At 62.1% G+C, this 57,220-nt stretch carries 54 protein-coding genes (2 of these 54 cut by a window edge); 26 read left to right on the top strand and 28 right to left on the bottom strand.

Annotated elements, in window-relative coordinates:
• Nucleotides 1–500, bottom strand: partial view of a response regulator transcription factor gene (locus NTD82_RS10795; protein ID WP_262128735.1) — the 5' portion only. The gene continues 196 nt to the left of window position 1, outside the view; 500 of the gene's 696 nt are visible here — the first part of the coding sequence; its start codon is at nt 498–500; its stop codon lies beyond the left edge, outside the window.
• A gap of 216 nt (nt 501–716) precedes the next feature.
• Here NTD82_RS10795 and NTD82_RS10790 point away from each other — a divergent pair, with 216 nt between their 5' ends.
• From NTD82_RS10790 to NTD82_RS10775, 4 genes are all read left to right on the top strand, one after another.
• Nucleotides 717–1,328, top strand: coding sequence for a glutathione S-transferase family protein (locus tag NTD82_RS10790; protein ID WP_262128734.1), 612 nt, complete (start codon nt 717–719; stop codon nt 1,326–1,328).
• Between the two features lie 35 nt (nt 1,329–1,363).
• Nucleotides 1,364–3,409, top strand: a complete 2,046-nt coding sequence (locus NTD82_RS10785; protein ID WP_262128733.1) for a pyridoxamine 5'-phosphate oxidase family protein — start codon at nt 1,364–1,366, stop codon at nt 3,407–3,409.
• 27 nt (nt 3,410–3,436) lie between these two features.
• Nucleotides 3,437–3,901, top strand: a complete 465-nt coding sequence (locus NTD82_RS10780; RefSeq protein WP_262128732.1) for a DUF1348 family protein — start codon at nt 3,437–3,439, stop codon at nt 3,899–3,901.
• Nucleotides 3,902–4,016: 115 nt separating this feature from the next.
• Nucleotides 4,017–4,919 carry a LysR family transcriptional regulator gene (locus NTD82_RS10775; RefSeq protein ID WP_262128731.1) on the top strand — a complete coding sequence of 301 codons (903 nt, stop codon included), beginning with the start codon at nt 4,017–4,019 and terminating at the stop codon, nt 4,917–4,919.
• Between the two features lie 102 nt (nt 4,920–5,021).
• On the opposite strand, the gene NTD82_RS10770 is transcribed toward NTD82_RS10775, so the two are convergent.
• A complete protein-coding gene (locus NTD82_RS10770) occupies nt 5,022–6,872 on the bottom strand; it encodes an amidohydrolase (RefSeq protein WP_262128730.1) in 1,851 nt (616 codons plus the stop codon).
• A gap of 383 nt (nt 6,873–7,255) precedes the next feature.
• On the opposite strand from NTD82_RS10770, the gene NTD82_RS10765 reads away from it, so the two are divergent.
• The 4 genes from NTD82_RS10765 to NTD82_RS10750 are packed head-to-tail and all read left to right on the top strand — an operon-like array spanning nt 7,256 to nt 12,668.
• Nucleotides 7,256–9,496 carry a GNAT family N-acetyltransferase gene (locus NTD82_RS10765; RefSeq protein WP_262128729.1) on the top strand — a complete coding sequence of 747 codons (2,241 nt, stop codon included), beginning with the start codon at nt 7,256–7,258 and terminating at the stop codon, nt 9,494–9,496.
• A gap of 1 nt (nt 9,497) precedes the next feature.
• Nucleotides 9,498–10,073 carry a hypothetical protein gene (locus NTD82_RS10760; RefSeq protein WP_262128728.1) on the top strand — a complete coding sequence of 192 codons (576 nt, stop codon included), beginning with the start codon at nt 9,498–9,500 and terminating at the stop codon, nt 10,071–10,073.
• Nucleotides 10,063–11,115: a peptidoglycan-binding protein gene (locus tag NTD82_RS10755; RefSeq protein WP_262128727.1), complete on the top strand. Its 1,053-nt coding sequence runs from the start codon at nt 10,063–10,065 to the stop codon at nt 11,113–11,115. Before NTD82_RS10760 ends, NTD82_RS10755 begins: the two co-directional genes overlap by 11 nt.
• A 59-nt stretch (nt 11,116–11,174) precedes the next feature.
• On the top strand, nt 11,175–12,668 hold the full coding sequence (locus tag NTD82_RS10750) for a hypothetical protein (RefSeq protein ID WP_262128726.1): 1,494 nt from the start codon (nt 11,175–11,177) through the stop codon (nt 12,666–12,668).
• Between the two features lie 255 nt (nt 12,669–12,923).
• Here NTD82_RS10750 and NTD82_RS10745 read toward each other — a convergent pair whose 3' ends face one another.
• Entirely contained in the window at nt 12,924–13,103 is a 180-nt protein-coding gene (locus NTD82_RS10745; protein WP_262128725.1) for a hypothetical protein, read from the bottom strand.
• 388 nt (nt 13,104–13,491) lie between these two features.
• On the opposite strand from NTD82_RS10745, the gene NTD82_RS10740 reads away from it, so the two are divergent.
• Nucleotides 13,492–13,800, top strand: coding sequence for a hypothetical protein (locus NTD82_RS10740; protein ID WP_371929292.1), 309 nt, complete (start codon nt 13,492–13,494; stop codon nt 13,798–13,800).
• Between the two features lie 104 nt (nt 13,801–13,904).
• On the top strand, nt 13,905–14,213 hold the full coding sequence (locus NTD82_RS10735; RefSeq protein ID WP_262128724.1) for a hypothetical protein: 309 nt from the start codon (nt 13,905–13,907) through the stop codon (nt 14,211–14,213).
• Nucleotides 14,214–14,349: 136 nt separating this feature from the next.
• On the opposite strand, the gene guaA is transcribed toward NTD82_RS10735, so the two are convergent.
• From guaA to NTD82_RS10715, 4 genes are all read right to left on the bottom strand, one after another.
• Complete coding sequence (gene guaA / locus NTD82_RS10730) at nt 14,350–15,927, bottom strand: glutamine-hydrolyzing GMP synthase (RefSeq protein WP_095154225.1); 1,578 nt, start codon at nt 15,925–15,927, stop codon at nt 14,350–14,352.
• An 80-nt stretch (nt 15,928–16,007) separates the two neighbouring features.
• Nucleotides 16,008–17,477: an IMP dehydrogenase gene (guaB, locus tag NTD82_RS10725; protein WP_095154226.1), complete on the bottom strand. Its 1,470-nt coding sequence runs from the start codon at nt 17,475–17,477 to the stop codon at nt 16,008–16,010.
• Between the two features lie 85 nt (nt 17,478–17,562).
• The gene (locus tag NTD82_RS10720; RefSeq protein ID WP_262128723.1) at nt 17,563–18,120 is read right to left on the bottom strand and encodes a sugar ABC transporter ATPase; all 558 of its coding nucleotides are present in this window, start codon (nt 18,118–18,120) and stop codon (nt 17,563–17,565) included.
• Nucleotides 18,121–18,138: 18 nt separating this feature from the next.
• Nucleotides 18,139–18,909 (bottom strand): sulfite exporter TauE/SafE family protein, encoded by a 771-nt coding sequence (locus tag NTD82_RS10715; RefSeq protein WP_262128745.1) that lies wholly within the window; start codon nt 18,907–18,909, stop codon nt 18,139–18,141.
• A 114-nt stretch (nt 18,910–19,023) separates the two neighbouring features.
• Between NTD82_RS10715 and NTD82_RS10710 the strand changes: the two genes are divergently transcribed.
• The 7 genes from NTD82_RS10710 to NTD82_RS10680 all read left to right on the top strand — a co-directional run bounded on the left by NTD82_RS10710 (nt 19,024) and on the right by NTD82_RS10680 (nt 23,359).
• A complete protein-coding gene (locus tag NTD82_RS10710) occupies nt 19,024–19,923 on the top strand; it encodes a LysR family transcriptional regulator (protein ID WP_262128722.1) in 900 nt (299 codons plus the stop codon).
• Between the two features lie 40 nt (nt 19,924–19,963).
• Complete coding sequence (locus NTD82_RS10705) at nt 19,964–20,740, top strand: transglutaminase-like domain-containing protein (RefSeq protein WP_262128721.1); 777 nt, start codon at nt 19,964–19,966, stop codon at nt 20,738–20,740.
• Nucleotides 20,741–20,902: 162 nt separating this feature from the next.
• Nucleotides 20,903–21,097 (top strand): PAAR domain-containing protein, encoded by a 195-nt coding sequence (locus NTD82_RS10700; protein WP_095154231.1) that lies wholly within the window; start codon nt 20,903–20,905, stop codon nt 21,095–21,097.
• Nucleotides 21,098–21,102: 5 nt separating this feature from the next.
• Nucleotides 21,103–21,519: a hypothetical protein gene (locus NTD82_RS10695; protein WP_095154232.1), complete on the top strand. Its 417-nt coding sequence runs from the start codon at nt 21,103–21,105 to the stop codon at nt 21,517–21,519.
• Nucleotides 21,520–21,762: 243 nt separating this feature from the next.
• Nucleotides 21,763–22,191 carry a hypothetical protein gene (locus NTD82_RS10690; RefSeq protein WP_262128720.1) on the top strand — a complete coding sequence of 143 codons (429 nt, stop codon included), beginning with the start codon at nt 21,763–21,765 and terminating at the stop codon, nt 22,189–22,191.
• A gap of 244 nt (nt 22,192–22,435) precedes the next feature.
• The gene (locus tag NTD82_RS10685; RefSeq protein ID WP_262128719.1) at nt 22,436–22,864 is read left to right on the top strand and encodes a hypothetical protein; all 429 of its coding nucleotides are present in this window, start codon (nt 22,436–22,438) and stop codon (nt 22,862–22,864) included.
• Nucleotides 22,865–22,933: 69 nt separating this feature from the next.
• Nucleotides 22,934–23,359: a hypothetical protein gene (locus tag NTD82_RS10680; protein ID WP_262128718.1), complete on the top strand. Its 426-nt coding sequence runs from the start codon at nt 22,934–22,936 to the stop codon at nt 23,357–23,359.
• 63 nt (nt 23,360–23,422) lie between these two features.
• Here the strand turns inward: NTD82_RS10680 and NTD82_RS10675 are convergent, their stop codons facing one another.
• From NTD82_RS10675 to NTD82_RS10640, 8 genes are read right to left on the bottom strand one after another with little or no spacing between them, the layout of a single operon-like run.
• Nucleotides 23,423–24,637, bottom strand: a complete 1,215-nt coding sequence (locus tag NTD82_RS10675; RefSeq protein ID WP_262128717.1) for a DUF1302 family protein — start codon at nt 24,635–24,637, stop codon at nt 23,423–23,425.
• A 3-nt stretch (nt 24,638–24,640) separates the two neighbouring features.
• Nucleotides 24,641–27,787, bottom strand: a complete 3,147-nt coding sequence (locus tag NTD82_RS10670) for an outer membrane lipoprotein-sorting protein (RefSeq protein ID WP_262128716.1) — start codon at nt 27,785–27,787, stop codon at nt 24,641–24,643.
• Between the two features lie 29 nt (nt 27,788–27,816).
• On the bottom strand, nt 27,817–28,866 hold the full coding sequence (locus tag NTD82_RS10665) for a flavin-containing monooxygenase (protein ID WP_262128715.1): 1,050 nt from the start codon (nt 28,864–28,866) through the stop codon (nt 27,817–27,819).
• Nucleotides 28,867–29,211 (bottom strand): acyl carrier protein, encoded by a 345-nt coding sequence (locus NTD82_RS10660; protein WP_095154239.1) that lies wholly within the window; start codon nt 29,209–29,211, stop codon nt 28,867–28,869.
• Nucleotides 29,208–30,983 (bottom strand): fatty acyl-AMP ligase, encoded by a 1,776-nt coding sequence (locus tag NTD82_RS10655; protein ID WP_262128714.1) that lies wholly within the window; start codon nt 30,981–30,983, stop codon nt 29,208–29,210. The genes NTD82_RS10660 and NTD82_RS10655 overlap by 4 nt, the downstream gene beginning before the upstream one ends.
• A complete protein-coding gene (locus NTD82_RS10650; protein ID WP_262128713.1) occupies nt 30,980–32,170 on the bottom strand; it encodes a cysteine desulfurase family protein in 1,191 nt (396 codons plus the stop codon). Before NTD82_RS10650 ends, NTD82_RS10655 begins: the two co-directional genes overlap by 4 nt.
• An 11-nt stretch (nt 32,171–32,181) precedes the next feature.
• Entirely contained in the window at nt 32,182–32,541 is a 360-nt protein-coding gene (locus NTD82_RS10645; RefSeq protein ID WP_262128712.1) for an iron-sulfur cluster assembly scaffold protein, read from the bottom strand.
• Between the two features lie 28 nt (nt 32,542–32,569).
• A complete protein-coding gene (locus NTD82_RS10640) occupies nt 32,570–33,745 on the bottom strand; it encodes a hypothetical protein (protein ID WP_262128711.1) in 1,176 nt (391 codons plus the stop codon).
• A gap of 429 nt (nt 33,746–34,174) precedes the next feature.
• Here NTD82_RS10640 and xseA point away from each other — a divergent pair, with 429 nt between their 5' ends.
• The 8 genes from xseA to NTD82_RS10600 all read left to right on the top strand — a co-directional run bounded on the left by xseA (nt 34,175) and on the right by NTD82_RS10600 (nt 43,438).
• Complete coding sequence (xseA, locus tag NTD82_RS10635; protein WP_262128710.1) at nt 34,175–35,554, top strand: exodeoxyribonuclease VII large subunit; 1,380 nt, start codon at nt 34,175–34,177, stop codon at nt 35,552–35,554.
• Nucleotides 35,555–35,558: 4 nt separating this feature from the next.
• Nucleotides 35,559–36,383 carry a peptidoglycan DD-metalloendopeptidase family protein gene (locus tag NTD82_RS10630; RefSeq protein WP_262128709.1) on the top strand — a complete coding sequence of 275 codons (825 nt, stop codon included), beginning with the start codon at nt 35,559–35,561 and terminating at the stop codon, nt 36,381–36,383.
• Nucleotides 36,384–36,707: 324 nt separating this feature from the next.
• Nucleotides 36,708–38,381, top strand: coding sequence for a 2-isopropylmalate synthase (gene leuA, locus NTD82_RS10625; RefSeq protein ID WP_262128708.1), 1,674 nt, complete (start codon nt 36,708–36,710; stop codon nt 38,379–38,381).
• Nucleotides 38,382–38,606: 225 nt separating this feature from the next.
• On the top strand, nt 38,607–39,947 hold the full coding sequence (locus NTD82_RS10620) for a hypothetical protein (protein WP_262128707.1): 1,341 nt from the start codon (nt 38,607–38,609) through the stop codon (nt 39,945–39,947).
• A 9-nt stretch (nt 39,948–39,956) separates the two neighbouring features.
• On the top strand, nt 39,957–41,099 hold the full coding sequence (locus tag NTD82_RS10615; RefSeq protein ID WP_095154248.1) for a merozoite surface protein 3b: 1,143 nt from the start codon (nt 39,957–39,959) through the stop codon (nt 41,097–41,099).
• The gene (locus NTD82_RS10610) at nt 41,096–41,500 is read left to right on the top strand and encodes a DUF6384 family protein (protein ID WP_095154249.1); all 405 of its coding nucleotides are present in this window, start codon (nt 41,096–41,098) and stop codon (nt 41,498–41,500) included. The genes NTD82_RS10615 and NTD82_RS10610 overlap by 4 nt, the downstream gene beginning before the upstream one ends.
• Nucleotides 41,501–41,653: 153 nt before the next feature.
• Nucleotides 41,654–42,985 (top strand): hypothetical protein, encoded by a 1,332-nt coding sequence (locus NTD82_RS10605; protein ID WP_262128706.1) that lies wholly within the window; start codon nt 41,654–41,656, stop codon nt 42,983–42,985.
• A 93-nt stretch (nt 42,986–43,078) separates the two neighbouring features.
• A complete protein-coding gene (locus tag NTD82_RS10600; RefSeq protein ID WP_095154251.1) occupies nt 43,079–43,438 on the top strand; it encodes a DUF6384 family protein in 360 nt (119 codons plus the stop codon).
• A gap of 82 nt (nt 43,439–43,520) precedes the next feature.
• Here NTD82_RS10600 and NTD82_RS10595 read toward each other — a convergent pair whose 3' ends face one another.
• From NTD82_RS10595 to zwf, 3 genes are read right to left on the bottom strand one after another with little or no spacing between them, the layout of a single operon-like run.
• Nucleotides 43,521–44,198: a bifunctional 4-hydroxy-2-oxoglutarate aldolase/2-dehydro-3-deoxy-phosphogluconate aldolase gene (locus NTD82_RS10595; protein WP_095154252.1), complete on the bottom strand. Its 678-nt coding sequence runs from the start codon at nt 44,196–44,198 to the stop codon at nt 43,521–43,523.
• A 16-nt stretch (nt 44,199–44,214) separates the two neighbouring features.
• The gene (gene pgl, locus NTD82_RS10590) at nt 44,215–44,928 is read right to left on the bottom strand and encodes a 6-phosphogluconolactonase (RefSeq protein WP_262128705.1); all 714 of its coding nucleotides are present in this window, start codon (nt 44,926–44,928) and stop codon (nt 44,215–44,217) included.
• Nucleotides 44,915–46,384: a glucose-6-phosphate dehydrogenase gene (gene zwf, locus NTD82_RS10585; protein ID WP_095154254.1), complete on the bottom strand. Its 1,470-nt coding sequence runs from the start codon at nt 46,382–46,384 to the stop codon at nt 44,915–44,917. The genes pgl and zwf overlap by 14 nt, the downstream gene beginning before the upstream one ends.
• A 209-nt stretch (nt 46,385–46,593) precedes the next feature.
• Here zwf and NTD82_RS10580 point away from each other — a divergent pair, with 209 nt between their 5' ends.
• Nucleotides 46,594–47,454, top strand: a complete 861-nt coding sequence (locus tag NTD82_RS10580) for a MurR/RpiR family transcriptional regulator (RefSeq protein WP_218241215.1) — start codon at nt 46,594–46,596, stop codon at nt 47,452–47,454.
• A 64-nt stretch (nt 47,455–47,518) separates the two neighbouring features.
• Here NTD82_RS10580 and NTD82_RS10575 read toward each other — a convergent pair whose 3' ends face one another.
• The 10 genes from NTD82_RS10575 to NTD82_RS10530 all read right to left on the bottom strand — a co-directional run.
• On the bottom strand, nt 47,519–48,862 hold the full coding sequence (locus NTD82_RS10575; protein ID WP_262128704.1) for a carbohydrate porin: 1,344 nt from the start codon (nt 48,860–48,862) through the stop codon (nt 47,519–47,521).
• A gap of 54 nt (nt 48,863–48,916) precedes the next feature.
• A complete protein-coding gene (locus tag NTD82_RS10570; RefSeq protein WP_262128703.1) occupies nt 48,917–50,071 on the bottom strand; it encodes an ABC transporter ATP-binding protein in 1,155 nt (384 codons plus the stop codon).
• 3 nt (nt 50,072–50,074) lie between these two features.
• Nucleotides 50,075–50,905 (bottom strand): carbohydrate ABC transporter permease, encoded by an 831-nt coding sequence (locus NTD82_RS10565; protein ID WP_262128702.1) that lies wholly within the window; start codon nt 50,903–50,905, stop codon nt 50,075–50,077.
• Entirely contained in the window at nt 50,898–51,806 is a 909-nt protein-coding gene (locus tag NTD82_RS10560; RefSeq protein ID WP_262128701.1) for a carbohydrate ABC transporter permease, read from the bottom strand. The genes NTD82_RS10565 and NTD82_RS10560 overlap by 8 nt, the downstream gene beginning before the upstream one ends.
• Before the next feature lie 111 nt (nt 51,807–51,917).
• On the bottom strand, nt 51,918–53,180 hold the full coding sequence (locus tag NTD82_RS10555; RefSeq protein ID WP_262128700.1) for an ABC transporter substrate-binding protein: 1,263 nt from the start codon (nt 53,178–53,180) through the stop codon (nt 51,918–51,920).
• 121 nt (nt 53,181–53,301) lie between these two features.
• The gene (locus tag NTD82_RS10550; protein ID WP_095154261.1) at nt 53,302–53,724 is read right to left on the bottom strand and encodes a MarR family winged helix-turn-helix transcriptional regulator; all 423 of its coding nucleotides are present in this window, start codon (nt 53,722–53,724) and stop codon (nt 53,302–53,304) included.
• Nucleotides 53,724–54,590, bottom strand: a complete 867-nt coding sequence (locus NTD82_RS10545) for an alpha/beta fold hydrolase (RefSeq protein WP_262128699.1) — start codon at nt 54,588–54,590, stop codon at nt 53,724–53,726. The genes NTD82_RS10550 and NTD82_RS10545 overlap by 1 nt, the downstream gene beginning before the upstream one ends.
• A gap of 138 nt (nt 54,591–54,728) precedes the next feature.
• Entirely contained in the window at nt 54,729–56,147 is a 1,419-nt protein-coding gene (locus NTD82_RS10540; RefSeq protein WP_262128744.1) for an ATP-binding protein, read from the bottom strand.
• Between the two features lie 19 nt (nt 56,148–56,166).
• On the bottom strand, nt 56,167–56,877 hold the full coding sequence (locus NTD82_RS10535; protein WP_262128698.1) for a response regulator: 711 nt from the start codon (nt 56,875–56,877) through the stop codon (nt 56,167–56,169).
• 35 nt (nt 56,878–56,912) lie between these two features.
• A protein-coding gene (locus NTD82_RS10530) for a glucokinase (RefSeq protein ID WP_095154264.1) crosses the window boundary here: on the bottom strand, nt 56,913–57,220 show its 3' end. It continues 649 nt past the right edge of the window; 308 of the gene's 957 nt are visible here — the last part of the coding sequence; the start codon falls outside the window, past its right edge; it ends in the stop codon at nt 56,913–56,915.

The following is a 57,220-nucleotide window of genomic DNA, read 5'->3' as shown; positions in this document are numbered from 1 at the left end:
GCGCGCAGCGTCGACAGCAGGCGGAATTCGGAACCGGTGAGGCCGGCGTTGCGGCCCTGGTGAACGACGTCCTGACGCTCCGGATCGAAGGTCAGCGAACCACTGTCACTGCCTTGCTCGTCGCGCCGCCGATCCAGCGCCACCCGCCGCAACAGCGCATCGACCCGGGCGTCCAACTCGGCGAGGCTGAACGGCTTGGGCAAGTAGTCATCGGCGCCGCGGGTGAAGCCACTGATGCGATCCTGCTCGGCGCCGAGGGCCGACATCAGCATCACCGGGACCGACTGATGCCGACGCAGATTGTCCAGCAGGCTCAGGCCATCGATTCCCGGCAGCATGATGTCCAGCAGCACCAGATCGAAACCGCCCTGCGCCATCGCCGCCAGGGCCTGGGTGCCGTTTTCGCAGGCATGAACGTGAAAACCACGGCGCTGGAAATGCTGCTCGAGGTCCTGGCGCAGGTTGAAATCGTCTTCGGTAAGGAGAAGTCTGGGGGACACGGACAGTGGCTCTGGGTGGGCAGTGATTGCAATTGCGAATCATCCCATTTCACCCCGGACGGGAGCAATGACATCGGTCAGCCCGGCGCGATTATTCCAACTGACGCAATAAAGAACTGCCAACAAAGCGTATTCCGCTAAAAAGCGTTCGGTTCCACACTGGCCTCACGGATCGGGACTCACCCCGCCCCGCTCACTCAAGCCAGGAGCCGGAACATGAAGATCCATCACCACCCTCTCTCGGGCCATGCCCACCGCGCAGTTCTGTTCGCCTCGCTGCTGGGCGTACCCCATGAGCTGATCGAAGTCGATCTGGCCGCGGCCGCGCACAAGTCGCCGGCGTTTCTCGCCCTGAATCCGTTCGGCCAGATTCCAGTGCTGGAAGATGGCGAGATCGTGATCGCCGATTCCAATGCCATCCTCGTCTACCTCGCGAAGAAGGCCGGGCGCACCGACTGGCTGCCCGAGGACGCGCTGGGCGCGGCGCGGGTCCAGCGCTGGCTGTCCGTGGCCGCTGGCGAACTGGCCTACGGCGCCTGCGCAGCGCGGCTGATCACCGTGTTCAACGCCAGTTTCGACGCTGACGAAGTCATTGCCCGCGCCCATGTCCTGCTGGGCCGACTGGAACAGCACCTGGCCGACCGCGAGTGGCTCGCTGCCGCCCATCCGACCATCGCCGACGTGGCCATCTACAGTTACGTCGCTCGCGCCCCGGAGGGCAATGTCGACCTGTCCGGTTATCCCGCCGTCAATGCGTTCCTGCGTCGGGTCGAGGCGCTGCCGGGCTTCGTGCCCTTCGCCCAGAGCCGCGCCGGGCTGAGCGCCTGACCCACCCTGGTTCAATTCCCACGGGAGCAACGGACATGGCCGAACACCTGAACACGCTGTCCACCTGGCATGAAGGCGAGAAATTCATCCAGGAGAAAGTCGGCGTCGCCGAGCGCATGGAAGGTGTCGGCCAGCGGGTCATACGGGATTTCATGCCCGACCAGCATCGCGACTTCTACCGCCAACTGCCGTTCATCGTACTCGGCAGCGTGGACACCGAGGGCGATGCCTGGGCGACCTTTCTCGAAGGCCGGCCTGGTTTCATGAGCTCGCCTTCACCAACGGCCCTCGATATCGCCACCCGGCCGGACCCACTGGATCCGGCTGGCCTGGGGATGTTCGATGGCGCCCCCGTCGGCCTGCTCGGGATCGAGATGCACAGCCGGCGGCGCAACCGTATGAACGGGGTGCTGTCGGGTCTCGCCCAAGGCTTTCGGGTCGAGGTCGACCAGAGCTTCGGTAACTGCCCGCGATACATCCAGTTGCGGGACTTTTCCTTTGCCCGGGATCCGCAGGCTGCGTTCGCCGGACAGATCGAAGCACTCCCCACCCTCGATGCCCGGGCACGATCGCTGATCGAGGGGGCCGATGCCTTTTTCGTCGCCACCTACGCCGACCGCGAGGAACGCCGTCAGGTCGACGTGTCCCATCGCGGTGGCAAGCCGGGCTTCGTTCGCGTCGGCGAGGATGGCCTGCTGACCATCCCCGACTTCAACGGCAATCTGTTCTTCTCGACCCTGGGCAATATCCATCTCAACGGCAAGGCCGGTCTGTTGTTCGTCGATTACGAAAGCGGCGATGTGTTGCAGATGACCGGCGATGCCGAGGTCATTTTCGATTCGCCGGAAATCGCGGCCTTTCAGGGGGCCGAACGGCTCTGGACTTTCCGCCCGCGCAGGATTGTCCGCCGCCCCGGCGGCCTCGCACTGCGCTGGAAATCCCAGAAAGACGGCGAGGCCGACAGCTCGCTGATGACCGGCGACTGGCAGCAGGCGCAAGAGCGCCTGCGCGCGGCCGACCTCGCCACCCGCTGGCGCGTAATGAACGTGGTCCGGGTGGTGCAGGAAAGCGCGTCGATCCGCTCCTTCCACCTCGAACCCGCCGATGGCGCGGGGCTGCTGCCCCATCTGGCGGGCCAGCACCTGCCCATCCGCGTCCGCCTCCCCGGCGCGGACAAACCGGTCATTCGCACCTACACCCTGTCGGTGGCGCCGTCCGATGGGCTTTACCGCATCAGCGTGAAACGCGACGGCCGGGTGTCCGGCTATCTGCACGACGAACTGCGCGAAGGCGACACGCTGGAGGCGCGGGCGCCGGCAGGCGATTTCACCCTGGATGCCGCGGACCCACGCCCCGCAGTGCTGATCGCCGGCGGGGTCGGCATCACGCCGATGCTGGCGATGCTGCGCCACCTCGTGTTCGAAGGCGCACGCACCCAGCGAATCCGCCCCGCCACGCTGTTCTACGCCGCCCGCTCGACGGCGGAGCGTGCCTTCGATGAGGAACTGGCGGCGCTGGTCGCCATGGCCAACGGCGCCGTCAACGTGGTCCGGGTGCTGAGCGACACCCAGGACGCTGCGCACGGCATCGACTACGACGCCGCAGGCCGCATCGACATGCCGCTGCTCGGGCGGTATCTGCCCTTCGGCGATTACGCGTTCTACCTGTGCGGCCCGCCCGCATTCACCCAGGCGATCTACGACGGCTTGCGCGGCTACGGCATCGCCGACGAGCGCATTCACGCCGAGGCTTTCGGGCCCGGCTCACTGACCCGCACCGGCGCCAGCGCCGCGCCCGTGCGCCTGCCGCCCGCGACAGAACCGGTGGCGGTCACCTTCATGGACTCGCTGAAGGAAGCGCGCTGGACGCCAGACTCCGGCACCTTGCTGGAACTGGCGGAAGCCCGTGGACTGTCGCCCGAATACAGTTGTCGCGAAGGTCATTGCGGCACCTGCCGCACCCGCCTGCTCAAGGGCGCGGTCACCTATATCAAGGAACCCAGCGCCAGCGTCGGCGACGATGAAGTGCTCATCTGCTGCGCGGTCGCGGCCGGTGAGGACCCGATCCAGCTCGCCCTTTGACTTCACTCATCACTCAGGAGACTGACCATGTCCCGTCCACCGCTGCCACCCTTCACCGAACAGAGCGCCATCGAAAAAGTCCGCCTGGCCGAAGACGGCTGGAACAGCCGCGACGCTGCCAAAGTCGCGCTGGCCTACACCACGGACACCCGCTGGAGAAACCGCGCCGAGTTCGTCCACAACCGCGCCGAAGCCGAAGCCTTCCTCACCCGCAAATGGAACCGCGAACTGGACTACCGGCTGATCAAGGAACTGTGGGCCTTCACCGGCAACCGCATCGCCGTGCGCTACGCCTACGAGTACCGCGACGACAGCGGCCAGTGGTTCCGCGCCTACGGCAACGAGAACTGGGAGTTCGCCGAAGACGGCCTGATGCGCGCGCGCCACGCCAGCATCAACGAACAGCCGATCCGCGAAGAAGACCGCCAGTTCCACTGGCCGCTGGGCCGGCGCCCGGACGATCACCCGGGCCTCAGCCACTTCGGCTTCTGAAGCCGACACTGGAAGGATGCGCAAAATGGCACATAATCCCGGGCACCCCGACGGCGTCCCGGGACTCACCGGAGATGCCCATGACACGTCCCTGACCCGAAGGAAACCCACCGCAATGGACCGTTGGCTGGCGATGCGCGTCTTCGTGAACGTTGCGCAAACCGAGAGCTTCGCCAAGACCGCACGCCAGATGCACATGAGCGCACCGGCGGTGACGCGCATCGTGGCGGCACTGGAAGATCTGGTCGGCGCCCGCCTGCTGGTGCGCACAACCCGCTCGGTGAAGACCACTGAGGCCGGCGCACACTATCTTGCCGACTGCCGGCGCATTCTCGGTGATATCGCCGAAGCCGAAGCGGCGGCGGCCGGTCACTACAGCGAGCCGTCCGGGACATTGGCGATCACCGCGCCGATCCTGTTCGGCCAGTTGTACGTACTGCCGATCGTTACCGACTACCTCGACGCCTACCCCGGCATGCATGCGCGGACCCTGTTCATCGATCGTCAGGTGAATATCGTCGAGGAAGGGCTCGATGTTGCCGTGCGCATCGGCCATCTGGCGGACTCCGGCCTGACTGCGGTGCGGGTCGGCGCGGTACGTCACGTGATCTGCGCGGCGCCGGACTACCTTGGAAAGCGCGGTACCCCGACCGCCCCGACAGACCTCAAGGACCACCGCATCGTCGCGTCCAACAGCTCATGGGCTTCGCCGGAATGGCGCTTCGCCGGTGGTCAGCGAATCGGCATCGACCCGGTGCTGATGTGCAATACCAACCAGGCGGTGATCGATGCGGCGCGTTCGGGTTGGGGATTGACCCGGGTGCTGCATTACCAGGTCGGGCCGGCCTTGCTCGCCGGTGAATTGCAGGTGGTGCTGGAGGAATTCGAAGAGCCACCGCTGCCGATTCACCTGGTATATCCACAAGGACGACAGGCGCCGGCGAAGGTGCGAGCGTTCGTGGATATTGCGGTGGAGCGGTTGCGGGGCAATCCGCTGTTTGGGGGTGTTCGTCAGTAACAGGGCTTTGCCGGCAAGACCGGCTCCCACAGGTTCCAGGCTGGTGCTTGCCTGCAATGAATCGAGCAAGCCCCGGCCAATGGCCGGGGCCCCATCAGCTCATTACGCCGAATGCACCTTGCGCCCACTGACCCAGGTTTCCTGCACAGGGATATCGCGCATGCCAGCCGCATCGGCGGCCTTCCATTGCAGCGGATCCTTGGCCAGGATCACCAGGTCGGCCTGCTTGCCCGGCAGCAGCGAACCGACCTGATGGTCAAGATGGCATTGCCAGGCCGCATCGATGGTCACCGCGCGCAGGGCCTGGTGCACATCGAGGCGCTCTTCCTTGTTGAGAATCCGCTTGTTGTCATCCTGCTCATCCACCACGGCTTCCATCACCCGGCCAATCGCCTGCTCCATGTAGCGCAGCGGACCGAACGGGGTGACAAAACGGTCGCTGTGCAGGCTGATGCGCAGGCCACCTTTCAACGCCGAGGCGCAACGGTCGAGCATGTCGGCGCGTTCCTCGCCGAGGATGGTTTGCTGGAATGCCTGGCCCCAGTAGCCGACATGACCGATCAGGAAGCTCGGTGAGATCGCCATGCGCTTCATCAGGGCAATGGCGTCGTCGTGCAGCAGCGAGCAGTGTTCGATACGGTGGCGCTGGTTGGCCCAGGCCGGCACGCTGTTGAACGGCGGCTCGGGCAGCGGGGCCTTGTCGGTCGGCGGATTGCAAAGGGCCAGTTGGTAGGCGGACAGCACGTTGTCGATCGCTTCGTCGCCGTTGGCGTGGGTCAGGATCGGCCAGCCCTTGGCGGTGACATCGGCCATGACATTGGCCAGTTCGCGCACCGGGTTGTAGTTGAACAGGCCGTAGGCGCCGACGCCTGGTACCTGATGCTCATGGCAACACTTGTAGGGCTCGCTCTGCAGCCCGGTGAGCCCCTGATTCGAGCCGTCGGCGATCAGTTTCATCGCGCGCAGCGTGAACAGCTCGTTGCCCTCGCTGTCCAGTTCGGGATGGTAGGACTTCAGCCACATCTTCAGATCGGCGTCATCGCTGCCATACAAGGCCCCGCCTACCCGCAGCGTCAGTACATGAGTCTTGGCCAGCAGCCTCATCAGGCCGATTTCATACTGCTTGCCGACCAACCCGACGCTCGCATCGAATACCGTGGTGATTCCACGCTTGTTCGCGTCACTGAAGACCTGTAACAAGTTGCGGAAAAACTGCAACGGTCCCGGTTTAGGCAGATGCGGGATCATCAGGGCCGATTGGGTTTCGGTCAGGACGCCATCTTTGTATTCCTTGTCGAGACCGGCCAGCTTCAGGGCCTTGGTGTTCGCATAGCTGATATGACCGGACGCGTTGAGCAGGAAGATCTTCAGCTCAGGTAACTCGGGGTAAAGGCCATCAAGCGTGGATGCCTGGATGTCCTGCCAATCCTTCATCAACGAGGGGTCGACACCGAACCCGGTCACCCATTGCTGATCCTTGGGCTTGTCTTTCACCGCCTTGGCGGCCTTCACGATCTCGGCCTCGACGTGGGCGATGCTGTATTCCCTGTTCAGGCTCTGACCCTGAATGGGCGACAGATCGGTCCATCCGGTGATCAGTGCGGTAGACATCAGGTGCGCATGGGCATCGATCAAGCCGGGCAACAAGGTTTCTTCCGGCTTCAGCGGGCGATCGACCGGCGTGTACTGCTGCATCGCCTTGCGGACATCGTCCAGTGCGCCGCTCGCCTTCACCTCGCCCTCGGCGATACCGATGGCCTCGACCTGCTGCCCCGCCCGCTCGGGATCAGGGTAGATATTGCCGCCAAAGAAAATCACGGCTTGCTGACCGCCATGGGGGGCCAGTGTCTCGGCCTCGGCGTGCAGGGCCTGCCAAGCTTCGGCTGCGTGCTCGAAGCGCGGCAGCATGTTGGGGGTACAGCAGGCACAGCCGAATTGAGGTTGTTGCGACATGAGTGATTCCTTTCAGTTTCAGAGAGGGTCTGTGGAATGACGATGAACATCGCATGGCACGATTTCAGTCCGGTTATCCTCGCGTCCGGCAATGCGAAGAGGTCGAGAGGCCGTCCTGGTCCGTACTCGATAGCGGGCTCAACTTAGCACCACAAGTTGTGCGTGTACTCACAATTTGGTATGTGAACTTAGCAATTTCCCCGAGTACTCCAAAAGCCAGAAAATTCGCGATCAGCCCGGATTTACGGTGTCAGATGCCCGTCGCAGCTCAATGCAGCACCGAAAAACCACCAATATCAAATAGCCATATTTTTCTTGCTCAAAGCAACGCTCCGGCTAGACTGGCCCGGTCTTGGCATAACGATGCAGCGGGAATCTCATTGATGTCTGATACCGGCATTACCCCCCACAGCGAAGCGCTGCGAACGCCCGATTACACCGCCTTCGCCAAATCCCCGTTGTGGGATCTGCAGCGTCAGTACTACAGCGAAAAAGGGCTGGATGCCTGGGCCGGGGCGCACGTACCGCACTACGTGACCAGCCATCCTGTCATGGCGATGGCCTATGCGCAGATGGTTTTGGGCTTCTGGCGTGACCTCAAGGCCCAAGGCCTGGTCAGCGAACAGCCGCTGTACATCATCGAACTGGGCAGTGGTTGCGGGCGTTTTGCCTGGCACTTCCTGCTGCAGTTCTTCGAGGCCTTCGATGCCATTCGCGGGCCGGATGACCGGGTCTGCTACGTGATGACCGACTTCAACGCCAGGACCCTAGAGCACTGGCGCGAGCGGCTGCATGGCAGGCTCGATCCCTTCATCCAGCAGGGCCGCCTCGACTTTGCCTTGTTCGATGTGGAAACCGACAGCCAGGTGGCGCTGCAACATCAGCAGATAACCCTGACGCCCGGCAGCCTCAAGCTGCCTCCGGTGGTCATCGCCAACTACGTGTTCGGCAGCCTGCGCCAGGACTTGTTCTTCCTCGATAAAGAACACCTCTATGAAGGCTGGCTGAAGGTCGAAAGAGGCCCCGAAAGCGATGCCAACCAGCCGTTTTCCGGCCTGGCCCCGGACTATCAAAAGCGCCGGATCGTTGCCCCCGATTATCCTGACCAGAACTGGAACCGGTTGATCGAGCGCTACGCCCAGCACCTGTCGCCTTGCGCCCTGCTCTTTCCTGCGCAGGCATTGAATGCGCTGGAACGCCTCAGCCAACTGTACGACGGCAACCTGCTGCTGCTCAGCGCCGACCGTGGCAGCCATGAACTGAAAGACCTCGCCAGACAACAAACACCTGACTTTGCCTGCCACGGCAGCTTCACCCTGCCGGTCAACTACCCGGCCTTGGCGGACATCATCCAGAGCAATGGCGGCGCTTGCTGGTCCAGCCCGCCCGGAAATGGCCTGGCCCTTCTGGCTGCCTGCTGGCGCGCGGCTCCCGTTGGCACCTGGCGCGAAACCACCGCCGCCGCACAACAGGCTTTGCACGGGTTCAACCCCAACGATTTCTACCGCATCAAACAGGCCCTGGAGACCGGGGCAGAATCCCTGAGCCAGGAGCAGATGCTCGCCTTCCTGCGTCTCGCGCACTGGGATACCAAGGTGTTCTACCTGTTGCTGCCGCAGATCGACGCCGTGCTCGCCCGGTTATCGGGTGCGGCGCAACAGCGGTGGTATCAGGCACTTGGCGAAGTCTGGCGTTTTCACCTGCCTATCGGCGAGGACTACGACCTGGCCTTCGACCTGGGCAGCCTGGCCGTCGAGCTCAATCGCTGGACCGCGGCTATCGGCTGGTTTGGCCAATCGCTCGAACGCCCTGCTCCGACGCAGGAGAAAGAACAAGATCACAGCAGTACCTGGTTCAATCTGGGCATCGCGCATTGGCAATTGGCGAGCTACAGCCAGGCCGAAACCTGCCTGCTCAAGGCGCTGGAACGGGTGGGCGACGATCAGGCGGGAGATGAGGAAGAGGCGTTCGATATCCATCGCCAACTCGCCGACCTGAGCAATTGGCAAGCCCGCTGTGAAAGGCTGTTGGGCGCTCCGACCCTGCAACTGCCCGATCCTCCGGCGCCTGACACCAAGGCCGTGTACGCCAGCCTGCTCGGCCCTCATCAGGCTCGGGCGCTCTACCGCATGCAGCGCAATGCGGAACTTTGCCGACTGGCCGGGGTGGAGCGCATGCGGAGTATTGACCAGACACGTGACTGGCTGCGCAAGCAACAGTCAGAGCACAACCCTGTACTGGGGATCCTGCATCCGGACCTTGGCCTGATTGGTGTTGCCGCACTGCAATACCTGCCTCAGGCCACAGCACCCGACGGTAGTCGAAGCGCCCGCTTCTACTACTGGATTGGGCAGAGCTACCAGAATCAGGGCTACGGTCTTCAGGCCATGACGCTCCTGCACCAATTGGCTCGCGTCAGAGGCATCCATCATCTGTTCGCCACGGTCGACCAGGCCAACACCCGTTCTCAACGGGTCCTGACCAGGCTTGGCTACCGGCGTCTGCCAGTCCAGCCGGCTGGCATCCCGGACGGCTGTCACTATTACTACTTTGGACAAGCCACCAGCGGGCCGGAACTGAGCAACACCCTCAGCCGTTTTCTGACCGAACAAGAGTCCGGCTAGCATGCTGATCATTCAGAACACGCAACTTCAGGCTCTGGCCCAGCCGCCCCGTCAGCAGTTCATCGATGAAATGATGAACCACCTGTATAGCCACTTCCCCACGCAAGCCTGGCGCCTGACCCGCGACGATCTGCGCAGCCAGGTCAACTCACTGATCGACCGTGCCGCCAGCTACCAACTGACCAGCCGGCAGCAGGTCTGTCGATTCATCAATCTGGCCGCGACCTACGGCTGGGCATTCGACAGCGACCCGAATTTGCTGTGGATGCGCAACATCCTCACCGACACCGCCCTGCCCCACCCCGGCGAGCGCCTGAACCGGTTGGTGGAAAGTTGCCTGCACCGGCAAAAGGTCGAAGACCGCAATCTGAGGCAGCGTCGAGAACTCGGATTGCTGCCGAGCGACAAACCAGTTGTATTCGAACCCCAGGTAGCAGCAGATCACTCAGGCCCCGACAGCTATCAAAACGCCCAGCCTGAGCGCCTGGATAGACAGAGGCAGATCAAAAGCAATCCATCGGACTACCGCCTCAGTGAGTCCCTGTTCAGCGACGAGGAGTTTTTCATTGGCGACTGACACCTCGTCTCTGGCACAGGCAGACCAGGCCGCCCAAGCCCAGAGTGATACTCAGGCGGTAGACGCAACGACTATCACTTGCCCACCGCCTCCACAGGACCCGAACAAGGTCATTGAAGTAACAGTGGTTGGTGAAGACGGGAAAGGACTCGATGGTATCGAGTTGGTGATTACCCGGGATGACGGTCAGGCACTCATTGGCAAGACCAGCCCGGACGGACGCTTCCTTTTCAAAGGCCTGCCGCTGGGCACTTATCAACTGAGCCTGCCTGAACTGGATGAAGAGGCGTGGCAGGTAAAAACCACCGTGGACTTATCCGAAGCGGACGCCAACTGCACCCTGCTCGCAACCTGGCAACCCGCACCTGAGGCATCGCCTGCCAGTGAGCAGACTCATGTCATCAAGCAAGGCGAATGCATCGGGAAAATCGCCGAGCGCTATGGATTCTTCCCAGCCACTATTTGGGAGCATGACGCGAACGCAGCACTGAAAGAGTTGCGCCACGACAACATGTACATCCTTCTGGCAAACGACGAGGTTGTAATCCCTGAAAAACGCCAAAAGACAGAAGCGGCTGAAGCCGGCAAGCACCTGACGATTGAACGCAAAGGGGTGCCGGAATTTTTGCACATCCGTTTCCTCAACGATGATGAGAGCCCCAGAGAAGGGGTGCCCTATCTGCTCAGCCTGACGATAGGGCGGGGGGATGCCGAGGCCGAGATATCGGGCAAAACAGATGCTCAGGGCTTCGTAAACCAGGCTGTCAGCCCGGACATCACCCAAGCCACGATCGTGTTGAACCCGGGTCCGCAGGCCGAAACCTACGCTTTCAATATTGGTTACACAGACCCTATCGACACAGTCTCGGGCTGGCAGGGACGCCTGAAGTGCCTTGGTTACGACTGCGGAGAGGAAGGCAACGGTCCTGACGGAAAAACAGAGATGGCCATTCGCGAATTTCAGCGGGCCAGGCAACTTGAAGAGACCGGCAGCATGGATGAAGCGACCCGACAAGCACTTTTGAGCGCCGCATTATCATGATCGTTCCGGGAAGTGAAAACTTTTGACCAACCGGGCAGCACCCGAGATAGAGCCTCCCCATGAAGCCATCGAGCACCTCAGCAACTAGCGCTTTTTCCGCATCACTGGGAAGCAAGTCCACCGTTAAAAGTAAGGGTCGACCTTTAATCCGCATCATCCATCTGGACTGTGGGGCGGGCGGCGACTGTACTGTGCTTTTCACCGATAGCCAATTTATCGTGATCGATGGCGGGAAGGTTGAAACCGGAACGCGCTTGTCAACATTGCTGACGGAATTGATGGAGCAAGAAATAATGCCGCTGGCATTCATAGTCAGTCACTTCGATACCGATCACTACCTCGGCCTATTCCATGCAATAAAAACAATCTGCATGGACTGTACCGGAGTCGAGGAGGACGACGAAGACGAAGACGAGCATGAGGATCCGTTTGAAACAATAGAAATCATCACACCTGCTCGAGCAAAAGTCTTGAACAAGGATATGTATGGCAAGCCGACAAACAGGGAAGAAGCCAGCAGTGTTGCCGTTGCATGCCGGCAATTGAAGAACGCTGTGGAGGCTGTGCGAAAAACAAGAATCAATTATAACAATGCAAACACCCTGACATTCGATAATGGCTTTTCCCTTGTACTACAAAACAACCCTGCCCCTTTAAACCCGAGCCTATGTAACGGAAATAATGGTTCAAGCCTGCAGTGGATACTTGTAGATAGTAAAGGAAGAACCAAAACCACTTACTACACAGGCGGCGACGCGGAAGCAGGCCCGCTCGATGCCACCATTGTAAAGCTCGACCATCACGGCTCGACGGTGGGCCATACCAATTCAAAAGCCAGTAAGCTCAAAAGCACATTGTATTGGGTCATCATGGGCGCTGGACGCGGCCACAAGCACCCCGGGCAAAACCTGCTGCCACATGCCAATAAGGCTTCATCAAACATAGTCATGACGCAACATCATTTCATTGATGTATACCATAAACATAAACTGGTATTTGTAAGTCGCACCCCCCCACACTGGGGAGACAACGGTTTTTCCATTTTTGCCGGTGATAAAATACTGGTCAATATCGACAACTCCAGAGGTCTGCTGACGATAGGCGGGAAGCACACAGAGATTGACAATGAATACTGCGCAAATCTGGATGAGGATATGGAATTTTTCCTCGATGTCACCAGAAACATCCTTAACTGCCCCGCCGAGAAACCTTGCGACAGAGACACCGTCCCAGAACCTCCACCATTACAATGTCTGCACGCAGGGTGCAACAACGAAGCAACTGAGATGAGTCTTAATCCGGAATCCACTACATTCATCGCTTGCGAGGAACATGGGGCCGAGGAACTGGAGCGGCAACAAACCGCCTACTTTGCAAAACGAACAAGAGAAGAACAGGCCGAGCTAAAACGAGAACGCACCCTGAAAAAGCATGAGGACGAGGACGAGGATTTTGAAGAAAATTCTGAAGAAGATGACGAAGATAATTACGAAGAAGACGATGACGAACTAGCCCAAGAGAGTAAAGTACATAAAAAAATAAAAACGAAATAACGCAGATATTTCGCCGTCGATCAGAGTCAATGGCTCAACTGCGCCCAGACTTTCGCCTTCCCGACGAACGCACTACAGGCACCAGCCTCTCGCTCAATACCGACCCAGCAATGCGATTCTTTCAATAACGAAAATAAACCACTCGCGTGGTGTGGTCATCGACGGTATTTGTCAGCCGTGATGTGAGCAAAGTCTTGGAGTGCGTCGAGAAACCCCATCAAACTCAAGCTTTGCCCCTCCAAGCCCCCTGCGCGGTCAGTCTGCGCCGGCATCTTTTTTGGGCACGCCAATGGTCTTGCGGTCACCGGTTGTAGAGACCTCATACACATTCATGACCCACGTGTCCGCAATCACCGTTTCAACCAGATAATTCTTCTTGGCTTGTGTCGTGAATTGCTGCGCAACAGGCTGTTCCTTGTCGAACGGCGTCGGCATGGGAATGCCGTTGAAGGTGAACGGTTTGTCCTAGCCCTGCCCTTTCACAAGCACCGTTTTGTCGGCCTCGACCAACGTACTGATGCTGTCAGTACCACCGGCCATTTTCTTCAGATAAGCCGGTATGCGCTTTCATAAACCCGATCACCCGCGCTCTCAAATCCAGTATTGGCATACCCGTACATGTAACTGACAGGACGATCACCCTCGCCGCCGATGGTCCGGAAAATCACGCTGGCTTGATGGTCATTCATGGCCAATGGAACTACCGGCGCTGAATGGGTTAATGCTTCACAGGCTTGAACACACGCGCCGTAGAGAGTGTCTGAAGGTGCTGAACGGAGATAACCGGGCGAAGTCCGGGCCACTTATGGACATGGAGAATGTGATGCTGCTGACGCGCAATCAGTTGCTGGGCCTGAGCCTTCTGGTAGTTGGAGGCTGTACCCCTTTCCAACCGCCGCCAGGGGACTACACGCAATGGTACAAAAAGGGGGAATCCCAATCCGGCGTCGACAACGCCATGCGTGCTTGCGGGTACACCAATCTTGATGGCGTGGGAGACAAATCGCCGATTGATGTTGTGCTGACCCGGTTCTACTGCATGAAAGACGCAGGGTTCTCGCGCCGGGATAAGCTCGACCTGTGCAAGCAAGGCCGCATCGGCGAGTCCCCGGTGTGCGACGGACGCCGGTAATGATCCTTCACACACTCCACGCGGAAATGCCGCAGGCCTTTCTAGAAAAACTCAGACAACGGCGTGTCACGTGTTGTCCGAGTCATAGCGTGAGGGAGAACGCCATGTTTACCAGGAGCCTGCTGTTGAGCTTTTTCGCTGTGTTACTGGTGGGCTGTACGGGAAGGGGCTTTCAACCGCCACCGCCGGACTTCACCAATTGGCAAAAGAGCGGCGTCTCGGTCGAGGGGGTCAAGAGTGCCATGCTCGCGTGCGGGTACCCCAATGTCGCGGGCATAGGCAACGGCTCAATCGATGCGGAATTGAAGCACTTCTATTGCATGAAAGATGCTGGCTTCAAGCGTAAGGACAATATGGATCTGTGCAAGCAAGGCCGCGTTGGCGAATCACCGGTGTGCGACGGCCGCCGGTAATCCATCACTAGAAGAAACAGGGAATCAGCGCTCTACGCTATGGGGCCTTGCCTGCCCCAAAAAGCCAAAAGCCCGCAGTTACGCGGGCTTCAGGTTTTTTCTTGCTAGTGGGTGCCGGTCAGTGCCGGACGCGGGATCATTCCCACTCAATCGTCGCCGGCGGCTTGCTCGACACGTCGTAGGTCACCCGCGAAATCCCTTCGATCTCGTTGATGATCCGGCCGCTGACAGTTTCCAGCAGCTCGTACGGCAGGTGTGCCCAACGCGCGGTCATGAAGTCCACGGTCTCGACGGCACGCAGGGCGACGACCCAAGCGTAGCGACGGCCATCACCAACGACGCCCACCGATTTCACCGGCTGGAACACGACGAAGGCCTGGCTGGTCTTGTGGTACCAATCGGCTTTGCGCAGTTCTTCGATGAAGATGTGGTCGGCACGACGCAGCAGGTCGGCGTATTCCTTCTTCACTTCGCCGAGGATACGCACGCCCAGGCCCGGGCCCGGGAACGGGTGACGGTAGACCATGTCGTACGGCAGGCCCAGTTCCAGGCCGATCTTGCGCACTTCGTCCTTGAACAGTTCGCGCAGCGGCTCGACCAGCTTGAGGTTCATTTCCTCCGGCAGGCCACCGACGTTGTGGTGCGACTTGATTACGTGAGCCTTGCCGCTCTTGGCGCCAGCCGACTCGATCACGTCCGGGTAGATGGTGCCCTGGGCGAGGAACTGGATGTTGTCCAGCTTGCTGGCCTCGGCATCGAACACGTCGATGAAGGTGCGACCGATGATCTTGCGCTTCTTCTCCGGGTCGGACTCACCGGCCAGGTTGCCAAGGAACTGCTCTTCGGCGTTGGCGCGGATCACCTTGACGCCCATGTTCTCGGCGAACATGGCCATCACTTGCTCGCCTTCGTGCAGACGCAGCAGGCCGTTGTCGACGAAGACGCAGGTCAGTTGGTCGCCGATGGCGCGGTGCAGCAGCGCGGCAACCACGGAGGAGTCGACACCGCCGGACAGGCCCAGCAGCACGTTGGCCGAACCGACTTGCTCGCGAACCTGGGCAATGGCGTCCTCGACGATGTTCGAGGCGTTCCACAGGGCTTCGCAGCCACAGATGTCGAGGATGAAGCGCGACAGGATGCGACCGCCCTGCTTGGTGTGGGTCACTTCCGGGTGGAACTGCACGCCGTAGTAGCCGCGGGCATCGTCGAACATGCCGGCGATCGGGCAGCTCGGGGTGCTGGCCAGGACGTGGAAGTCCTTCGGCATCTGGGTGACCTTGTCACCGTGGCTCATCCACACGTCCAGGCCGAAGACGCCGTCGTCGTCGACGTGGTCTTCGATGCCGTCAAGCAGGCGGCTCTTGCCGACCACGTCAACGCGGGCATAACCGAATTCGCGAAGGTCCGAACCTTCGACCTTGCCGCCCATCTGCTCGGCCATGGTCTGCATGCCGTAGCAAATGCCCAGTACCGGTACGTTCAGGTCGAAAACGGCCTGCGGCGCGCGCGGGCTGTTGGCTTCGTGGACGGACTCTGGACCGCCGGCGAGGATGATGCCGCGCGGGTTGAATGCACGAATGGCTTCATCGTCCATGTCGAACGGGTGCAGTTCGCAGTACACGCCGATTTCGCGCACGCGGCGGGCGATCAGCTGGGTGTACTGGGAACCGAAGTCGAGAATCAGGATGCGGTGAGCGTGAATGTCGAGGGCCATGACTCAATCTCGTCAGTGGTAATCGGAAACGACGCGGGGCTGTTCGATAACAGCCCCGCTTAACGGTGTTGCCAGGAGCATCAACCTACGCGGTAGTTTGGCGCTTCTTTGGTGATCTGTACGTCATGCACATGGGACTCGGCCATGCCGGCACCGGTGATGCGCACGAACTCAGGCTTGGTGCGCATTTCTTCGATGTCGGCGCTGCCGGTGTAGCCCATCGAGGAACGCAGACCGCCCATCAACTGGTGGATGATCGCGGCCAGTGCGCCTTTGTAAGGAACGCGGCCTTCGATGCCTTCCGGAACCAGCTTCTCGGCGCCGGCCGAGGAATCCTGGAAGTAACGGTCCGAGGAACCTTGTGCCTGAGCCATGGCGCCCAGCGAGCCCATGCCACGGTAAGCCTTGTAGGAACGGCCCTGGAACAGTTCGACTTCACCCGGCGCTTCTTCGGTACCGGCGAACATCGAACCCATCATCACGCACGAAGCGCCCGCGACGATGGCCTTGGACAGGTCACCGGAGAAGCGGATGCCGCCGTCGGCGATCAGTGGAACGCCGGTGCCTTCGAGGGCGGCGGCGACGTTGGCGATGGCGCTGATCTGCGGCACGCCGACACCCGCAACGATACGGGTGGTGCAGATCGAGCCAGGGCCGATACCGACCTTGACCGCGTCAGCGCCGGCTTCAGCCAGGGCCTTGGCGGCAGCGCCGGTGGCGATGTTGCCGCCGATCACCTGCACTTGCGGGAAGGTTTCCTTGACCCAGCGAACGCGGTCGATCACGCCTTTGGAGTGGCCGTGGGCGGTGTCCACCACCACTACGTCAACACCAGCGGAAACCAGTGCGGCAACGCGCTCGGCGGTGTCCTTGCCGGTACCGACAGCAGCGCCGACACGCAGACGACCCTGGTCGTCCTTGCTGGCCAGCGGGTAGGCCTTGGCTTTTTCGATGTCCTTGACGGTCATCATGCCCTTGAGGCTGAAGTTGCCATCGACGATCAGGACTTTTTCCAGGCGGTGCTTGTGCAGCAGCTCGCGGACTTCGTTCTTGTCGGCGCCTTCGCGGACAGTGACCAGACGCTCTTTCGGGGTCATCACGTCGCGGACGGCGATGTCCAGGCGGGTTTCGAAGCGCACGTCACGGGAGGTGACGATGCCGACCAGGTCGCCGTTGTTCAGCACCGGTACGCCGGAGATGTTGTTCAGGCGGGTCAGTTCGAACAGATCGCGAACGGTGGCGTCGGCGTCAATGGTGATCGGGTCGGTGACTACACCGGCCTCGAACTTCTTGACCTTGCGGACTTCGGCAGCCTGCTGCTCGACGGTCATGTTCTTGTGGATGATGCCGATGCCGCCTTCCTGCGCCATGGCGATGGCCAGGCGGGCTTCGGTCACGGTATCCATGGCGGCGGAAACCAACGGAATGTTCAGCTCGATGCCACGGGTCAAACGGGTCTTGAGACTGACTTCGTTAGGAAGTACCTCGGAGTAGCCAGGTACAAGGAGAATGTCGTCGAAGGTCAGGGCTTCTTGGCTGATACGCAGCATCGCGGGGGCTCCCGGGCGGGAAAAATGGAAGCGCGCCATTATACTCATGCGCGCCTGTTCACTCAATGCAAAGATGGGCCTTCGGTCAGTTGACTGGCCGCTTCACCCGCACCACCGCCACCGGCTGATCCAGCCAGTCGGCGAAGGCGTCGAGGAAGGTCTGTTTGAAATCGGCGTCGGCCCACCCGTTGAAGATGAAGCCCAGGTTGGAAAAGGCACACGGCTGCAGAAACAAAAAGCCGTTGATGTCGTCTTCATGGCCGCATTCAGGGCAGGTGAAGTTATCGGTCTGCGCCGGCATCCAGTCTTCCAGGCTGTCGAACAGCGCCTCGCCGACCTCCCGGCGACATTCCGGGCAGCCCGCTTCTTCGAGGAAATCATCCAGCGGCGTATAGATGCAGCGCTTGGTGATGACTTCCAGCCCATTGATGCGCTTGCCATACGGCAGCAATTCCGGCCGCTCCACCACCTTGCGCGCACCTTCGCCGATGGCGTGGCCCATGCGGCTGCCGGTGAGGCCGCAGGTGCTGAGGCCCTCTTCGACGATCTTCTCGCGTACCAGCCAGCGCAGGATGGCTCGCGCACGGGCTTCGTGCACGGGGATGGTGGACATGCGGGGAACGATGATGCTCTGGGTAATCATGACAGCGGCCAGACGTGCTCAAAGCTGCCAGTTTACCTCACTCAGGTAACGACCGATCAGCGCGATGCCGCTGCCCAGCACCAGCCAGGTCACCAGGCGCACGAAGGCTTCGCGGGACATGTTCAGGGTCAGCCGGCGGCCGATGCGCAGGCCGAGGAACATCATCGGCAGCAGGCACACCGCGAGCAGCAGCAACGGCCCGTCGGCGTAGACCCCGGCGATCAGGAACAGACTCAGGCGCACCACGGTGCTGCAACTGATCAGCGCACTCTGGGTCGCCCGCGCCTGCTCGGTGGAAGTCAGGCGGGCATTGAGGTACAGCGCATATAGAAAACCGCCGCTGCCGAACAACGCGCCGAACAGGCCGCCCACTGTCCCCGTCGGCACCGCCCAGGCCGGTGCCAGGTTGGCCGGTTTGACCTTCACCGCCAGGCTATAGAGTGCGTAGGCAGTGACGAACAGGCCCATCAGCAACATCAGCACATCGGCCTTGAGCTTGAGCAGAAAAATCACCCCGAGGGTGCAGCCCAGCGCCATGAACGGCAGCAGGCGCAGCAATTCGCTCCTGACCACCGCCTTGCGCGACGGCAGCCAGTTGCCGAACGCGGCGACGAAATCCAGCAGCACCAGCAACGGAATGATCTGCGACAGCGGCATGAAGTTGATCAGCACCGGCCCGGCCACCAGCGCAGTGCCGAAGCCAGCGATGCCGAACACCACATAGGCGGCGGCCACACCGAGCAGGATCGGCAGCCAGTCGAGGGTAGAAAACGGCAATTGGGCGAACAGATCCGACAGCATTCGGGAGGCACCTTGCAGAAGTTTCAGATCACCTTAACCAGTCGGCACCTATGCCGACTAATATGCAATATCGCCATCAGCCATCTCGAAACGGCATAGCTCATGATTTCTACCCGCCAACTGCGCTACTTCGTTGAAATCGCCGAAAGCGGCAGCTTCAGTGCTGCCGCCGAACGCCTCTTCATCGCACAGTCGGCCCTGAGCCGGCAGGTCCGCGAACTGGAGCAGCAACTGGACACAGCCCTGTTCGAACGCACCGCGCGACAACCGCGCCTGACCGCTGCTGGTTTGGCCTTCCTGCCACGGGCCCGCCATCTGCTGCAGGACCTGGACAAGGCCAGTACCCTCGCCCGCGAGGTCGGCCAGGGCTTGCGCGGCAGCCTGCGCCTGAGCCATTCGAGCACGGTGCCGCTCACCGGCACGCTGCTGCAACGGCTGGGCGGCTATCTGCGCGAGAACACCGGGGTCTCCATGGAAATAGCCCAGCTTTCGTCCGAAGGCCAACTAGAAGAGTTGGCCGACGGTCGTCTGGATATCGGCCTGCTACGCCTGCCGGTGCTGCGCCAGCATGAAGGCCTGTGCGTGGAGCCGCTGTTCGAAGAGCCGCTGCTGCTGGCGGTAGCCGATACCCACCCGCTGGCGACGCACAACAGCGTGCACCTGCAAGACCTGCGGGAAGAACCGTTCATCTCCATCCCCCATCGTCAGCGCGGCGGTCTGAGTTACCTGTCGGCGGAACTGTGCATGAGCGCTGGTTTTTTCCCACGGCCAGCGCGGGTGGTGTCGCGCAAGACCACCCAGTTGCAATTGATCCAGGCCGGCTTCGGCGTCGCCTTGCTGCCGCGCTGCATGCAGGACATCGCCCCGACGTCGGTACGTTTTCTGCCGATGGCCGACCCGGGCTGCGTCAGCACCGTCGCCATCGCCTACAGACGAGACGCCGGACCGCTTGTGAGGCAATTCCTCAGTCATATCCACGACGCGACCTTGACCCTGAAGTAGCTACAGGGTCCAGCCTAGGCAAAAACACGGAGGCTTTGCCATGAGTACACAGAAGGATCAGGACTATCTGCAACGCACCGGGATACTCGATTTCGACGCCCCGGCGATCGCTCACCTCATCGACACCCGCGGCTGGCGCCAGTTGCCGCCCGAACAGGCGGCCCGCGCCGTCTACGAGTTCTGCCGCGATGAAATCCTGTTCGGCTACAACGCCGGCGCCGACAGCCTGCCGGCGTCGGCGATCCTCAAGGAAGGCCTGGGCCACTGCAACACCAAGTCGAACCTGCTGATGGCCTTGCTGCGCGCCCTCGGCATTCCCTGCCGGCTGCGCGCCTTCACCATCGACAAACGCCTGCAGAAAGGTGCCATGACCGCCTTCGTCTACTTCATGGCGCCTCGGGAAATTCTCCACACCTGGGTCGAGGTCGAGTTGCATGGCCAGTGGGTGGTGCTCGAAGGGGTGATCCTTGATGAGCAATACCTGCGCGCGGTACAGAACAGGTTCAGCAACTGCCAGCACGCGTTCCTCGGCTATGCCGTGGCCACCCCGTCCCTGGCCGAACCTGCGGTGCAATGGACCGGACGCGACACCTACATCCAGCGCGAAGGCATTGCCCGGGAACTCGGGCTGTACGCATCGCCGGACGATTTCTACCGCGAGCACAAGACCAACCTGAACGGCGTGAAAGGCTGGCTGTACCACAACTTCTTCTACAAGGTGCTCAACGACAACGTGCGGCGTATCCGCGAAGGCGCGCTGGAGGGTGCCGGCAGCCAGGCCTGTGCTCACCAGGACAGCACCGCGAGAATTAAGTGATTTCCCACCAACCGTAGAGAACGGTCCTACATAACCTTCCAACCATAGTGCCCATCCTCTGGCCGGTCGGCCTGCAGACCTTCAGAAAACCTGAAGGCTCTCGCAGGCCATACCCCGTATTCGAATACGACTCGAGTACCCAGCCATGAGGAACTCAACCCTATGCAAGGCTACTTCATCCGCATCGGCGACAAGACAAGCTGTGGTGGCAAGGTCATCGAAGGCAGCAGCGGCACCATAATGGGAGGACTGCCCCAATCGCGCCTAGGTGACACCGTCACCTGTGGCGTCACCGGCGGCTTCTTCCAGATCGTCGGAGGTGTGCCATGGATACTCATCCCGCACCTTAAGGCCTGAAGCCGATGGGAAAGTTGGGGATTTTCGTAGCTAGCCTGCTGGGGCTGTGGCTCGCCTCCGAATGGTGGGAAAAAGGCCTTGCCTCCGCTAAAAGAGAACCAAGACTAAGCCCAAACGGATGCTCAAGCCTTCAGACCTTCAAACCTTTCTGGTTGTTGCCCGACATACTGCACCGTGAATTTGCACCCAACGACGATGGCGAGGGTCAATGGTTTCCCACTTGGGAATCACCCGGTTTCTACCGCTTATATGACAATTACAACAACCAACTGATCGGCGAAACCGTCATCTATGACCTTGCATATTCCGGAGGCAGATTGAGCTGGGACCGTGGCGGAGGCGTATGGGTCGGAATGACCTACGTCGGCCCTAGCATCCGGGATTGCATCGGAGCCAAACCTGTTCCCCAAAATGAGCACTGAACAATCCCGCACCTTAAGTCCTGAGGCCTGCTGCTCAGCGCAGCAGGCCTCGTTCATTCCGACGTCACCCGCTTCGAGCGAGGTTTTGTCGGCTACGCCATCACCGACAAAGTAGGCAACCGACGAATCCACCATGGTTAGAAATTATGATTTCAGGGAATACAGGAAAAAAACCGGCATGGACGGCGGCGACGTTCTCTACCCCGATGTGCTGTGGAAGAGCGTTGATATGGGAGAGGCCCCTTGAAATCGATCTGGAAAAGCTTGGCTATTTGCACAGCCATCATCCCCGCTCTCTGGCTCGCATCCGAGTGGTGGGAAAAAGGCTTGGCCTCCCCAATGGATGAAGCTGAGAACAGCCCAAACTTGTGTTCCCGTATCCAAACCTTCAAACCATTTTGGTTGCTGCCCGATATTTTCCATCGTGAGTTGGCACCCAACGATGGCGCAAAACTTCGATGGTTTCACTTCTGGAAGGTTCCTGGCTTCTACCGCTTATATGACAACTACAACAACCAACTGATCGGCGAAACCGTCATCTATGACCTTGCATATTCCGGAGGTAGATTGAGCTGGGACCGTGGCGGAGGTGTATGGGTTGGAATGACCTACGTCGGCCCTAGCATCCGGGACTGCATCGGCGCCAAACCTGTGCCCCAAAGTGAGCACTGAACAATCTCGCGCCTTCAAGGCCTGAGGCCTGCTGCTCAGCGCAGCAGGCCTCGTTCATTCCGACGTCACCCGCTTCGAGCGAGGTTTTGTCGGCTACGCCATCACCGACAAAGTAGGCAACCGACGAATCCACCATGGTTAGAAATAATGATTTCAGGAAATACAGGAAAAAAACCGGCATGGACGGCGGCGACGTTCTCTACCCCGATGTGCTGTGGAAGAGCGTTGATATGGGAGAGGCCCCTTGAAATCGATCTGGAAAAGCTTGGCTATTTGCACAGCCATCATCCCCGCTCTCTGGCTCGCATCCGAGTGGTGGGAAAAAGGCTTGGCCTCCCCAATGGATGAAGCTGAGAACAGCCCAAACTTGTGCTCCCGTATCGAGACCTTCAACCCCTTCTGGTTGCTGCCCGATATTTTTCATCGTGAATTAGCACCCAACGATGGCGCAAAACTTCGATGGTTTCACTTCTGGAAGGTTCCTGGCTTCTACCGCTTATATGACAACTACAACAACCAACTGATCGGCGAAACCGTCATCTATGACCTTGCATATTCCGGAGGTAGATTGAACTGGGACCAAGGCGGAGGCGTATGGGTCGGAATGACCTACGTCGGCCCTAGCATCCGGGACTGCATCGGCGCCAAACCTGTGCCCCAAAGTGAGCACTGAACAATCCCGCACCTTAAGGCCTGAGGCCGGCTGCTCAGCGCAGAAGATTATTGATTTGGGAGATCAACCTTGAATCGGCGTTCTGGCAAAGGCCTCTTAATTTTCGTTGCTGCCATCACCTGTCTTTGGTTTTCCTCCGAATGGTGGGAAAAAGGCTTCGCTTCTCCATGGGGAGAAATCAGACAAAGTCCAAACGGCTGCTCCAGTCTTCAGGCCTTCGAACCTTTCTGGTTATTGCCAGACATACTGCATGGCCAAACCATTCCCAATGAAGATGGGAGAGTACAATGGCCGCACACATGGGAACTACCCGGCTTTTACCGCCTGTATGACAATTACAATGGGCAATTGATTGGTGAGACCGTTATATACGACCTGGCTTTTTCCGGCGGGCGCCTGAACTGGGACCAAGGCGGAGGCGTATGGGTCGGAATGACCTACGTCGGCCCTAGCATCCAGGATTGCATCGGCGCCAAACCTGTTCCCCCACAGTGAGCACTAAACAATTCCGAACCTTAAAGCCTGAGGCCGGCTGCTCAGCGCAGCCGGCCCGCCGCCTCAGAACACCAGACTCAACTCCATGAACGTCACGCTGTTCTTCTTCCTCACCCCGAAATAACTCTGCCGGGCGCCGTGGAAGTAATCCACGCCCGCCCCCAACTTCACCGAGTCAGTGAGCGAATAGCTGGCCCGTGGCCGAACCACATAACTGCTGCCGGTGAGGTCGGCTACGGCGGACACTTCCAGCTTCAGCCGCTCATTGAAGAACATGTCGGAAATCCGTGTGGTCAGTCCCCAGTCGCGGCGGCCGAACTCGGAATTCAGGCGATCCTCGCCCTCTTCGATCAGCCGCAAAATCCCGCTGTCAGCCGGCTCCCGGTAGTCGCGAAAGACCCCGAACAGTTGCAGATTGACGTTGGCCGACTCGCCGAAATTACGGTCGGCGCCCACCACGATCCGCGTGCTTTTGCGCCGTTCGTCACGGCACCCCGAACAGTCCAGCGACAAACGCTCGTGAGCGAACTCGCCGCGTACCGTCCACTCCCCCGCGGCCCAGGCAAAGTCCGCACCGATGGCGCGCTTGCGTTCATAGGCGCTGATAAAACGCAGCGCCGGCGTCAGCACCGCCTGATAACGCGGCGCCCGCTCATAGCCATCGAACCACGACAGCGACCAGTCCAGGCTGTCGCCGGCATGGTCGAGTTTCAGTGCCGTTTCGAGGGCATCGGGTTCGTCGCGCTTGTCCAGGTTGCTCGGCAGGGTTCCCTGAGGCATGCGGTTGGCGTCGAAATCCGCCAGCACTGCGGTCAGCGACAGGCTGTCATTGAAGCCATGGCGAACCTGAACCGCATTGAGGCCCATGCGCTGCTCGTCGTCCTCGGGCACCAGCAGGGTGAAGTCCCGCGGCGACAGGTAATCGGTGGGATTGATCCGGTCCGAACGCCCCCAGGCGATGACCTGCCGTCCCACTCGCCAGCGCCACGCATCGTTGCCGGTTTCGATATAGCCATCGCGCAGGCGGCCGCTGTAGCCGTCCGCCTGCCCGCTGTCGTCGATCCCGGCCCGCGCCGCGAGCACCAGGCGCGTCTGCTCGGCGAGATCGAGGTTCCAGTTGATCAGGCAGGTGCCTTTGGCGATGTCGCCGTGGTCGTCCAGATTGCGGTTGGACGACCAGTAGCCGGTGCGGCACTCACCGAACGGCAGGCTCTGCGAGCGGGCAAACTCGCTGAAGGCGCCGACGGCGGCAAACAGGATAAGCAGTTGGGCGCGCATGGTTCACTCTTGCCGTTCGAGGTAGCCGTTGGTGAAGTAGTTGTCGCTCACCGCGACGTTGGCTTCGAAGCTGTCCATCCGCACGGTGGTCGAGTGGCCGGTCTGGTGATTGCTGACCTTGACCAGCATCGGCTGGTACTTCTGTCGCGCCGTATCGACCGCCTTCAATTCGCTGCTGAGCACGGTTTTCTGTAGTGCCTGGCTGGCGTCGTAAAGCTCCGTGCGGACCGCCACGAAGGAGTCGTTGGCAACCCAGCTGATGCGCTTCGAATAGCCGGTGTTGCTGGCGATTTCTGCGGACTTTGGCAGCGACTCGATGACCTGGGTGGCAACGCCGTCCCAGGTCTCCTCGCGCAGCAGGCGGTGGGTCCAGTCTTGGGGCTTGTGGCCGATCAGGTCGCCGTAGGTCAGGTCGGTGCCGACGAAGCTGCGGTTGTTGTTGCTGCTGGCCAGACGCCGGGCCTTTTTCAGGGTCGGCAGGTACACCCAGACATCATCCTGCGAGGATTTTTCGATGATCAGCGTGGTGGTGTTGCGCACATCGCCCGGCGACAGGAAACGTATGACCCGGCGGTTGTGCGTGCCGTCATCCTGCAGGCGGGTCGCGGCGAAGGTCTTGCGCACCCGCTCCTGGCCGGAGGCGTTGGTCAGGGTGAAGGTCGATTGCGACAGGGAGCTGTCCATGCGCGTCGCCTGGTAGCTGCGCGACATGATGTCGTCGGCATTGGCGTCCGCGGCCAGCGCGCTGTCCGGGCGCAGCAGCAGGCCGATGGCAAGGGCAAACAGCAGCGGCAGGACCGCGCCAGGCAGTGGCTTTTTCATCGCTTGGGCTCGCAGGAAGGTTGGCGGGAAGGCCTTCATCAGCGCCGGGATCAGCACCAGAGCGCACAGCGCGCTGACGATCATCGACAGCACGATGAGGAAGCCGAACCAGATGTGGATGTAGAAGTTGAACGACAGCATCAGCACCGAGTAGCCGCCGGCAATCGCCGTGGCGACATAGACCACCGCCTTGCCGGCGGTGCGCATGGTTTCCCGCAGGGCCCGGTCGAAATCCTCGACCCGCTGCAGTTCCTCGCGCATGCGGTAGAGGATGTAGATGGCGTAGTCGGCGCCGATCCCGATGGCCATGGCCGACGCCACCGAGTTGGGGGTGTTGAGCGGAATGCCGGTGGCGCCCATTACGCCGAGGTTGACCAGTACGGTGACCGCCAGCGGCACGACCAGGTAAACGCCGCCCATCAGCGAGCGGAACACCAAGGCGCCGGCCAGCAGGATCACGCCCATCATCTGCAGGATGTTCATGATCTTGCCGTGCACCAGGGTTTCGCTGAGGGCCGACGACTGCGGAACGCTGCCGCCGATCTGCACCTTCACCCCCGGCGGCAGGCGCTCCTGCACGAAGCCGCGAATCGCCTGCACCAGGCCGGCGGCGTAGGTGCTGCTGTCGTTGCGGGTCCAGACGATCAGGCTGGCGTTGCGGTACTCGTAGTCGATGTAGGCGTCGAAGTCAGTGGGATCGCCGGACATGGAGTACAGCAGCAGGTACTGCGAAACCATGTCCTGGGCGTCCGGCACGCGGAAGTAGCGCGGGTCGCCTTCGTTCATCGACTGGCTCATCTGCTTGATGAAATCGACGATGGAGGTGGTCTTGCCGACGTCCGGCAGGGTTTCGACAAACCGCTGGGTGTCTTCGATCAGGCGCAGGGTGTGCGGGTCTTTCAGGCTGTCGGTCTGCAGGCCCTGGAACACCACGTAGAGGGTGTTGGTCCCGGCCAGCTTGCGGTTGAGGAATTCATCGTCCTGATACACCGCCAGGCCGCGGCCGAAATAACTCTTGGTCGAGTTTTCCTTGTTGAGGAACAGCAGGCCGATGGAGGACAGCAACGCGACCGCCATGAACAGCGAAACGATCAGCCCGCGGCGCTTGAGGATCAGCCCGGTCAGGTGGTCGGCGAGGCGATCCCAGACCCTCGGCCCCTTGACGTCTGGTGCCTTGACCGCAGGCGCCGGCAGGTAACTGCGCAGGGCCGGGATAAACGTCAGCTCAATGAACAGCGCGCTGAGAATGCCAAGGCCGGTGAACAGGCCAAAGGTGCGGATGGTGGCGATCTCGAAGGTGACCAGGGAAAAGAAGCCCAGCACCGCCACGCCCCCCGCCGTCAGCATCACCGGCGCGGCCCGGCTGAGGGACTGGATAATCGCCTGGTCGTTGAGCTGCTGCGGCGAGCCCGGCGCGCCGCCGAGGGTGAGCTTGTCGTACTCCTCGTAATAGCGCTTGAGGATCTGCACGGCATGCCCGGCGGCGACCGCGAGGATCAGGATCGGCGTGGTGGCGTTGAACGCATCCATCGGCACGCCGACCGCGCCCATGATGCCCAGCCCCCAGATCACCGCGAGCACCGCGGTGAGCAGCGGCAGGATCAGGCCCTGCACGGTGCGGAAGGCTTCCAGGTGGATCAGGCCGATGATCAGCAGGGCGATGGGAAACAGAATGGCCATGCGCTGGGCGAAGCGTTCCACCGCGGCGAAAAACACCGGCGAGCCACTGGCGGTGATTTTCAGGTCCGGCGCGCGGTGTTCGTCGATGACCTTCTGCACCCCGTCCATGATCTTGCGGAAACCGCCCTGGTCGGCGTGGATCGCAAACGACAGCGACACCAGGCTGCCATCCTCCGACACCAGCGTGCCGCGATACACCGGATTATTGGCGAGGCGCTCCTGCAGGCGGGCGATGGCGCCGGGGTCGATCGGTGTGTCCAGCAGCGGTTCGACGCGCATTTCGTCGGCGGCCCCCGCAATCGACTTGGCCTTGTTCGCCGTGACGCTCATCAGCGTATGGCCCTTGACCCCGGGCAGCGTACTGATCTGCGTGGAAAGCTCGCCGAGGGTCGTGAGAATGCGCGGGGTCAGCGCGCTACCGCCCTCCGCCGCACTGATGCCGATGACCACCACATGCTTGGAACCAAACAGCGATTCGGCCAGGTTGGTGCCGATCACACTCGGGTGCGCCTGCGGCAACATGGTGTTGGGGTTGATGACGATCTGCAGGTTTCTGACCTGGGTGGCGAACACTACCGTGGCCAAACTCAGGGCAATAAGAACCCACAACCGGGATCTGACGATCCAGGCAACTGTATTTCTTATCATGTTCAACTCATCCTTCAGATGAACTGCGGTTAGTTGCCCAGATACTCCCGGACATATTCGACGACGCGGGCAGCGTCGTTATTGGCGCCGACCACAAGTTCCGACGCGCGACAACTCAGCCACTTGCGGCCCATCAGGAAAAAGCCCAGTTGCGGCGTGCGGCCTTCGTGGCCGATACCGACGCCAAAGGCTTCGGCGCCGGGCAGTTGAATCCAGCCGGTGTCTTCCCGATAACCGTTGCACCAGATCACCGCCTGGACCGGCTCGTGATGCGGGTCCTGGAAGATCAGCCCGGTTTCATCGGCATCGATGGCGCGTGCTCTGATCTCCACACCCCGTTGTGCCAGTGCGTTGTTGTTGGCACTCGCCACCGGAATCGGATCGCGCTTTCTGATGATTCCCGCGACCCAGGTATCGTGCTGGGCCGACAGGATTCCCAGGCTGTTCAACCACCAGAACACGTCCTTGCCCAGCACCCGATTCGGCACCAGCTTGCGCTGACGCCCACAGGCCAAAATCACCCTGTGTTGCGCGGCCAGTTCCAGGGCGATCTGCCGCCCGCTGGCGCCGTCACCGACCACGGCGATCCGAGAGCCGGCGGGCATAAAGCCGGCATCGCGAAACTCGCCGGCGGTCAATTGCACGACCCGCGGATCGAGCTTCCGCGCAAAACCGGGCACGACCGGCGCCTGGTTGGAGCCGGTGGCATTGATCACGCTGCGGCAGCGAATGACTTCGCCATTTTCCAGCAGTGCCTCGAAGCCGTTTGCAACCGCGCTCAACCGCGCCACGCGGGTAGCGAAGGACACCCGCACCTGCTTCGCCCGGGCGAACGCTTCCAGGTAATCGGCAAATTCATGGCCTGAGGCATAGCCCTCGGGGTCGCCGAGCATCGGCAGATCCGCCAGACGACAGAACTGCCGCGAGGTGAACAGCCGCAGGCTGGCAGGCCGTTGCCGCCAGACCTCGCCGGCGCGCGGACCGGCATCGAGCACCCGGTAGTCGATGCCGGCCCGCGCCAGTAAATGCCCGCACAGCAGGCCCGATTGCCCGCCGCCGATAACGAGACAGTCGAGCATTCAGACCCCCAGCGCGGCTTTCAGGTCGAGGGATTCGCCGGACAGCTCCGACCAGACAAAGCTGGCCAGGGCGCCGACGGTGACGAAGTCATAGGCGGCGGTCGGGTCGAGGGCGATACCCAGGTGCCGCTCCAGCGCTGCCACCAGTTCGACCCGGGCCACCGAGTCGAGGCCGATATAGTCGAACGACAGGTTGTCGTGGATTTCTTCGACGAAATCCGGCTGATGCACCCGCAGGTAATCCCGCAGGCGTGTCTTGATCAGCGCTTTGACGGCGGCCAGGCCTTCCTCCGCGGACCAGGCGGCATTGGGCAACGGGACGGTCAGGTTCAGATCGGCGGTCATGGCGCGATAGCCTCCAGGCAGGACGGGGTCGGTTGGCGGGTGGAGTGGATCAGCAGGCGGTGCTGTTCGATGCTGCCGTCGAGGTGACGGCTGGCGCACAGATGACGCTGCACCTTGCCGCTTGAGGTGCGCGGAATCGCGCCCTGGTACAGGTAGGCGATGTCTTCCAGGCGCACTTCGTGGGCGGCCATCAGCACCGCACGCAACTGGCGAGTGAGACTCGGGAAATCCAGGTCGCCGGCGCTGCGGTCGCGACGGGGAAACTCGATCCAGGTAACCACCTGCGGGCTCGGGCCGGCCTCGACGGCGAACACCGCAATGGCGACCTCGCCGAGTGCTGGATGCACATCGCGCAGGCTGGTTTCCAGGTCATGGGGGTGAACATTGCGTCCGCGCAGAATGATCAATTCCTTGATCCGGCCGGCGATATACAGGCTTCCATCGTGGACAAAACCCAGGTCGCCGGTGCGCATCCACGGGCCTTGGCCGCAAGCGGTGGTGGCGCCGAAGGTGGCAGCGCTGGCCTGGGCGTTGGCCCAGTAACCTGAGGCGACGCTGGGGCCGGAAAACCAGACCTCGCCCGTCTGGCCGTCGTCGACGCGGCGACGGCTGTCGGGATCGACGATTGCCACCTGATGATCACGCACCACAGGACCGCAATTGACCAGGGCCTGCGCGTCCTGATCGACCTCGCTGGCGATGATGGCGATGCCGTTTTCCAGGTCCTTGCGGGCGACGTTCAGCACCCTTTGCCCATTCGCCGCCACGCCACCGGACACGATCAGGGTCGCTTCCGCCAGGCCGTAGCACGGCGTGACCGTTCCCGTGCGCAGGCCGTAGCGGGCGAACTTTTCTTCGAAACGCTCCAGCACCGTGGCGCTGATCGGTTCGGCACCGCAGAAGAGCACGCGCAGCGCCGACAGGTCCAGTTGCGCCGCCGTGCGCTCGTCGACCTCGGCCTGCACGCACAAGGCCAGGGCGAAGTTCGGTGCTCCGGTAGCCGCTGCGCCGTACTGGCTGAGCAAGGTCAGCCAGCGCAGCGGCCGCTGCAGGAAATGCAGCGGCGACATGAACACATAGTGGCCGCCCAGGGAGATGGGTTGCAGCAGCGCGCCGATCAGGCCCATGTCGTGAAACTGCGGCAACCAGCCAGCGCCGACAACACCCTCGCCCAGTTGCAGGACGGAATGGATCGCGCGCTCGTTGGCGATCAGTTGCGAGTGCCGGACCATCACGCCCTTGGGCACACCGGTGGAGCCAGAGGTGTATTGGATGAACGCCAGTTGCTCAGGGTCCGGGCGGGTCAGTTGCGCACAGGCCGGGTTTGCAGCAAGCGGCTCGCAGTAAAACTTCAGGTCCTCACGCCGGCCCAGTCCTTCGGCGATCGAGGTTTGCAGCTCGGGCACGGTCAATACTGCAGCGGCGCCGGCGTTTTCCACGATCTGTCCGAGGCGGGTGTAGTGATGGCTGTTGCGCGCCAGATTGGCCGGAATCGACACCGCTCGCGCATAAGCACAGGCGAAGAACGCCACGATGAAATCCAGCCCGGTGGGAAACAGCAGCAGGACATTCCTGTGCGCCAGCCCGGCGTCGCGCAGAACCGTCGCATAGCCCGTGGCGCGCTGGTGCAACTCGCCGTAGCTGAGCACCTGCCGGTCCTCCTCCTTGTGGCCGACGAAGGTGTAGGCCGGCGCGTCGGGCTGGGACGCCGCGTAGTGATCGAGGCAGTCGAGGATGGTGCCGGCGCGGTCCAGCGGGATCAGTCGGCTCATGCTGACACCTCTCCGCTGATCCGCCGCAGCATGCGGATCCCCGCCTCGACCGCGCCGACGAAACGTTCGAGGCTGTCCTCGGTGGTCAGCGGACCGAGGCTGACGCGCATGGTCGACTGGATCGCCGCCTCGCCAAGTCCCATGGCCACCAGCACATGGGACAGCGACTTGGCGTTGTTGCTGGAACAGGCGGAACCAAGCGAGACCTGGATGCCATGCATCTGGTCCAGCAGCGCCGCCAGGGACTCGGCGCGAATCCCCGCGATGCACACGCTGAGGGTATTGGGCGCCTGCTTCGCCGGGTCCGCCGAGCCATGGATGGTCACGCCGGGAATCCGCAGTTGCAGTTGCTCGATCAGGTGCTCGCGGTAAATGCCCATGCGCGCGATGGTGTCGGGCATGGCCGCTGCCGCCACCTCGGCGGCCACGCCCATGGCAGTGACCAGCGCCGACGCTTCGGTGCCGCCGCGCAACCCACCCTCCTGGCCGCCGCCGTGCAGCAGCGGCTCAAGGACCACGCCGCTGCGCATGTACAGGCCGCCGACGCCCTTGGGCCCGCAAAACTTGTGCCCGGCGAACGACAGGGTGTCGATACCCAGCGCCTGGACATCCACGGGTATCTTGCCCACCGCCTGCACGCCATCGACATGGAAATGGATGCCGCGACCCTGCAGTACCCGGGCGATCTCGCCCACCGGCTGCAAGGTGCCGACTTCGTTGTTCATCAGCATGATCGAGACCAGCCGGGTGTTTTCCCGCAGGGCCTGGCGTACCCGCTCCGCGCTCACCAGGCCTTCACGGTCCGGCGCCAGGCGGGTGATCTCGAAGCCGAAGACCCGCTCCAGGTGAGCGGCGATCTCGAGAATCGACGAATGCTCGATCGCCGAAATGATGAGGTGGGTGGGCTGTGCCACTCGACCGATGGCGCCGCAGGCGAGCAACGAGCCCTTGATCGCCCAGTTGTTGGCCTCGGTTCCTCCCGAGGTGAAGGTCAGCTCGGCCGGCGCGCAGTTCATCAAACCGGCGACCTGTTGCCGTGCGATGGCCAGGGCGTTGCGGTTCTGTTTGGCCAGCGTGTAGACGCTCGACGGGTTACCGAAGTGGTTCAAGGCCTCGCTCAGTGCATGAGAGGCTTCCTTGTACATCGGTGTCGTTGCGTTGTAATCGAAATAACCGTGAGTCGACATCCTGTTCTTCCTCAGGCGGCGTTGTATTGCCGTAGCTGGATAAAGAGTGACTTGAGCATTTCCAGGCAATGATGTTGCGAAGGTTCTATTTCGCCTAACATCTGTTGCATGTCGGTACTGGTAATAGCCTCGAGCGTATCGAGGGACTTACCGTCTATCTGCGCGCAGAATATATTTCCGGTGGCCAGGGAAGTTGCACAGCCCCAGGCCTGATAACGAACATTCTGAATAGCGCGATCGAGCACTTCGAACTGCACGCGAATACGGTCGCCGCACACCGGATTACCCAGCTCGATGGCGGCGACCTGTTCATCAACTTCGGCGGCGTATACAGGGTCGGAAAAGTTTCTGACGATAATATCGTTGAACATACAAAGTCCTTTTGCGAGGTCCACACTATCAACTGGCGATCGGGCAGGTGCTCGAGGTTTGTCCGTCCATGGTTTTTTCCAGGTTTACCGCACAGCAACCGAACTCCAGCGACGATGGCGCGCGCATCACATATTCCATGCGCTGGCCACTGCGTCCCGACGGACTTTCACCCGGCAGCAGGATGACGACGTCCTCGGTCAGGATCATTCCCGGCGTCGCCAGCGCCAGCGGATCGAGAATCCCCAGCACGCCCTTCTCGCCCGGCGCGACTTCACGGCTCAGGTCGTTCATGTCGCGCACGGTGAAGTGCACATAGGGCGAAACGTGCTTGACCTGGTGTTCGTCATCAATGGCCATGACGTTGGATTCCACCAGCGCGTAGATGTCGCGCACCGAACCCGGATCGATGCCGAGGTATTCCTGACACATCAGGTTGAATTCGCGGCGCGAAATCATCTGCCCGGTAAAGCGCTTCCAGCCGCCGAGGGTGATCACCCGGCTGCCGCGGTCCAGAGTCAGGCGCTGGCCGGTCTGCTTGAGGAACTGCAGCAGGCGATAGATCAGGAACGGCGGGCCGATGATGTGGCGGGTGAACTGGTTTTCCCAGCCCTTGAGCTGTTCGATGGCCTGCTCGGGAACGAAGCGCTCCTGCTTGACCATGAACCGATGGGTATCGAGCATGCCGGCGAGCATGTTCAGTGCCTTGATCATGCCCATCTCCGGGATTTCCTCAGTGGACGGGCAGATATACAAGCCCGCGCCTTTGGAAATACCGAGGAACTCGCGGTACATGGCATAGATCGCCACCACCGCAACATCGACGGTTTCATGGCAGCGCCGGGAAATACTCGGAATACCGCTGGTGCCGGTGCTGCGCATTTCGTGTTCGATCTGCGCAAGCGGCTTGGACAGCAACTCGTGACTGCTGGCGGACTTGAACTTGGCGATCGGCACCAGCGGAATGCGGATCAGGTCATCGAAGGTCGCGATGCTGTCTTCATTAATGCCCTTGCTGTTACAGGCCTGCCGATAATAAGCATTGTTGCGGTAGTGAAAACGGAAGGCATCGACAATCAACGACGTCTTGATCTCATCGAGCGTGTTCTGCGGCAATCGATAAAGTTCCGAAACCGATGCTGCCGCCGCTTTCAACGGGTCGATACCCAACGCTTTCAGGCGTGCGGAGAAATCGCTGCTGTTCATGAAGTTCCTCATTTCCATTGATGTTTATTGTAAAAACACACAAGCGCAGGTAGCCACGAACCGAACGGACAACGTTCGATAATGTTATTGATGTTTTTCAACGCCCAGCCGACAGCGCAACAGCGGCCCTTCAATCAGGCCGGGTTGTACGGGCGAACTTACGGGCACGCGAAAAGTTACGCTTCGCGTATTAAGGGAGGGGGATCAGGGATCGTTCATTTCATCAACATCCTTGTTGAAGATCACAAACCAAGGCGGTTTGTGCGGTCCATTGAATACTTCGATGAGCGGACGATAAACCCTCTAGTGACTTCAGAGTCAAGCAGTGACTTACAAAGATCGCTGTAATTTCTACAGGCTTTCAGAGTGTTGTCCTATGTACCGGATAGGCAGGACACCCCACCCCGCGATCCTTTATAGTGCCGCCCCATGATCAGAGACCCTTTCGAACGCCTCGGCCTCGACCGTGAAGTCCTCACCGTCAGCCAACTCAACGGCCGCGCCCGCGTGCTGCTGGAAGATGTTTTCAGCAGCATCTGGGTCGAGGGCGAGATATCCAACCTCGCCCGCCCGGCTTCCGGCCACATCTACTTCACCCTCAAGGACAGCGGCGCCCAGGTGCGTTGCGCGCTGTTTCGCAATAACGCCGCGCGGGTTCGCCAGGCGTTGCGCGATGGCCTGGCGGTCAAGGTGCGCGGCAAGGTCTCGCTGTTCGAAGGCCGCGGCGACTACCAACTGATCCTCGACACCGTGGAGCCGGCCGGTGACGGCGCGCTGCGCCTGGCCTTCGAAGCATTGAAAGAGAAGCTCAGCGCCGAAGGCCTGTTCGCCGCCGAACGCAAGCGCGCCCTGCCCGCTCACCCGCAACGCATCGGCATCATTAGCTCGCCCACCGGCGCGGTGATCCGCGACATCATCAGCGTGTTCCGCCGCCGCGCGCCGCAGGTCGAGCTGAACCTGATCCCCACCGCCGTGCAAGGCCGCGAAGCCATCGGGCAGATTGTCCGCGCCCTGCAAAAAGCTGACGCCCAGGGCTTCGACGCACTGATCCTGGCCCGTGGCGGCGGTTCGCTGGAAGACCTCTGGTGCTTCAACGAAGAAGCCGTGGCCCGCGCCATCGCCGCCTGTGTCACGCCCATCGTCAGCGCCGTCGGCCATGAAACCGACGTGTCCATCAGTGACTTCGTCGCCGACGTCCGCGCCCCGACGCCCTCGGCCGCCGCCGAGCTGCTGGCGCCGGACAGCAGCGACCTGCAACGCCGCCTGGAAAGCCTGCAACGGCGCCTGCTGCTGCGCATGCAAAGCCGCCTGAGCCACGATCGCCTGCGCCTCGACAGCCTGGCCCGGCGCCTACGTCACCCCGGCGAACGGCTGCGCCAGCAGGCGCAGCGTCTGGACGACCTCGACATGCGTTTGCGCCGCGCCTTCGAGCAGCGCCTGAACCGGCGCCGCGAGCGTCTGGCGCGACTCGACACGCGCCTCGCCGCGCAGCATCCCGGCCGCACCCTGGCGCTGCTCAAGGAACGCCTCGACAACCTCGCCGAGCGCCTGCCACGCGCCATGCGCGACACCCTCAAGGATCGCCGCCAACAGCTCCAGAGTCAGGTGCAAATGCTCGAAGTGGTCAGCCCGCTGGCGACGCTGGGTCGCGGCTACAGCATCCTCCTCGACGAGCGCGGCCAGGCGATCCGCAGCGCCGCGCAGACGCACAACGGCCAGCGCCTGAAAGCCCGCCTGGGCGAAGGCGAATTGCTGGTGCGGGTCGAAGACAACCACCAGACGCCGGTCACGCTTTCCCTACTGGACTGAATCCATGCCAAGACTGTTCGCCTCGCTGCTCCTGCTCTGCCTGACCTTCGCCAGCAGTGCCCAGGCCAGCTACATCACCCGTCAACTGAACAAGCCGGTACCCGGCGGCGTCGCCGTGGTCGACCTCGGCCCGTCCGCCCAGCCACTGACCGCCCGTTTCGACGGCAAGCCAGTATTGGTGGTCAAGGAACAGGACAACTGGCTGGCCATCGTCGGCATTCCGCTGACCCAGAAGCCGGGCGCCGCCAGCCTAACCCAGGGCAGCCGCACGCTGAATTTCAACGTCGGCAGCAAGAAGTATCAGGAACAGCGCATCACCCTGAAAAACCAGCGCCAGGTCAACCCGAACCCGGCCGACCTCAAGCGCATCGACGCCGAACTGGCCGAGCAACTGAAGGCCTATCGCAGTTTCAGTCCCGGTACGCCAAGCAACCTGCTGCTGGACAAACCGGTCAGCGGACCGCTGTCGAGCCGCTTCGGCGTGCGCCGCTTCTTCAACGGTGAAGAACGCAACCCGCATTCCGGCCTGGACTTCGCCGTACCCGCCGGCACACCGATCAAGACCCCGGCCAACGGCAAGGTGATCCTCACCGGCAACTACTTCTTCAACGGCAACACCGTGTTCGTCGATCACGGCCAAGGCTTCATCAGCATGTTCTGCCACCTGTCGAAAATCGACGTGAAGACCGGCCAGGTCGTGAGCCGCGGCGCGGTGGTCGGCAAGGTCGGCTCCACCGGCCGCGCCACCGGTCCGCACATGCACTGGAACATCAGCCTCAACGATGCGCGGGTCGATCCGGCAATTTTCATCGGTGCTTTCCAGCCCTGAGCCAGCGCTGGAACGGCGTGCTTGCGCCAATCAAAAAGACCGCGCAACCGACGCGGTCTTTTTCGTTACAACCCGCGATTAAATGTCGATAAAAAGCTGTTTCCGCACATTTCTATCAATTTTCCCCAGGTGCTTGCCATCTTTCACCCCACTGGTTAGGGTTGAGGGCATGAAAACCGCCAAAACCCTCATCCTGCTCCGCCAACACCGCAGCCTTTGCCTGGTCAGTGCACGACTACCAAGCTGAATCGCGTCGCCTCGCCCCTTCCAAAAAAATTCGTATCCGGCAGGCCCGTTCCAGGCCGCATTTAAAGGATTGCTCTGATGTCCATGCTCAAAGACCCTTCGAAGAAATACCGCGCCTTCCCGACCATCGACTTGCCTGACCGTACCTGGCCGTCGAAGACCATCACCCAGGCGCCGATCTGGTGCAGCTCCGACCTGCGCGACGGCAACCAGTCGCTGATCGAGCCGATGGATGCCGAGAAGAAGCTGCGTTTCTGGAAGACCCTGGTCAGCGTTGGCGTGAAAGAGATCGAGGCATCGTTCCCGTCCGCCTCGCAAACCGACTTCGACTTCGTGCGTACCCTGATCGAAGACGGCCACATCCCTGACGACACCACCATCCAGGTCCTGACCCAGGCTCGCGAAGACCTCATCGCGCGTACCTTCGAGTCCCTGCGTGGCGCGAAAAAAGCCATCGTCCACCTGTACAACGCCACCTGCCCGTCGTTCCGTCGCATCGTCTTCAACCAGGACAAGCAAGGCGTGAAGGACATCGCGGTGAACGCGGCCAAGCTGTTCGTCAAATATGCCGCCCAGCAGCCTGAAACCAACTGGACCTTCGAGTACTCGCCAGAAACCTTCAGCGCCACCGAACTGGAGTTCGCCAAGGAAGTCTGCGACGCGGTCATCGAAGTGTGGAACCCGACCCCGGACCACAAGATCATCCTCAACCTGCCGGCCACCGTCGAAGTCTCGACGCCGAACGTCTACGCCGACCAGATCGAATGGTTCTGCCGCAACGTCAACCGCCGCGACAGCGTGCTGATCAGCCTGCACACCCACAACGACCGTGGCACCGGCGTCGCCGCCACCGAACTGGGCCTGATGGCTGGCGCCGACCGCGCTGAAGGCTGCCTGTTCGGCAACGGCGAGCGTACCGGTAACGTCGATTTGGTGACCCTGGCGTTGAACCTCTACACCCAGGGCATCGACCCTGAGCTGGACTTCTCCGACATCGACGGCGTGCGCAAGGTCGTCGAGGAATGCAACCAGTTGCCGGTGCACCCACGTCACCCGTATGTCGGCGACCTGGTTCACACCGCGTTCTCCGGCTCGCACCAGGACGCCATCCGCAAGGGCTTCACCCAGCAGAAAGAAGGCACCCTGTGGGAAGTGCCGTACCTGCCGATCGACCCGGCCGACATCGGCCGCAGCTACGAGGCGGTGATCCGCGTCAACAGCCAGTCCGGCAAGGGCGGTATCACCTACCTGCTCGAACAGGAATACGGCATCAGCCTGCCGCGCCGCATGCAGATCGAGTTCAGCCAGGTCGTCCAGGGTGAAACCGACCGCCTGGGCCTGGAAATGACCGCCCAGCAGATCTACAACCTGCTGCACCGCGAATACCTCCAGGCCAACGCACCGTATGCGCTGGTCAGCCATCGCCTGCAGGAAGAAAACGGCCACAGCGCCGTGGAAGTGGAAGTCGCCGGTGAAGGCGAGACCACCCTGCACTGGCGCGGCAAGGGCAACGGCGCCCTGGAAGCCCTGGTTGCCGGCCTGCCGGTCGCCGTGGAAATCATGGACTACAACGAACACGCCATCGGCGCCGGCACCAACGCCAAGGCCGCGGCGTACATCGAACTGCGCGTTGCCGGTGGTCGTCCGGTGCACGGCGTGGGCATCGATGAAAACATCACCACCGCCAGCTTCAAGGCCCTGTTCAGCGCGCTGAACCGCTCCCTGAGCCAGCAGGCGGCGAAGGCGGCGTAAGCCAGACCGCGCTGTCGTCACACTGAAAAGCCCGCCTCTCTGGAGGCGGGCTTTTTTGTTTGAACACCAGGGGAAATGCCATTATTTTGCTTGTGCTGCTGGATATACTGCGACGACCGCGTTACCCCCTCACCGCATCGAGATCACGGACGAAATGAGTTTCCCTCCGAGCACCTCCCGATCTGCTCACGGCCTACCGCCTCAAGACTCCGGACACCCACGCCCATGACTCCCGGCTCCCTCATGGCGCTTGTCGAAGACAACGTTCGCCACTACGAAAACATCCTGACCGGACTTCAGACGACACTGTCGAAAGCCACCGCCCAAGACATGCTGCTGACCCAGGACACCATTGCCAACCTGCGCCGTATCGAAGCCGCGCCGATCGAGCACCCGGCCCTCGATCAGCAGGTGCGCCATGCGCTGCAGGAACGCCAGCAGCAGGAGTCGAAATACCGCGCGCAACTGGCAGAAGTGGAGAACGACATCACCCAACTGGTCAGCGAGTTCCGCGCGCTGGTCAACCAGCGGGAGCAGCGACTTCCGCAGTTGTGGCAGGCACACATCCTGCACCCGGACTACACCTCGCTGATGCGCCAGGGGCAAGACATCATCCAGGCGCGGCAACGCTTGCAAGACTCGCTGGCGCAGCTCATCGAAGAGCGCGACAAGAAGATGCCGGCCTACGAAACCAACCCGTTCTACGTGTACCTGCGCACCCGGCGCTATGGCACGGACGACTATTCCCGCGGGCGGCTGTTCCGCCAGTGTGATGACTGGCTGGCGAGCAAGGTCAATTACCGCGAAAACCGCCGCAACGAACTGATTCTGCGCTCCATGCCCGACAGCGTCGCAACGTTGGTGGAAGCGCACAACGCCAGGCTGCTGACGCTCGATGAGCAGAATGTGGCGAACTGGGCGAAGGCTGGCGGCGGGCTGCGTGCCGATGCCACGACGCTGCGCAGGACACTGCTGGCCAAGCAGATCATCGCCGCCAAGACGCGGGCCAATGCGGCCTACGACCAGCTTGTGCTCTTCATCGATTGCGAAGACAGCTACACCCAGGACATCGAGCGCTGGATCGACGCCCAACTGGGCAACCACAGCATCGATGACATCCTCGAAATGCTGGTGAACGAGTGCCCCGAACACAGCAACACGCTCAACCAGTACTGGAGCAAGCTTGCTGATTCGAGCAACCGGGTCGAGGGCCTGGAGGAAAACGTCGACAAGGCCCTGGAGGACTATCACCACGCCAAGGAGCTGGAATGGGGCCTGCGCACCTTGCGCGAGGAAGAAACCGACTGCGGCGAGCAGTGCACCTGCGCCTGTCACCGCGATGAGAACTTCCAGGGCCAGTGCCCCTGCGTGTACGACGACGAACGCTATTACACCTATCCGCCCGAGCTGGACTGCACCGGTCTTATCACTGGCTACATGAAACGAAACCTGGCGCTGGACGACCTGATGAGCCTGTTCAACGACCAACGGTTGTTATTCAACGATCAGGTGCCGGAGCCGGCAACAACGGCGCCCGGCGCAGCCACCGAACTCTCTTCTTCGTAAGGACACCCCATGAGCCAATACCTCGAACGTGCCGTCACCGGCCTGCGCACCATCGGCATCAACATGCCCAAGCCTGTTCAGGAAGCGCCGGTGCTGGCGTTGCTGGACAAGGTCGCGCAGTACGACAACGAGAAAGTCACCGCCATCGCCGCCGTGCTGCAGCAGTCCACCAGCTTCAACAGCATGGTCCGCGACCAGATCCAGGGCATGGACGTGTCCACCCGCTTCATGAACATCACCAACAGCTTCACCTCGATCCGCGAAGACGCCGCTGCCATGGCCTTGTGGATGGAAGACGGCCGCCTCGACACCGTGGAGCGCCTCAAGCTGACCTGGATGAACGTGCGTCGCGGCTCGATCCCCAGCCGTTTCGAAGACATCCGCAAGCATTACCTGCAGGCCTGCAAACTGGCCAATGAGCAGATCGTGCGGGAAAACGCGATTCTGGAGTCCTACATGGATTTCCGCCTGGCGATGAAGACCGCCGAGGTCAACGCCCAGGAAGTGCTGGCCGTGGCCACCGAGGCCCTGGCACAACGCAGCCGCGAACTGGACGACGCAAACACCAACGTGACAGCTGCCGGCGAACTGGCCGGGGCGGAACGCTCCGCGCTGGAACTGAAACGCGACCTGGCCGTGCGTGAACTGCAGAACGAAGACAAGCGCTACCAGATCATCAAGGACATCGCCGACGACCTGCGGGTCGGCTACAACACGGCGGAAATGGTCTTCGCCCGCATCAGCCAGGTGCATGTGGTGAAAGAGCGCCAATACCAGCGCATGGTGTCGTTCTTCTCCACCAACGAGATCGTCCTCACCAGCCTTGCGGTGTCGTTCTCGGCCAACCAGGGCATGGCGGAAGCGACGCACACCCTCAACGCCACCACCGACGGCATCAGCAAAGGCCTGGAAGCCCTCGGCAGCAACACCCAGCAGCAACTCAACGATGCACTGAAAGCCAGTTACGGTTCGACCATCCGCGTCGACTCCGTGCGCGCCCTGGCCCAAGCCACCCTGGCGTTCCAGAACGACATGAAAACCCTGACCGACACCTACCGCACCGAGTCCACCAAGGCCGCGCAGGACATCGCCAGCGCCGTCGAAGACGCCAAGCGCGCCTTTGCCGAACTGCTGACCAAGGCGGCGCAATGAGCAACGGGCGTCTTTCCGAACAGATGGGGGCCATGGCCCTCGTCGACGACCTGCGCCACCGCCGCATGGAGATCGAGGAACACCTTGATCTGGCCAAGCGCGAGGCGGAAGTCGCGGAGCGTATCCGGGCCTATTACAAGAGCCAGGGCATCGAGTGCGATGACGAACTGGTGAACGAGGGCGTGCGGGAATTCTTCCAGCATCGGCTGGTGTTCGAAGCGAAGCCCATGAACGTCAGGGAGAGGTTTTTCGGCCGGCTCATCATCAGCAATGCGTTCCGCCTGTGGCTGATTTTCATGCTGGCGTTCGCCATTCTGTTTGGGACGTCGTTCTGCAGCGGCTTCAGCCGCGGGTTTTCCAAGGCTTATCAGGAAGCTCAAACACAGACGACTCAGCACTAAACACCCGCCAACAGCGCCTTGCAGGCGACTTTTTTATGGGTGCAGCCGGAGGAATATCTCAGTATTCTGCGTTCGATGCTTGTTGCGCGGACCCACCGGGACTGAACCGGCAGCACCCCATCAAGAAAGGACACTGATGAGCACTCCTCTCGCATGACACCCGGCACCCTCCTTGCGCTGGTCGAAGACAATTCGCGCCAGCACGAACTGATTCTCAACGAACGGCGACGAGCACTTTCGAGGCTCACCATGAACGATCTGCTGATCAAGCAGGACGTCATCTGCGCGCTGAACGGACGGCCCCAGGTCCGCTTCTACCACAGCAATTCCAGCGAGCAACAGGTTCGTCAATTACTGCGCGACCGCGAACAATTGCTGGCCCGCGAGTGGCTGCGCCTGGAGCGCGCCGAGGAAGACATCCTGCCGTTGCTCACGGACTACCGGAGCGTGGTCGCCGAACGGGAAATCAAGCTGCGCGCACTCTGGCGCGAGCATCGCTTCAGCCCTGATTACATAACGCTGTTCAAAGAGCTGGAACTCTCGCGCGCCACCCACAAGCGCCTGGAAGCGGCCCTTCCGCGCCTGATCGAGGAGCGCGACAGCAAACTGCCGGCGTATGAGGCCGACCGTTTTTACAGCTACCTGCGTGAGTACACGCACAATATCGAACGGTACAAAGGCAGTTGGCTACACCAAAAGCTCGTGGCGTGGCTGATGAAAAAGATCAACTTCACCCAGAACCAACGCAATGAACTGTTGCTCAGGGAAATGCCGCGCACTGTCGAGGCAGACCGCGATGTTCAAGCCCAACGGATCGCCACGCTTGAGCAACGCCGGCAGGCGGGGTGGAGAGAAGCATTGAGCCCGGTGACAGACGACCCTTCGGCGTTCAAACGCACCCTGCTCGCCAAGCAGATCATCGCCGCCAAGTCGAAGGCGAACATTGTCCATCAAACCTTGCGCCCACTTCTCGACCTGCAGGACGAAGCCGTGCACAAGGCCGCCAGCCTGATAGTCGACCAGGCCGGGAGCTCCGACCTGGGGACCTTCATCCAGGGCCTGGTGCCCCGGGCCCCGGCCGAAGCGCAACTCTTCAACAAGCACGCGCAAGAACTGCAGGCGCTGAGCAGCGCACTGGAGGACCTGAGGCGCAGTACACGCAAGGCCGGCGAGCAATATGCCCGTGCCCGCGAACTGCAATATGCGCTGCATGGGCTGCGGATGCGCGACTTCCAGTGTCCTGCCCGGTGCGATTGTGCCTGCCACACGATGACCCCGATCGCAGGTCCCTGCGCCTGCCTGTATAGCGACGAACGCTTCGAGGACTACCCGCCGTCGCTGGACATTCCACAACTGATCTCAAGCTACATGAAACGTAATCTGGAACAGCATGACCTGATCGATCTGTTCAAGAATCGAAGCCAGCCTTTCGACGATGCCCACACATCAACCTCAGCAGGGATACGCCATGAGCCAATGCCTTGAACATGCCGTCACCGGCTTGCACACCATCGGCCTCAACATGCCCAAGTCCGTCCAGAAAGCGCCGGTGCGGACGCTGCTGACCAAGGCCGGGCAATGAGCGGCGGGCGGCTTGCCGAACAGATGGGGGCCATGGCGCTCGTCGATGACTTGCGCCACCGCCGCATGGAAATCGAGGAGCACCTCGACCTGGCCAAGCGCGAGGCGGAAGTCGCGGAGCGGATTCGGACGTATTACAAGAGCCAAGGCGTCGAATGCAATGACGAGTTGATCGAACAGGGCGTGTCGGAATACTTCAAGCAACGACTGACCTTCGAGTCGCCAACGCTGACTGCGCCCGCGAAGAAACTGGCCTTCATGATCACCAGCTCAACCTTGCACAGATGCCTGGACTGGCTAGCCCTGCTCTTTTTCATAATGTGGATGTACCACTCGCTCAAGAGCTTTTTCCGCTAAGGCGATTGCTGTGCTCCAGCCCCATAAAAAAAGGGGCGCCGACCAAGCGCCCCAAAAAGCCGTAAAACACACAACGTAATGGTTATTCGTTCAGCAGCGCCATCGCCTCGGCGCTGCACTTCTCCACTGCGGCCCAGTCGCCGTTCTTGATCCAGCCGCTGTCGAGCATCCAGGTCCCGCCCACGCACATCACGTTGGACAGGCTCATGTAGCTTTTCAGGTTGTCCGGCTTGACCCCGCCCGTCGGGCAGAAGCGCACGTCGGCGAAGGGGCCGGCATAAGCCTTGATCGCCGCAATGCCGCCGCTGATTTCCGCCGGGAACAGCTTGAAGCGCCGGTAGCCGAGGGCGTAGCCCATCATGATTTCCGAAGGCGTGCTGATGCCCGGCAGCAGCGGGATATCGCTGTCGACGCCGGCCTGGAGAATCTCCGGGGTGATGCCGGGAGTGACCACGAATTGCGCACCCGCCTCTTCGACTGCGGCGAACAGGTTGCGGTCGAGCACCGTGCCGGCGCCGATGCACAGTTCCGGGCGCTGTTCGCGCAGCAGCTTGATGGCCTTGAGGCCATGCTCGGAGCGCAAGGTCACTTCAAGGGTGCGGATACCACCGGCGGCCAAGGCGTCGGCCAGCGGCAGGATGTCTGCCTCGCGGGCGATGGTGATCACCGGCAGGATGCGCGCCTGGCCGCAGATCGCGTCGATCCGGGCGATTTTCTCGGCCATCGTGAGCAATGGCGTATGGCGTTCGAGCGTGGTCATGACAGGGATCCTTGGCTCATGGGCACCAGTAGATGTCCAGGGGGTCGTGAAGAAAGGCGCGAATCGGCATCTGCACCAGGTCGTCGTCAGCCAGCGCGGCGCGCAGCGTAGCGAGTTTGCCCTCGCCTTGCACGGACAAGGCGGTGAAACCGGCTGTGGCCAATAGTCGCCGGGTCAGGCTCAGGCGCTGGTGCGGCACGCTCGGCGCGAGCATCGGCAGGACCCGGCGCTCGCCGTCAACACGCAACCCCTCGGCCAGGTTCGGGCTGTCGGGGAACAGCGACGCGGTGTGGCCGTCATCGCCCATGCCGAGCACCAGCACGTCGATCGGCGGCAGCTCGGCCAACGCCTGGTCGGCTTCCAGCGCGGCGGCGTCGAGGTTGGCGGCGGCGCGATAGAGCCCAAGAAAACGCGCCTTCGCCACCTCACCCTGAAGCAGATGACGGCGCAGCAAGCCGGCATTGCTGTCGGCATGTTCCACCGGCACCCAGCGCTCGTCGGCGAGGCTGATCAGCACCTTCGACCAGTCCAGTTTCTCGTGCCTCAGCGCTTCGAAGAACGCCACCGGACTGCGTCCGCCGGACACCACCAGGGTCGCCCTGCCCTGCCCGGCGATGGCTGCGCGCAAGCGCTCGGCGACATCCGCCGCCAGCCGTTGCGCAAGCTGCGCCGGACTCTTGAATTCACGGGCGGTGACCGACGCCGGCCACTGCAATTCAGATATCGCCATACCACGACCTCCCATCACGGGTAATCAGCGCGACCGCCGCCATCGGCCCCCAGGTGCCCGCCGCATAAGGCTTGGGCGCATCGCCGGACTGTTTCCAGCCAGCGATCAACTGGTCGCACCATTTCCACGCATATTCGATTTCATCCTTGCGAACAAACAGGTTCTGATTGCCGCGCATCACCTCCAGCAACAGGCGCTCGTAGGCATCGGGGATGCGTGCCGTGCGCCAGGTGTCGGAGAAATTCAGTTGCAGCGGGCCGCTGCGTAATTGCATGCCCTTGTCCAGGCCCTGCTCCTTGGTCATGACCCGCAGCGAGATGCCCTCGTCCGGCTGCAGGCGGATGATCAGCTTGTTGCCGATCTGCAAACGCTGTTCCGCGGCGAAGATGTAGTGCTGCGGTTCCTTGAAGTGGATAACGATCTGCGACAGCTTCTGCGGCATGCGCTTGCCGGTGCGCAGGTAGAACGGCACCCCGGCCCAACGCCAGTTGCGGATATCGGCGCGCAGGGCGACGAAGGTCTCGGTGTCGCTGTGGGTGTTGGCGTTGTCTTCTTCCAGATAGCCGGGCACCGCTTTGTCGCCGCTGTGGCCGGCGATGTACTGACCGCGCACCACACAGGTGCCGAGGCCCTGGCCGCCGATCGGGGCCAGCGCCTTGAGCACCTTGACCTTCTCGTCGCGGATGCTGTCGGCCGACAGGTCGCTGGGTGGATCCATGGCGATCAGGCAGAGCAGTTGCAGCAAGTGGTTCTGGATCATGTCGCGCAACTGGCCGGCCTTGTCGAAGTAGCCCCAGCGGCCTTCGATGCCGACCTTCTCGGCGACGGTGATCTCCACATGGGAGATGGAATTCTGGTTCCACTGGGTTTCGAACAGGCTGTTGGCAAAGCGCAGGGCGATCAGGTTCTGCACCGTTTCCTTGCCCAGGTAGTGGTCGATCCGGTAGACGCGGTTTTCCGGGAAGAACTGCGCCACCGCATCGTTGACCCGCCGCGACGACTCCAGGTCGTGGCCGATGGGTTTTTCCAGCACCACCCGGGTGCGCTCGCTGAGACCGGCCTTGGCGAGGTTCTCGCAAATACCGCCGTAGACCGCCGCAGGCGTGGCGAAGTAGGCGATCAGCGGCGCGGCGGGATCGACCTGCTCGACCAGCGCCGGGTAGTCCTGGGCCTGCAGAAAGTCCATGTGCAGGTAGCGCAGCCGCCCCAGAAAACGCTGCAGGGCGGCGCTGTCGAGGTCGGCAGGTGCGAGGAATTCATGCAGGTGCGCTTCGATGGCCGCCAGGTGCTGCTGCGCAGTGCCGGCTTCGCGGGCCAGGGCGAGCACGCGAGTCTGGGGATGCAGCAGCTCGGCCCGGTCCAGTTGATAGAGCGCCGGGAACAGCTTGCGCAACGCCAGGTCGCCAAGGGCGCCGAACAGGGCAAAGGTGCAGGGCTCAACGCTGATCGAAGACATAATGTCGGTTCTTTTACCAAGTGGACGTAGAAATACCGTTTTCAGACGTAGGAATCAACAATCAATGTAGTAAAAACAACAACATTTGACCTGTAGGACAGATTGAAGTGGTGCAGTAACGGTGCCATCAGTACGATAAGCCATCGTTACAACAGCCACGCCCCGACCAGTGGCTGCCTCCCTGACCCAAGGAAACCCTCATGGACCGCGTGCGAAACCTGCTGGAGCAGATCCAGGGCCGTCTCGACGATTTGAACAAGGCCGAGCGTAAAGTCGCCGAAGTCATCCTGCAAAGCCCTCAGCAAGCCACCCGTTTCAGCATCGCGGCGCTGGCCCAGGCGTCCAAGGTCAGCGAGCCGACGGTCAACCGTTTCTGCCGCTCGTTCGGTGTCAGTGGCTACCCGGAACTCAAGCTGCAACTGGCGCAGAGCCTGGCCAGCGGCGCCGCCTACGTCAGCCGCGCGGTGGAGCCGAACGACGATCCGGCGTCCTACACCCAGAAGATCTTCGGCAGCGCCATCGCCTCGTTGGACACGGCCTGCCAGCAACTTGATCCAAACATCATCAGCCGCGCCGTCGACATGCTGATCCAGGCCCGCCAGATTCACTTCTTCGGCCTTGGCGCCTCGGCCCCGGTGGCGCTGGATGCGCAGCACAAATTCTTCCGTTTCAACCTCGCCGTCTCGGCCCACGCCGACGTGCTGATGCAGCGCATGCTGGCGTCGGTGGCGCACACCGGCGACGTATTCGTGATCATTTCCTACACCGGACGCACCCGCGAGCTGGTGGAAGTCGCCCGCCTGGCCCGCGACAACGGCGCCTCGGTACTGGCCCTGACCGCCGCCAACTCGCCGCTGGCCGCGGCCAGCAGCCTGAGCCTGAACATCCCGCTGCCGGAAGACACCGACATCTATATGCCGATGACCTCACGGATCATTCAGCTCACGGTGCTGGATGTGCTGGCGACCGGCATGACCTTGCGCCGCGGCGTGGATTTCCAGCCGCACCTGCGCAAGATCAAGGAAAGCCTGAATGCGAGCCGGTATCCGCTGGATGATGAGCTGGGTTGATCCTCAAGGGCCTCATTGCCGGCGATGAGGCCCCCAAGGTTTGTAGAATTACTACAACCCGGCCTCAGAACGACGACTGCACCTTCACCCCCGCCACCAGCGCGTTATCCACCTCGTCCACCGCCCCCGGGCTCTTGATGTACTGCAGGTTAGGCCGCACGGTCAGCCAGTTGGTGACGTGGAAGCCGTAATACAGCTCGGCGTTGTACTCGGTGCGTTGCAGCGGCACGAACCCCGCGTTGTCGTAGTCTTGAATACCGCTCGCCGCATTCAGCAACTCCGCCCTCTTCTTCACGTCGTCATTGACGTGGATCCGCGCCACGCCAAAGCCGATATCGTCCTTGGGCCGCGCATCGAAAGCACCTTTGTAGACCAGGCCCACCTGCTGGTAGTTGTCCACCACGTTGGTGGCCTTGTCGTGCACGGTGAGGTTGGCGAACAGGCTCAGGCCACGATCGGCGTCGCCGTTGTGGGTGGTGACCTGCTGCTGCGCCACGACCCACGCGCCATGCTTGCTGGAGTGTTGTCGGCTGGCGGCGCGGGTCAGCACTTGGGGCTGGCCGTTGATGTCTTCGAAGACGTCATCGGCCTTGGCGGTGCTGTAGTAGTAGCCCAGCCGGTATTCCCCCGGCAGGCCGTTGACCCGCGGCGACCAGACCAGCTCAACCGGCAGGATCATGCCCTTGGTGCCACTGCCGCTGAGCTTGAAGCCGTTACCCGTGTCGAGGTTGGAGGGGTTCTGTTCGTACACCCCGACCTGGGCGAAGAATTCCTCGGTGAGGTTGTATTTGACCCGCAGCGCCCACTGGCTGACCGGCCAGTTGTACCAGATGCCGCCGACCCAGTTGCCCACCTGCGAGCCGCAGAACGCCAGGTTCTGGAAGTCGCAGGGGAAGCTGTTGAAATCCTCGCCTTCGCCAAAGCGGCCGACTTTCACATCCAGCGCGCCATCGAAGTACTTCTGCTTGACCCACATCTGCGTCAGCCGCCAGGTCTGGCCGCGGCCCCAGACTTCCTGCACCGAGCTGTACTGCCCGGCACGCGGGTCGCTGATGCGGTCGTTGGACAGGTTGCGGCCACTGCGCTCGGTGATCGCCAGCTTGAACTCGGCGTCGTGCCAACCAAGGATCTTCTGCAAATCCAGTTTCACCCCGAGGGCGAACTGGTCGCTGTAGCGGGCGGTACGGTCGTGGTTGTAGCCGCCATGCAGATTGCCGGCGACCTCGCCGACGTAGTCGAGGCTGAAGTCGTAACCCTTTTCCAGCAACGCGGTGCGGCTGCCGTCCCAGTCGCCGCTCATCCATTTCGATGACGGGTCGAAGGCCGCGGCGGCCTGCGCCCCGCTACTGGCGAGGGCCACCAGTAACGCCAGCGGGCTCAATGACAGACTGCGCTTGAAGTACTCCATCCGTTATTTCCTCGTTTCTTGTTATCGATGGTGATCACGCGTTGTTGCCAACGTTCAACGGCCCTTGAACTGCGCCACGTTGCCAGTGGCATTGCGCGAGCTGCCGACCGCCCCGAGGCGTTCGCCGCTGACTGCGTCGAACAGCAGCACCCGGGCCGGATCGAATTGCAGGTTCAGGCTGTCGCCCACCTGCGCCGGCATGTCTGGTGACAGTCGGCAGCAGACCTTGGTCTGGTTGAGGGTGACGAACACCAGCAGGTCCGGCCCGGTGGGCTCGGTGATCTGCACCTCGGCGCGAATGGTCGGCAGGCCGTTGGCTGTGGTGGGCGCGAGACTGATCTGTTCCGGGCGGATACCGAGGATCACATCGCGCTCTTCCAGCCCCGCCTCGCTGATACCCAATGGCAGCTCGCAGCGGGCCTGGCCGCTGTCGAGCAGCGCCAGCAGGCGACCTTCCCGACGTTGCAGGCGCAACGGAATGAAGTTCATCGGCGGCGAACCGATGAAGCTGGCGACGAACAGGTTGGCCGGATCGTTGTAGATCTGTTGCGGCGTACCGAACTGCTGGATCACGCCGTCCTTCATCACCGCCACCTTGTCGCCCAGGGTCATGGCCTCGATCTGGTCATGGGTGACGTAGACCGTGGTGGTTTTCAGGCGTTGGTGCATCAGCTTGATTTCGGTGCGCATCTCCACCCGCAGCTTGGCGTCGAGGTTGGACAGCGGCTCATCGAACAGGTAGATCCGCGGCCGCCGCGCCAGCGCCCGGCCCATCGCCACGCGCTGCTGCTGGCCGCCGGACAACTGGCCGGGCTTGCGCGCCAGCAGGTGCTCGATCTGCAACAGCCGCGACACCCGCGCCACCTCTTCATCGATGGCCGCCGCCGGCATTTTGCGGATCTTCAAACCGAAGGCGATGTTGTCGCGCACGCTCATGGTCGGGTACAGCGCGTATGACTGAAACACCATGGCGATATCGCGGTCCTTGGGGCTCATGCCGCTGATGTCGGCGTCGTCCACCAGGATCGCCCCGCCGCTGATCTGTTCCAGCCCGGCGATGCAGTTCATCAGGGTCGATTTGCCGCAGCCGGACGGCCCGACGAGGATCAGGAATTCACCGGAGTCGATCTTCAGTTCGATGTCTTTCAAGGTATCCGGCAGACCGCTGCCGTAGGTCTTGTTGACGTTGCGCAGTTCAAGCGTTGCCATGTTTCACCCCTTGACCGCGCCGGCGGTGAGCCCGCGCAGAAAGTATTTGCCCGCCAGCACATAGACCAGCAGGGTCGGTAGTCCGGCGATCATCGCCGCCGCCATGTCGACGTTGTATTCCTTGACCCCGGTGCTGGTGTTCACCAGGTTGTTCAGGGCCACGGTGATGGGCTGGGCATCGCCGCTGGCGAACACCACGCCGAAGAGAAAGTCGTTCCAGATCTGGGTGAACTGCCAGATCAGGCAGACCATGATGATCGGCACCGACATCGGCAGCAGGATCCTCCCGAAAATCGTGAAGAAGCCCGCGCCGTCGAGCCGCGCGGCACTGACCAGGGCGCCCGGAATGCTGCAGTAGTAGTTGCGGAAAAACAGCGTGGTGAAGGCCAGGCCGTAGACGATGTGCACCAGCACCAGGCCGGTGGTGGTGCTGGCCAGGCCCAGCTTGCCGAGGGTGAACGAGGCCGGCAGCAGCACGGTCTGGAACGGCAGGAAGCAGCCGAACAACAGCAGGCCGAAGAACAGTTGCGAACCACGGAAGCGCCACATCGACAGTACATAGCCGTTGAGCGCGCCGACCAGGGTCGAGATCAGCACGGCCGGCACGGTGATCTTCACCGAGTTCCAGAAGTAGCCGCCCACCGTGTCCCAGGCCTTGATCCAGCCGATGCCGGTGACCACTTCCGGCCAACTGAGCAGGTTGCCGGTGCGGATATCGTCCGGGGTCTTGAAGCTGGTCAGCAGCATCACCAACAGCGGGATCAGGTACACCGCGCAAGCCAGCAACAGGGTGGCGTAGATGGCCAGGCGACTCAGGCGCAACGAGCTAGTCATGGCGTTTGCCCCGCAGTTCCGAATACAGGTACGGCACCAGGATCGAGAGGATCGCGCCCAGCATCAGGATCGCGCTGGCCGAGCCCATGCCCATCTGCCCGCGGCTGAAGGTAAAGGCGTACATGAACATCGCCGGCAGGTCCGAGGCATAGCCGGGCCCGCCGGCCGTCATCGCCGCGACCAGGTCGAAGCTCTTGATCGCGATGTGCGAGAGGATCATCAGCGCACTGAAAAATACCGGGCGCAGGCTCGGCAGGACGATGCGCAGGTAGATGCGCGGCAGGCTCGCGCCGTCGACCTGGGCGGCGCGGATGATCGACGGATCGACGCCGCGCAGCCCGGCGAGAAACAGCGCCATGACAAAGCCCGACGCCTGCCAGACGGCCGCGATCACCAGGCAGTAGACGACCCGGTCGGGGTCCACCAGCCAGTCGAGGCGAACGCCCTCCCAGCCCCAATCGCGCAGCAGTTTGTCGAGGCCCAGGCCGGGATTGAGCAGCCATTTCCAGGCGGTGCCGGTGACGATCATCGACAGCGCCATGGGGTACAGATAAACCGTGCGGATAAAGCCTTCGCGGCGGATGCGCTGATCCAGCAGCACCGCCAGCAGCACCCCGACCACCAGGCTGATGCTGATGAACAGGCCGCCGAACAGCAGCAGGTTCTTGCTCGCCACCCACCAGCGGTCGTTGTCCATCAGCCGCGCGTACTGGGCCAGCCCGACCCACTTGTAGCTGGGCATGAAACTGGAGTTGGTGAAGGACAGGACGAAGGTCCAGAGGATGTAGCCGTAGAAGCCCACCAGCACGATCAACATGCTGGGAGCCAGGACCAGTTTCGGCAGCCAGCGCTGGAGGGCGTCCAGGGGGGAGGCTCGCCGTAGGGCGATTGCAGTGTTCATGATTAAGTCCCGATGGATGAGGCCGCGCTACGGCTCTTCGCGACGGTTCGGCGTCCCGACAAGCTCGCTCCTACAGGGTTTGTAGGAGCGAGCTTGCTCGCGATGGGCCACCTAACGGGCCGCTTTGATCGCCGTGCTCAGTTGCTTCACCGCCGTCGCCGGCTCGGCAGCGGGGTCATTGAGGAAGTTGGTGACGACATCGAAGATCGCCCCCTGCACCGCCAGGCTGGTGGCCATGTTGTGCGCCATGCTCGGTTGCAGGCCATCACCCTTGGCCGCGTCCTTGAAGTCCGCCGCGGACTTCTGGGTGCAGGCGTCGAACTGACTCATGTCCATGTCCTGGCGCACCGGCAGCGAGCCTTTGTTCTGGTTGAACACGGTCTGGAATTCAGGCTCCAGGGCGACCTTGGCCAGGTCGTTCTGGGCCTTGATGTCGTTGTCGTTCTTCAGCTTGAACATCGCCAGCGAGTCGATGTTGTAGGCGAAGCTGCCCTGCGTGCCGGGGAACGGCACGCACTGGTAATCCTTGCCCGCAACCTTGCCGGCGGCGGTCCATTCGCTCTTGGCCCAGTCGCCCATGATCTGCATGCCGGCCTTGCCGCTGATCACTTCGGCAGCAGCGATATTCCAGTCGCGCCCGGCGCGGTTCGGGTCCATGTAGGTGCCGAGCCGCTTGAGGGTGCCGAAGACCTCGACCATCTGCGCGCCGGTCAGGGTCTTCTCATCCAGATCAACGAAGGCCGCGTGATACGTCTTCGGACCGAGGATGCTCAGCGCCACATCCTCGAACACCGTGCTGTCCTGCCACGGCTGGCCACCGTGGGCCAGGGGGATGAAGCCGGCGGCCTTGAGTTTGTCGGCGGCGGCAAATAGTTCGTCGAGGGTGGTCGGCACCTTGGCCCCGGCCTTGTCGAAAACCTGCGGGTTGATCCACAGCCAGTTGACCCGGTGGATGTTCACCGGCACTGCAACGTAGTGACCGTCGTACTTCATGATCTCGGCGACTTTCGGCGGCAGCAGGCTGTCCCATTTGTTGGCCACGGCCACGTCGTCCAGCTCGGTGAGCAGGCCCAGCGCGCCCCACTCCTGGATGTCCGGGCCCTTGATCTGCGCGGCGGCGGGTGGGTTGCCGGAGATGGCGCGGGTCTTGAGCACGGTCATGGCCGCGGCACCGCCGCCGCCCGCGACGGCGTTGTCCTTCCAGATGAAACCGTCTTTCTTCACCTGTTCCTTCAGGGTTTCCACCGCCTTGGCTTCGCCGCCCGAGGTCCACCAATGCAGCACTTCCACGGTGCCGGGATCATCGGCCAGGGCGCTGAGCGGGAACAGGGAGGCGAGGGAAACGACAGCGGCGAGGCGGGTTAGCGCATTCATCGGCAAAGACCTTTTCTTGTTGTTATGGCCGGCACAGTGGCGGGCGTTTGTCTGGAGTCTAATCAGACTGCCGCGCCGCGACGTAACGAAGGGACGCGCAAATGTCACCAGCCGGTGACATTCAGCCGAAACGCTCGCTCACCGCCGCCAGCCAGCGCGACACCACTTGCATTTCCGCGTCGCTGAAACCCTCGGTCAGATTGTGGTTCAGCGGCGCCAGCTCGCCCTGGGCGGTCAGCGCCACGTCACGACCATGCGCCGTCAGCCAGAGCCGGTTGATGCGTTTGTCCTGCTCATCGACCCGGCGTTCCAGCAGGCCCGCGCGCAGCATGCGATCGGCCAGCCCGGTCATCGCCGACGGCGCGATATCCAATTGGCTGGCCAGCTCCGTGCTCAAGGCGCCGTCCTGGCGCAGCAGGGCGAACAGCGCGCCGGCCTGCACCACGCTGATCCCGGCGCGGCTTTCCGCGCGCTGCTCAAGGTGCCGGCGCAAGCGCTTCTGCGCGGTGTTGAGCAGGTACATGTAACGACGATCGAATGTCATCAGCCGCGCACCTCGAGGCGTTGCGCCAACCACTGGCTGACCACCGGCCACAGCGTGCTGGCGTGACGGTCGCGGAAAAACCCGAGGTGACCGATGGCCTGGCCGTTGCTGTCCGCCGGACCGTACTGACGGCGCTCGACGGTGCAATCGGTGAGGTGGCTGCTCATCAGGTCGATGGCTTCGGCCGGCGCCCACGGATCATCTTCGAAGCCGATCGACAGCACCGGCATCCTGGGCCTGCGGAAACGCGCGACGGCGTTCATCGTCGGGTCATCGAAAAAGTAATTGGGCAGTGAGGTCCAGCGGCTCCATTCCAGCATCACCTTGGCCGGCAGGTCTTCGCCGATGCCCAGTTTGCGACCCGGCACATAACCGAGCACCCGCGCGCAGAACGGGCCGATCAGCTTGAGCAAGGCGGTCACCCGCAGACGCTCGGTGGTGGGCCGGATGAAGCGCAGGCAACCGGCCTGCGAGGTGATCATCACCGCGCCGCTAAGCAGCCGGCTGCTCTCGCACAAGCCGAACGCGTGACCGCCGAAACTGTGCCCGACGGCCAGCAGCGGCAGGTCGGGAAATTCCCGCGCCGCCCAGTGGGTCACGGCCTCGACGTCGAGGTCGGCCCAGGTGCTGAACCCGGCATCGACCGCCTTGGCCGGCGTGCCGCCTTGCACGCCGCGGTAGTTGTAGGTCAGGGCCAGGAAGCCCTGTTCGGCGAGGTAGCTGGCGAACGCCGCGTACATGCGCTCGGTGACGCCGGTGGCGGGATTGAGCAGCACCAGCGCCTTGGCGGTATTGGGATCGCCGAACAGCGTGGCGCGGAGGATAAGGCCGTCGGAACAGGTGATCGCGTGGGAGGTTTTGGTCATGGCGGAGCCGGGAGGGGATGAGTGCAAAGCTATTATTTAACATGCGAAATAATGACTGACGAGTCGCTGATATTTCTCGGGTCACCTGCTGGTTTTCAGGGCCTCATCGCTGGCAAGCCAGCGATAAGGCCCTAAAGATCACCCCAAATACCGGGGCAAACTCAACGTCACCCGCAACCCACCCTCCCGCAAATTACGCAGGCTCACCTCGCCCCCATGGCTATGGGCGATATTCCGCGCAATCCCCAATCCCAACCCATACCCCTGCTGCTGCCCGGCCAGGCGGAAATGCGGTTCGAACACCTGCTCCAACTGCTGCGCCGGCACCCCCGGTCCTTCGTCATCGACCTGAAGCACGAAGCTGTGAGCGCTGTCGATGATCCGCAGGTGAGCGCGCTCGCCATACTTCAGCGCGTTGTCGATCAGGTTGCCGATACAGCGCCGCAACGCCAGCGGTTTGCCGGGGTACGGCGCCTCCACCCGGCCCTGCACCGTGACCCGCCCACTGGCCAGGTACGGTTCGACCAGGCATTCCAGCATCAGATCGAGGTCAATCGGCTCGATGTTTTCGTGGATATCGGTGTCTTTCACACATTGCAGGGCGCCCTTGACCAGCATCTCCAGCTCGTCGAGGTCCCGCCCGAACTTGGCCTGCACCGCCTCGTCTTCCAGCAGCTCGACGCGCAGGCGCAAGCGGGTGATGGGGGTGCGCAGGTCATGGGAAATCGCGCTGAACAGTTGGCTGCGCTCAGTGAGGTAACGGCTGATGCGCTCGCGCATGGCGTTGAAGGCCCGCGCCACTTCCACCACTTCGCTGCCGCCGCCCTCCACCACCGGCTCGACCTCGGCGCCCAGTGACATCTCCCGCGCGGCCAGCGCCAGGCGCTTGAGCGGGCGGCTCTGCCAGTGCACCAGCAGGCCGATGAACAGCAGCAGGAAGAAACTGGTCAGGGCGATGAACCACACCTGCTGGCGCGGCAGGCCTTCGTCTTCGAGGCTGGTGTAGGGCTCGGGCAGCAGCGAGGCGATGTACAGCCATTCGCCCTCCGCCAGGCGGATCTGGGTCACCAGCACCGGCGGATCGACCGGCTCCAGGGTCAGCGCGTAATGCGCCCAGGAACGCGGCAGTTCGTCCAGTTTCAGGCCGCTGTTGAAGATGCGCAGGTCCTGCGGGCTGACGAATTCGACGGAGATCTGCATCGCTTCGCCCAAACGCTGGCGCAGCACCTCGTCCACCGCTGTCACCACCGCTTGTTTGCGCGGCGTCGAGGGCAGCACGCGCATGTCCAGCGGCCGGTCATTGAGGGAAACGAAGAAGCGTGTGCCGCCCATGCTGCGCAACTGGTCGAGCACCAGCGGGCGGTACGCCAACGGCAGCGAGCGAAAGTAGCTGACGCTGGCGCTCATCGAATGGGCCAGGCTGTGGGCGCTGGCCACCAGGCCTTCGCGCTGGCTGGCGCGCAGTTGCGAGAGCCAGATGAAACTCGACAGCCCTTGGGCCACCAGCACCACCAGCAGGGTCAGCAGCAGCATCCGCCCCAGCAGCGAACGCGGCAGCGACAGCCGCCCGCGACCCTCAGTGCGAGGGCGCAACGCTGGCCGCCAGCAGGTAGCCGCTGCCGCGCACGGTGCGGATCAGCCGCGGCGGTTTGTCGGTGTCACGCAGGCGCTGGCGCAGGCGGCTGACCGCCATGTCGATGATCCGGTCCAGCGGCATCGGCTCGCGGCCTCGAGTGGCGTTGCCGATGGTGTCGCGGTCGAGGATCTGCTGCGGGTGATCGAGAAACAGTTTGAGCAAGGCGAAGTCGGCGCCGGACAGAATCACTTCCTCGCCGTCGCGGTGGAACAGGCGGTGGCTGACCGTGTCCAGGCGCCACTCATCGAAGACCAGCACCTCGCCCCCCGGCGCCTGGAAGCCGGCGCGGCGCAACAGCGCCTTGATCCGCGCCAGCAACTCGCGCGGGCTGAACGGTTTGCCGAGGTAGTCGTCGGCGCCCAGTTCCAGGCCGATGATGCGGTCGGCTTCGTCGGAGCTGGCGGTCAGCATGATGATCGGCACCTGGGCCTGACGCGGGTGCTGGCGCACCCAGCGGCACAGGCTGAAACCGTCTTCGTCGGGCAGCATAACGTCGAGGATCACCAGGTCGCAGGCGCCGGCATCCAGCGCCTGGCGAAAGCCCGCGCCATCGGCGACGGCCTGTACCTGGAAGCCGCTGCGGCTCAGGTAGGTCTGCAGCAATTCACGGATTTCCTGGTCGTCGTCGACCAGCAGAATCGACTTGCTCACAACGGCGGGTCCTTGTCTGTCGATGCGCAATGACCCTAGCCCAGCGCCTGCTGCAAAGCCACCCCGGCGCCCAGCAGCCCGGAAAACTCCGCGGTCACCAGCCACACCGGCACGCCCTTGAAGTAGCCGCTCATGCAGCCTTTGTCAGCGAAGCTTTCGGCAAAACCGCTGCGCAGGAACAGCCCGGCGAAACGCGGGATCACGCCGCCGACGATGTACACGCCAGCGCGACCGCCGAGGGTCAGCACATTGTTGCCGGCGACCCGGCCCAGGAAGCGGCTGAACTGTTCGATCACCGCCAGTGCCAGCGGCTCGCCCGCCAGCGCGGCGTCGGTGATGGCGG

Source organism: Pseudomonas sp. 5P_5.1_Bac1, from assembly GCF_025466015.1.
Classification (GTDB): Bacteria; Pseudomonadota; Gammaproteobacteria; order Pseudomonadales; family Pseudomonadaceae; genus Aquipseudomonas.
Note: the sequence above shows the minus strand (reverse complement) of the source record. Positions and strands in the feature narration are given on the sequence as shown.

Coding starts and splice junctions, on each gene's coding strand:
- NTD82_RS10770 (WP_262128730.1), bottom strand. CDS start 6,872: ATGTCGCAACAACCTCAATTCGGCTGTGCCTGCTGTACCCCCAACATG.
- NTD82_RS10660 (WP_095154239.1), bottom strand. CDS start 29,211: ATGACCGCCGATCTGAACCTGACCGTCCCGTTGCCCAATGCCGCCTGG.
- NTD82_RS10565 (WP_262128702.1), bottom strand. CDS start 50,905: ATGACTAGCTCGTTGCGCCTGAGTCGCCTGGCCATCTACGCCACCCTG.
- NTD82_RS10645 (WP_262128712.1), bottom strand. CDS start 32,541: ATGTTCAACGATATTATCGTCAGAAACTTTTCCGACCCTGTATACGCC.
- xseA (WP_262128710.1), top strand. CDS start 34,175: ATGATCAGAGACCCTTTCGAACGCCTCGGCCTCGACCGTGAAGTCCTC.
- NTD82_RS10630 (WP_262128709.1), top strand. CDS start 35,559: ATGCCAAGACTGTTCGCCTCGCTGCTCCTGCTCTGCCTGACCTTCGCC.
- NTD82_RS10790 (WP_262128734.1), top strand. CDS start 717: ATGAAGATCCATCACCACCCTCTCTCGGGCCATGCCCACCGCGCAGTT.
- NTD82_RS10650 (WP_262128713.1), bottom strand. CDS start 32,170: ATGTCGACTCACGGTTATTTCGATTACAACGCAACGACACCGATGTAC.
- NTD82_RS10600 (WP_095154251.1), top strand. CDS start 43,079: ATGAGCGGCGGGCGGCTTGCCGAACAGATGGGGGCCATGGCGCTCGTC.
- NTD82_RS10605 (WP_262128706.1), top strand. CDS start 41,654: ATGACACCCGGCACCCTCCTTGCGCTGGTCGAAGACAATTCGCGCCAG.
- NTD82_RS10745 (WP_262128725.1), bottom strand. CDS start 13,103: ATGCCGACGCCGTTCGACAAGGAACAGCCTGTTGCGCAGCAATTCACG.
- leuA (WP_262128708.1), top strand. CDS start 36,708: ATGTCCATGCTCAAAGACCCTTCGAAGAAATACCGCGCCTTCCCGACC.
- NTD82_RS10700 (WP_095154231.1), top strand. CDS start 20,903: ATGCAAGGCTACTTCATCCGCATCGGCGACAAGACAAGCTGTGGTGGC.
- NTD82_RS10560 (WP_262128701.1), bottom strand. CDS start 51,806: ATGAACACTGCAATCGCCCTACGGCGAGCCTCCCCCCTGGACGCCCTC.
- NTD82_RS10780 (WP_262128732.1), top strand. CDS start 3,437: ATGTCCCGTCCACCGCTGCCACCCTTCACCGAACAGAGCGCCATCGAA.
- NTD82_RS10615 (WP_095154248.1), top strand. CDS start 39,957: ATGAGCCAATACCTCGAACGTGCCGTCACCGGCCTGCGCACCATCGGC.
- NTD82_RS10740 (WP_371929292.1), top strand. CDS start 13,492: ATGCTGCTGACGCGCAATCAGTTGCTGGGCCTGAGCCTTCTGGTAGTT.
- NTD82_RS10570 (WP_262128703.1), bottom strand. CDS start 50,071: ATGGCAACGCTTGAACTGCGCAACGTCAACAAGACCTACGGCAGCGGT.
- NTD82_RS10620 (WP_262128707.1), top strand. CDS start 38,607: ATGACTCCCGGCTCCCTCATGGCGCTTGTCGAAGACAACGTTCGCCAC.
- NTD82_RS10555 (WP_262128700.1), bottom strand. CDS start 53,180: ATGAATGCGCTAACCCGCCTCGCCGCTGTCGTTTCCCTCGCCTCCCTG.
- NTD82_RS10655 (WP_262128714.1), bottom strand. CDS start 30,983: ATGAGCCGACTGATCCCGCTGGACCGCGCCGGCACCATCCTCGACTGC.
- NTD82_RS10710 (WP_262128722.1), top strand. CDS start 19,024: ATGATTTCTACCCGCCAACTGCGCTACTTCGTTGAAATCGCCGAAAGC.
- NTD82_RS10675 (WP_262128717.1), bottom strand. CDS start 24,637: ATGCGCGCCCAACTGCTTATCCTGTTTGCCGCCGTCGGCGCCTTCAGC.
- NTD82_RS10750 (WP_262128726.1), top strand. CDS start 11,175: ATGAAGCCATCGAGCACCTCAGCAACTAGCGCTTTTTCCGCATCACTG.
- guaB (WP_095154226.1), bottom strand. CDS start 17,477: ATGCTGCGTATCAGCCAAGAAGCCCTGACCTTCGACGACATTCTCCTT.
- NTD82_RS10595 (WP_095154252.1), bottom strand. CDS start 44,198: ATGACCACGCTCGAACGCCATACGCCATTGCTCACGATGGCCGAGAAA.
- NTD82_RS10705 (WP_262128721.1), top strand. CDS start 19,964: ATGAGTACACAGAAGGATCAGGACTATCTGCAACGCACCGGGATACTC.
- NTD82_RS10550 (WP_095154261.1), bottom strand. CDS start 53,724: ATGACATTCGATCGTCGTTACATGTACCTGCTCAACACCGCGCAGAAG.
- NTD82_RS10775 (WP_262128731.1), top strand. CDS start 4,017: ATGGACCGTTGGCTGGCGATGCGCGTCTTCGTGAACGTTGCGCAAACC.
- guaA (WP_095154225.1), bottom strand. CDS start 15,927: ATGGCCCTCGACATTCACGCTCACCGCATCCTGATTCTCGACTTCGGT.
- NTD82_RS10735 (WP_262128724.1), top strand. CDS start 13,905: ATGTTTACCAGGAGCCTGCTGTTGAGCTTTTTCGCTGTGTTACTGGTG.
- NTD82_RS10695 (WP_095154232.1), top strand. CDS start 21,103: ATGGGAAAGTTGGGGATTTTCGTAGCTAGCCTGCTGGGGCTGTGGCTC.
- NTD82_RS10665 (WP_262128715.1), bottom strand. CDS start 28,866: ATGCTCGACTGTCTCGTTATCGGCGGCGGGCAATCGGGCCTGCTGTGC.
- NTD82_RS10760 (WP_262128728.1), top strand. CDS start 9,498: ATGCTGATCATTCAGAACACGCAACTTCAGGCTCTGGCCCAGCCGCCC.
- NTD82_RS10765 (WP_262128729.1), top strand. CDS start 7,256: ATGTCTGATACCGGCATTACCCCCCACAGCGAAGCGCTGCGAACGCCC.
- NTD82_RS10720 (WP_262128723.1), bottom strand. CDS start 18,120: ATGATTACCCAGAGCATCATCGTTCCCCGCATGTCCACCATCCCCGTG.
- NTD82_RS10545 (WP_262128699.1), bottom strand. CDS start 54,590: ATGACCAAAACCTCCCACGCGATCACCTGTTCCGACGGCCTTATCCTC.
- NTD82_RS10610 (WP_095154249.1), top strand. CDS start 41,096: ATGAGCAACGGGCGTCTTTCCGAACAGATGGGGGCCATGGCCCTCGTC.
- NTD82_RS10670 (WP_262128716.1), bottom strand. CDS start 27,787: ATGATAAGAAATACAGTTGCCTGGATCGTCAGATCCCGGTTGTGGGTT.
- NTD82_RS10785 (WP_262128733.1), top strand. CDS start 1,364: ATGGCCGAACACCTGAACACGCTGTCCACCTGGCATGAAGGCGAGAAA.
- pgl (WP_262128705.1), bottom strand. CDS start 44,928: ATGGCGATATCTGAATTGCAGTGGCCGGCGTCGGTCACCGCCCGTGAA.
- NTD82_RS10575 (WP_262128704.1), bottom strand. CDS start 48,862: ATGGAGTACTTCAAGCGCAGTCTGTCATTGAGCCCGCTGGCGTTACTG.
- NTD82_RS10640 (WP_262128711.1), bottom strand. CDS start 33,745: ATGAACAGCAGCGATTTCTCCGCACGCCTGAAAGCGTTGGGTATCGAC.
- zwf (WP_095154254.1), bottom strand. CDS start 46,384: ATGTCTTCGATCAGCGTTGAGCCCTGCACCTTTGCCCTGTTCGGCGCC.